General features: G+C 43.8%; 42 protein-coding genes (2 of these 42 cut by a window edge). 28 read left to right on the top strand and 14 right to left on the bottom strand.

Features of this window, described 5'->3' with window-relative positions; all coding sequences use genetic code 11:
• From LZG71_RS14815 to LZG71_RS14775, 9 genes are all read left to right on the top strand, one after another.
• Positions 1–175, top strand: the 3' portion of a protein-coding gene (locus LZG71_RS14815; protein WP_233821545.1) for a RagB/SusD family nutrient uptake outer membrane protein. 1,781 nt of this gene lie to the left of the window's left edge; only the last 175 of its 1,956 coding nucleotides appear in the window; its start codon lies off the left edge, out of view; it ends in the stop codon at positions 173–175.
• Between the two features lie 276 nt (positions 176–451).
• Positions 452–1,504: a glycoside hydrolase family 43 protein gene (locus tag LZG71_RS14810; protein WP_233821543.1), complete on the top strand. Its 1,053-nt coding sequence runs from the start codon at positions 452–454 to the stop codon at positions 1,502–1,504.
• Positions 1,505–1,551: 47 nt separating this feature from the next.
• Positions 1,552–2,640: a Gfo/Idh/MocA family protein gene (locus LZG71_RS14805; RefSeq protein WP_233821541.1), complete on the top strand. Its 1,089-nt coding sequence runs from the start codon at positions 1,552–1,554 to the stop codon at positions 2,638–2,640.
• Between the two features lie 341 nt (positions 2,641–2,981).
• Positions 2,982–5,441: a glycosyl hydrolase family 95 catalytic domain-containing protein gene (locus LZG71_RS14800; RefSeq protein ID WP_233821539.1), complete on the top strand. Its 2,460-nt coding sequence runs from the start codon at positions 2,982–2,984 to the stop codon at positions 5,439–5,441.
• A gap of 39 nt (positions 5,442–5,480) precedes the next feature.
• Positions 5,481–7,169, top strand: a complete 1,689-nt coding sequence (locus tag LZG71_RS14795) for a glycoside hydrolase family 43 protein (protein ID WP_233821537.1) — start codon at positions 5,481–5,483, stop codon at positions 7,167–7,169.
• 47 nt (positions 7,170–7,216) lie between these two features.
• Entirely contained in the window at positions 7,217–9,142 is a 1,926-nt protein-coding gene (locus tag LZG71_RS14790) for an alpha/beta hydrolase-fold protein (protein ID WP_233821536.1), read from the top strand.
• A gap of 172 nt (positions 9,143–9,314) precedes the next feature.
• Positions 9,315–10,361: an endo-1,4-beta-xylanase gene (locus LZG71_RS14785; protein ID WP_233821603.1), complete on the top strand. Its 1,047-nt coding sequence runs from the start codon at positions 9,315–9,317 to the stop codon at positions 10,359–10,361.
• Positions 10,362–10,536: 175 nt separating this feature from the next.
• Positions 10,537–13,212 carry a sialate O-acetylesterase gene (locus LZG71_RS14780; protein WP_233821533.1) on the top strand — a complete coding sequence of 892 codons (2,676 nt, stop codon included), beginning with the start codon at positions 10,537–10,539 and terminating at the stop codon, positions 13,210–13,212.
• A 62-nt stretch (positions 13,213–13,274) separates the two neighbouring features.
• A complete protein-coding gene (locus LZG71_RS14775) occupies positions 13,275–15,407 on the top strand; it encodes an alpha-glucuronidase family glycosyl hydrolase (protein ID WP_233821532.1) in 2,133 nt (710 codons plus the stop codon).
• A gap of 404 nt (positions 15,408–15,811) precedes the next feature.
• On the opposite strand, the gene LZG71_RS14770 is transcribed toward LZG71_RS14775, so the two are convergent.
• A complete protein-coding gene (locus tag LZG71_RS14770) occupies positions 15,812–16,369 on the bottom strand; it encodes a YfbU family protein (RefSeq protein ID WP_233821530.1) in 558 nt (185 codons plus the stop codon).
• A 274-nt stretch (positions 16,370–16,643) separates the two neighbouring features.
• On the opposite strand from LZG71_RS14770, the gene LZG71_RS14765 reads away from it, so the two are divergent.
• The gene (locus LZG71_RS14765) at positions 16,644–16,958 is read left to right on the top strand and encodes a hypothetical protein (RefSeq protein ID WP_233821528.1); all 315 of its coding nucleotides are present in this window, start codon (positions 16,644–16,646) and stop codon (positions 16,956–16,958) included.
• 7 nt (positions 16,959–16,965) lie between these two features.
• Here the strand turns inward: LZG71_RS14765 and LZG71_RS14760 are convergent, their stop codons facing one another.
• The 4 genes from LZG71_RS14760 to LZG71_RS14745 all read right to left on the bottom strand — a co-directional run bounded on the left by LZG71_RS14760 (position 16,966) and on the right by LZG71_RS14745 (position 21,837).
• On the bottom strand, positions 16,966–18,237 hold the full coding sequence (locus tag LZG71_RS14760; protein WP_233821526.1) for a replication-associated recombination protein A: 1,272 nt from the start codon (positions 18,235–18,237) through the stop codon (positions 16,966–16,968).
• A 101-nt stretch (positions 18,238–18,338) separates the two neighbouring features.
• Complete coding sequence (locus LZG71_RS14755) at positions 18,339–18,920, bottom strand: RNA polymerase sigma factor (protein WP_233821524.1); 582 nt, start codon at positions 18,918–18,920, stop codon at positions 18,339–18,341.
• Positions 18,921–19,082: 162 nt separating this feature from the next.
• A complete protein-coding gene (gene ade, locus LZG71_RS14750) occupies positions 19,083–20,711 on the bottom strand; it encodes an adenine deaminase (protein WP_233821522.1) in 1,629 nt (542 codons plus the stop codon).
• A gap of 259 nt (positions 20,712–20,970) precedes the next feature.
• Complete coding sequence (locus tag LZG71_RS14745) at positions 20,971–21,837, bottom strand: AraC family transcriptional regulator (RefSeq protein ID WP_233821520.1); 867 nt, start codon at positions 21,835–21,837, stop codon at positions 20,971–20,973.
• A 314-nt stretch (positions 21,838–22,151) separates the two neighbouring features.
• Here LZG71_RS14745 and LZG71_RS14740 point away from each other — a divergent pair, with 314 nt between their 5' ends.
• The 6 genes from LZG71_RS14740 to LZG71_RS14715 all read left to right on the top strand — a co-directional run bounded on the left by LZG71_RS14740 (position 22,152) and on the right by LZG71_RS14715 (position 28,348).
• Positions 22,152–23,807: a UxaA family hydrolase gene (locus LZG71_RS14740; protein ID WP_233821518.1), complete on the top strand. Its 1,656-nt coding sequence runs from the start codon at positions 22,152–22,154 to the stop codon at positions 23,805–23,807.
• A 120-nt stretch (positions 23,808–23,927) separates the two neighbouring features.
• A complete protein-coding gene (locus LZG71_RS14735; protein WP_233821516.1) occupies positions 23,928–24,701 on the top strand; it encodes an SDR family NAD(P)-dependent oxidoreductase in 774 nt (257 codons plus the stop codon).
• Positions 24,702–24,881: 180 nt separating this feature from the next.
• Positions 24,882–25,748, top strand: coding sequence for a fumarylacetoacetate hydrolase family protein (locus tag LZG71_RS14730; protein ID WP_233821514.1), 867 nt, complete (start codon positions 24,882–24,884; stop codon positions 25,746–25,748).
• Positions 25,749–25,774: 26 nt separating this feature from the next.
• Complete coding sequence (locus LZG71_RS14725; protein WP_233821512.1) at positions 25,775–26,602, top strand: amidohydrolase; 828 nt, start codon at positions 25,775–25,777, stop codon at positions 26,600–26,602.
• A gap of 287 nt (positions 26,603–26,889) precedes the next feature.
• A complete protein-coding gene (locus LZG71_RS14720) occupies positions 26,890–27,582 on the top strand; it encodes an endonuclease/exonuclease/phosphatase family protein (protein ID WP_233821510.1) in 693 nt (230 codons plus the stop codon).
• Position 27,583: 1 nt separating this feature from the next.
• Complete coding sequence (locus tag LZG71_RS14715; RefSeq protein WP_233821508.1) at positions 27,584–28,348, top strand: (Fe-S)-binding protein; 765 nt, start codon at positions 27,584–27,586, stop codon at positions 28,346–28,348.
• Positions 28,349–28,425: 77 nt separating this feature from the next.
• Here LZG71_RS14715 and LZG71_RS14710 read toward each other — a convergent pair whose 3' ends face one another.
• Positions 28,426–28,818, bottom strand: coding sequence for a hypothetical protein (locus tag LZG71_RS14710; RefSeq protein ID WP_233821506.1), 393 nt, complete (start codon positions 28,816–28,818; stop codon positions 28,426–28,428).
• 243 nt (positions 28,819–29,061) lie between these two features.
• On the opposite strand from LZG71_RS14710, the gene LZG71_RS14705 reads away from it, so the two are divergent.
• From LZG71_RS14705 to odhB, 8 genes are all read left to right on the top strand, one after another.
• Complete coding sequence (locus LZG71_RS14705; protein WP_233821504.1) at positions 29,062–30,435, top strand: lactate utilization protein B; 1,374 nt, start codon at positions 29,062–29,064, stop codon at positions 30,433–30,435.
• A 55-nt stretch (positions 30,436–30,490) separates the two neighbouring features.
• The gene (locus LZG71_RS14700; RefSeq protein WP_233821503.1) at positions 30,491–31,084 is read left to right on the top strand and encodes an LUD domain-containing protein; all 594 of its coding nucleotides are present in this window, start codon (positions 30,491–30,493) and stop codon (positions 31,082–31,084) included.
• Positions 31,085–31,354: 270 nt separating this feature from the next.
• Positions 31,355–32,068 carry a (d)CMP kinase gene (gene cmk / locus LZG71_RS14695; RefSeq protein WP_233821501.1) on the top strand — a complete coding sequence of 238 codons (714 nt, stop codon included), beginning with the start codon at positions 31,355–31,357 and terminating at the stop codon, positions 32,066–32,068.
• Positions 32,065–33,141, top strand: coding sequence for an FAD-binding oxidoreductase (locus tag LZG71_RS14690; protein WP_233821499.1), 1,077 nt, complete (start codon positions 32,065–32,067; stop codon positions 33,139–33,141). Before cmk ends, LZG71_RS14690 begins: the two co-directional genes overlap by 4 nt.
• A gap of 17 nt (positions 33,142–33,158) precedes the next feature.
• Positions 33,159–36,368 carry an outer membrane protein assembly factor gene (locus tag LZG71_RS14685; protein ID WP_233821498.1) on the top strand — a complete coding sequence of 1,070 codons (3,210 nt, stop codon included), beginning with the start codon at positions 33,159–33,161 and terminating at the stop codon, positions 36,366–36,368.
• A 106-nt stretch (positions 36,369–36,474) separates the two neighbouring features.
• Positions 36,475–37,395 (top strand): PorP/SprF family type IX secretion system membrane protein, encoded by a 921-nt coding sequence (locus tag LZG71_RS14680; protein ID WP_233821496.1) that lies wholly within the window; start codon positions 36,475–36,477, stop codon positions 37,393–37,395.
• Positions 37,396–37,505: 110 nt separating this feature from the next.
• Positions 37,506–40,268 (top strand): 2-oxoglutarate dehydrogenase E1 component, encoded by a 2,763-nt coding sequence (locus LZG71_RS14675; protein WP_233821494.1) that lies wholly within the window; start codon positions 37,506–37,508, stop codon positions 40,266–40,268.
• A 49-nt stretch (positions 40,269–40,317) separates the two neighbouring features.
• Positions 40,318–41,883 (top strand): 2-oxoglutarate dehydrogenase complex dihydrolipoyllysine-residue succinyltransferase, encoded by a 1,566-nt coding sequence (gene odhB, locus LZG71_RS14670; RefSeq protein ID WP_233821492.1) that lies wholly within the window; start codon positions 40,318–40,320, stop codon positions 41,881–41,883.
• Between the two features lie 59 nt (positions 41,884–41,942).
• Here odhB and LZG71_RS14665 read toward each other — a convergent pair whose 3' ends face one another.
• Complete coding sequence (locus LZG71_RS14665) at positions 41,943–42,269, bottom strand: nucleotide pyrophosphohydrolase (RefSeq protein WP_233821490.1); 327 nt, start codon at positions 42,267–42,269, stop codon at positions 41,943–41,945.
• A gap of 10 nt (positions 42,270–42,279) precedes the next feature.
• Complete coding sequence (gene dtd / locus LZG71_RS14660; RefSeq protein WP_233821488.1) at positions 42,280–42,732, bottom strand: D-aminoacyl-tRNA deacylase; 453 nt, start codon at positions 42,730–42,732, stop codon at positions 42,280–42,282.
• A 306-nt stretch (positions 42,733–43,038) separates the two neighbouring features.
• Here dtd and LZG71_RS14655 point away from each other — a divergent pair, with 306 nt between their 5' ends.
• From LZG71_RS14655 to LZG71_RS14645, 3 genes are all read left to right on the top strand, one after another.
• On the top strand, positions 43,039–45,570 hold the full coding sequence (locus LZG71_RS14655; protein WP_233821486.1) for a zinc-dependent metalloprotease: 2,532 nt from the start codon (positions 43,039–43,041) through the stop codon (positions 45,568–45,570).
• A 244-nt stretch (positions 45,571–45,814) separates the two neighbouring features.
• Positions 45,815–47,242 carry an L-serine ammonia-lyase gene (locus LZG71_RS14650; RefSeq protein WP_233821484.1) on the top strand — a complete coding sequence of 476 codons (1,428 nt, stop codon included), beginning with the start codon at positions 45,815–45,817 and terminating at the stop codon, positions 47,240–47,242.
• A gap of 73 nt (positions 47,243–47,315) precedes the next feature.
• Positions 47,316–47,822, top strand: coding sequence for a thioredoxin family protein (locus LZG71_RS14645; protein ID WP_233821482.1), 507 nt, complete (start codon positions 47,316–47,318; stop codon positions 47,820–47,822).
• A gap of 123 nt (positions 47,823–47,945) precedes the next feature.
• Here the strand turns inward: LZG71_RS14645 and LZG71_RS14640 are convergent, their stop codons facing one another.
• The 4 genes from LZG71_RS14640 to rsmA form a co-directional block, all read right to left on the bottom strand.
• Positions 47,946–48,995 carry a family 43 glycosylhydrolase gene (locus tag LZG71_RS14640; RefSeq protein ID WP_233821480.1) on the bottom strand — a complete coding sequence of 350 codons (1,050 nt, stop codon included), beginning with the start codon at positions 48,993–48,995 and terminating at the stop codon, positions 47,946–47,948.
• A 62-nt stretch (positions 48,996–49,057) separates the two neighbouring features.
• Positions 49,058–50,017 carry a glycoside hydrolase family 43 protein gene (locus LZG71_RS14635; RefSeq protein WP_233821478.1) on the bottom strand — a complete coding sequence of 320 codons (960 nt, stop codon included), beginning with the start codon at positions 50,015–50,017 and terminating at the stop codon, positions 49,058–49,060.
• Between the two features lie 77 nt (positions 50,018–50,094).
• Positions 50,095–51,447, bottom strand: coding sequence for a magnesium transporter (mgtE, locus tag LZG71_RS14630; RefSeq protein ID WP_233821476.1), 1,353 nt, complete (start codon positions 51,445–51,447; stop codon positions 50,095–50,097).
• A 56-nt stretch (positions 51,448–51,503) separates the two neighbouring features.
• Complete coding sequence (gene rsmA / locus LZG71_RS14625) at positions 51,504–52,337, bottom strand: 16S rRNA (adenine(1518)-N(6)/adenine(1519)-N(6))-dimethyltransferase RsmA (RefSeq protein WP_310587759.1); 834 nt, start codon at positions 52,335–52,337, stop codon at positions 51,504–51,506.
• Positions 52,338–52,418: 81 nt separating this feature from the next.
• Between rsmA and LZG71_RS14620 the strand changes: the two genes are divergently transcribed.
• On the top strand, positions 52,419–56,030 hold the full coding sequence (locus tag LZG71_RS14620) for a PAS domain S-box protein (RefSeq protein WP_233821474.1): 3,612 nt from the start codon (positions 52,419–52,421) through the stop codon (positions 56,028–56,030).
• Between the two features lie 202 nt (positions 56,031–56,232).
• Here the strand turns inward: LZG71_RS14620 and LZG71_RS14615 are convergent, their stop codons facing one another.
• Entirely contained in the window at positions 56,233–56,673 is a 441-nt protein-coding gene (locus LZG71_RS14615) for a hypothetical protein (protein WP_233821472.1), read from the bottom strand.
• Positions 56,670–57,671, bottom strand: the 3' portion of a protein-coding gene (locus LZG71_RS14610) for a hypothetical protein (protein ID WP_233821470.1). It continues 708 nt past the right edge of the window; the window shows 1,002 of its 1,710 coding nt (coding positions 709–1,710); the start codon falls outside the window, past its right edge — the gene reads right to left on this strand; its stop codon occupies positions 56,670–56,672. The genes LZG71_RS14615 and LZG71_RS14610 overlap by 4 nt, the downstream gene beginning before the upstream one ends.

Below are 57,671 nucleotides of genomic sequence, written 5' to 3'. Positions count from 1 at the left end.
AATTGCAGGTACTTATGAAATTGCCGGAGTGCAGATAGGAAATCACACTCCTTCAACATTCAAAAGAACGATCGAAGACTATCACCATTTGAGACCAATACCGCAGGGACAGTTGGATAACCTGGATATAACTGCCGCTGAAAAAGCTACATATCAAAACCCGGGCTACATGTAAGACGCCTGAAAGCTGACGATCGGGTTTCAGCAGAAGCCGGTTGTTTTGCTTAAAATTAGAGGCTGTATCACAATTGAGGAACCAGTGAAATTTGTCACATTGAGCGTACGGACCCCGTCCGCTCAATGTGACAACATGATTAATTTTTGATACAGCCTCTCACTTTAAATACATTTATAAATAATTCCTTTTAAAAGAGTGTTTTCGCCGGCCTGAAAAATGAAGTAGATTCAGGACTCTGTGGCTTACTCACTTATCAGTTTCAATAACCTATCAATGACCATAAAAATGATTTCTTTCAACAAACTTGTAGTTGCTTTTGTAGCTGGATTGGGAAGTTTGCATGCACAGGGTACGCCCGCGAAAATTAAACCTTTGGTAAACGATCTGTATACTGCCGATCCATCCGCTCATGTTTTTAACGGAAAAATCTACATCTATCCATCGCATGATATCGAAGCTGACGTTCCTCAGGATGACGAAGGCGGACACTTCCAGATGCGGGATTATCATGTGTATTCCATGGATAAAATCGGTGGGAAAGTAATTGACCACGGCGTAGCGCTGGATGTGAAAGATGTGCCTTGGGCTGACAAACAAATGTGGGCGCCTGATGCTGCCTATAAAAACGGAACTTACTTTTTTTACTTTCCTGCCAAAGATAAAGAAGGCGTGTTTCGCATAGGCGTGGCTACAAGTAAATCTCCAGCCGGTCCTTTTAAAGCTGAGGAAAAACCGATCCCCGGAAGTTACAGCATCGACCCGGCTGTATTCAAGGATACTGACGGAAAAAGTTATATGTATTTGGGAGGCATATGGGGCGGCCAGCTGCAACGGTGGCATACTGGTAATTACGATAAAACGCTGATGACCGATTTGGGAAAAGGACATGAGAATGAACCGGCACTAAGCGCTAAAGTGGCAGTGATGAGCAATGATATGTTGTCATTTGCAGAACCCTTGCGTGATGTCCAGATCCTTGACGAAAATGGGAAACCCCTTCTGGCAGGCGACAACAACCGCCGTTTTTTTGAGGGAGCATGGCTTCACAAATACAACGGGAAATATTACTTCTCCTACTCAACAGGTGACACGCATCTGCTTTGTTACGCAGAAGGGACTTCTCCTTATGGACCGTTTACGTACAAAGGTGTGATCATGAATCCCGTTGAAGGCTGGACAACACATCATTCGATCGTTGATGTGAAAGGCAAATGGTATTTGTTCTACCATGATTCGGAACTTTCAGGAAAAACCCACCTGCGCAACGTGAAAGTGAGAGAACTTGTAAGAGACAGCAATGGTAACATCAAAACCATCAATCCATAGGAAGCAAAACCAGCTTACGGCCTTCTAATACTTGAAAAATTACAGATATGCATATTGAGAGACGTGACTTTTTATCGACTTTAACGCTGGCTGGCGCCGCTACTTTATTTTCCGGAAATTCTTTGCTGGCGTCAACTGGTCCCACGAAAGACAAGCTTGGTATTGCCCTGGTTGGCCTCGGATATTACAGCACCGATCTGCTGGCACCTGCATTACAACTGACCGAAAAATGTTATCTGGCCGGGATTGTTACCGGCACGCCTGCAAAAGCGCAAACGTGGAAAGCGAAATTCAATATCCCGGACAAGAACATTTACAATTATCAGAATTTTGATCAAATCGCGAACAATCCTGATATCGATGTGGTGTACGTGGTATTGCCGCCTTCCATGCACAGGGAGTTTGTTGTGCGTGCTGCCAAAGCGGGTAAACATGTTTTTTGCGAAAAACCCATGGCGCCATCCGTCGCCGACTGCGAGGCGATGATTAAAGCTTGTAATAACAATAAGGTAAAACTGGCGATCGGATACCGTTGTCAGCATGATCCCAACATCCAGGCGGTTATGAAACTGGCGAAAGAACCCAAATTTGGCAAAGTGAAAATGGTCACCAGCGCGGCAGGTTACTTCGATGCAAGAACAGATCATTGGAAACAAAACAAAAAACTTGGTGGCGGAGTAATGGGTGATATGGGCGTTTACGCTTTGCAGGGTGCACGGCTTGCAACAGGTGAGGAGCCTGTCAGCGTTTTTGCTCAGGCGTCTACAACCCGTCCGGAAATTTATAAAGAAGTTGAAGAAACGATGATGTTCATGCTCGATTTCCCAAGCGGAGCCAGAGCGTCTTGTCAGACAAGCTTTGGTATCAATATGAACTACCTGCAGGTGAATTACGAAAAAGGCTGGGCGAAACTGGAACCGCAGTCGGGATATAGCGGTAACAAAGGAAGTATGTCTGATGGCACCGTCATCAATTTTCCTCTCAAAAGTCAGCAGGTAAAACAGCTGGATGAGGACTGTGCCGCACTGCTCGCAAACACGGCACTCATTGCTCCCGGAGAGGAAGGGCTTCGTGACATACGCGTTGTTGAAGCGATTTACAAGTCGGTAGCCAGTGGGAAGATCGTAAAAATCTGATAGCACATCAAGGCATTTTGCAGATGGATTTGGGGAAGCAAAGCGCCTTGTTTACTTCGCTTTCTCAATTATATCTAGGCATTGCACCAGCTTCCACACTCTGTTTGGGTTCTCTCGGTCGCTGTTGTATACCGATTAAATTGCAGTTTACTAATTATTAACAGGAAAATATTTTGTTTTTTCTCAAATACTCGATACTATTGTATTTTATAAAGTGTCATGATGACACAATAAATTTTTTAATACAAAGGCGGTATGTATCTGTAATCTCAGCCAAGCCACGCTGAAATGCTTAACCACCTATCGCCAACTAAATCCGTGTAACAAACGAGTTAAATTTTATGAGAAAAATTTTCTGCTTTTTCTTTATGGCAATGGCTGTGGCCGGCTATTCACAAAAATCTCCCGGACAAAAGCTCTGGTACGACAAGCCATCAGGCAAAACCTGGGAAAATGCTTTGCCGGTCGGGAATGGCAGGCTGGGGGGGATGGTTTATGGAAATGTTGCGAATGAAATTATCCAGCTTAACGAACACACTTTGTGGTCGGGTGGACCGAACCGCAACGACAATCCGGATGCCCTGGCCGCATTGCCACAGATCCGGCAGTTGATTTTCGAGGGAAAACAAAAGGAAGCGGAAAAACTTGCAAATAAGGCCATTATCAGTAAAAAGTCTCACGGGCAGATGTTCCAGCCTTTGGGTGAGTTGCATCTGGATTTTCCAGGTCATGAAAAATATGACAATTACTATCGTGAACTGGATATTGAACGCGCCGTAGCCAAAACAACATATCAGGTGGAAGGCGTGAATTTCACACGCGAGGTAATTGCATCATTCCCGGATCGCGTGATTGTGATCCGTTTGACAGCCGATAAGCCTGGAAAGCTCACTTTTAGTGCGTCATATACATCTCAGCATACCAATAAAGAGGTAAAAGCAACGGCTGCCAAAGATCTGACGATTGTAGGTTTTACTTCTGATCATGAAGGAATTAAAAGTGCGGTACGGTTCAAAGGAATTACACGGATCAAAACCGAAGGTGGTTCAATAATGGCTGGCGATACGGCATTGCAAGTAAAAGGAGCTAATAGTGCGACGATTTATGTTTCTATTGCTACCAATTTTAAAAATTATCAGGATGTGAGTGGAGATGAAAACGCGCTGGCCGCCTCATATCTCAACAAAGCATTTGCCAAATCTTACACTGCGATTCTTGCCCCTCACGTGGCAGCGTATCAGAAATATTTTAAAAGGGTAAAGTTCGATTTGGGTAAAACGGATCAGGGAAATCTGCCGACTGACGAACGGCTTAAAAACTTCCGGAATGTAAATGATCCTGAGCTGGTTACGCTGTATTATCAGTATGGTCGTTACCTGCTGATTTCAAGTTCACAACCCGGTGGGCAGCCCGCCAATTTGCAGGGGATCTGGAACAATAAAATGAGGCCGCCATGGGACAGTAAGTATACCATCAACATCAATGCGCAGATGAATTACTGGCCTGCGGAGCGTGCGAACCTGAGCGAATTGCACGAGCCATTCCTGAAAATGGTGGAGGAATTATCTCAAACAGGAAAGGAAACGGCGAAGTCGATGTACGGAGCCCGGGGTTGGATGGCGCATCACAATACGGATATCTGGCGGACAACAGGCGCAGTCGACGGTGCTTTCTGGGGAATGTGGATCGCAGGAGGTGGCTGGACCAGCCAGCACTTGTGGCACCGCTATCTTTACCAGGGCGACAAAACTTACCTCGAAAAAGTATATCCGATCCTGAAAGGGGCGGCAACTTTCTACGCCGATTTTCTGGTAGAACATCCCAAATACCACTGGTTGGTTGTGAACCCGGGAAGTTCTCCTGAAAATGCTCCGGCTGCACATGAAGGATCATCGCTGGACGCGGGAACTACCATGGACAATCAGATTGCTTTTGACGTGTTTACGAGCACAATAAGGGCTGCGGAGATATTGAAAAAAGATCCGGCATTTACAGATTCACTCAGACAAATGAGAAAGCGACTGCCTCCCATGCATGTAGGACAGCACGGGCAGTTGCAGGAGTGGCTCGACGATGTGGACGATCCGAATGACCGCCACCGCCATGTTTCACACTTGTATGGTCTGTTCCCTTCTGATCAGATATCGCCATACCGCACACCTGAACTTTTTTCCGCCGCCAGAACCACACTGACGCACCGCGGTGATGTATCGACCGGTTGGAGCATGGGCTGGAAGGTGAACTGGTGGGCCAGATTACAGGATGGGAATCATGCTTTTACACTGATCAAAAATCAGCTTTCACCTTTAGGCACGACCAAGGATGGAGGAGGCACGTACAACAACCTTTTCGACGCGCATCCTCCTTTTCAGATTGACGGCAATTTTGGCTGTACCTCTGGAATTAATGAAATGCTGATGCAAAGTGCCGATGGGGCGGTGCACCTGCTTCCGGCTCTTCCGGATGTGTGGCAGGCAGGAAATATCGGTGGAATACTCGCGCAGGGCGGGTTTGAAGTAGTGGATATGCAATGGAAAGAAGGAAAGCTGACAAAGGTTGAAGTGAAATCGAAGCTTGGTGGCAATCTTAGACTGCGCGTACCTAATCCGCTGAAAGCGGCAGACGGCAAGTCTGTAAAAAATGTTTCCGGATCCAATCCTAATCCATTCTATTATACGGAACAGGTAGCAGGAGCCGTGTTGTCTCCGAAAGCGGATCTATCTCCGGTCAATATCGCCCAAACTTTCCTTTACGACGTGCCCACACAGTCAGGAAAAGTATATGTGTTTGTTGCTCAGTAATTTATAGCGATTTGTGTTATTGATTAACGTTGATAAATAATGATAAAAAAAATTCTATCAGCCATGATTTTGGCGGTTTGCATGACTTTTGCCGACACAGCTTCGGCACAAACCACCACCATAGTCAACCCGATCCTGACTGGCTTTTATCCTGATCCAAGTGTGGTTCAGGTCGGTACGGACTATTACCTTGTAAATTCCACATTTTCCTATTTTCCGGGTATTCCGGTTTTTCATAGTAAAGACCTCAAAAACTGGAAGCAGATCGGTAATGTGATAGACCGCGCAACACAAATGGATTTCATGGGAGAGAAGCTGACCCGGGGACTTTTTGCACCGGCTATCAGCTATCACAACGGAACTTATTACGTGACCTGTACGGATATTGACCACGATGGGAATTTTGTAGTGACTGCTAAAAATCCGGCTGGTCCGTGGAACAATCCGGTTCGTGTGCCGCAGGTGCGCGGTATAGATCCGTCCATGTTTTTTGACGATGAGAACAAAGCTTATATCATTTACAACAGCGATGCGCCGGATCGCAAACCATTGTATTCCGGACACAGAACAATACGGATTTATGAGATTGATCCGGTGACACTGAAAGTGATCGGTGAAGAAAAACAATTGGTGAATGGTGGGGTGGATTTGAGCAAAAAGCCCGTCTGGATCGAAGCGCCGCACATCATGAAAAGAAATGGCTGGTACTACCTCTATGCAGCCGAGGGAGGAACTTCGGTCAATCACACAGAAGTTGTTTTTCGCAGCAAATCGGTTTGGGGGCCTTATGTTGCCTATGAAAATAACCCGATCCTGACACAGATGGGATTGCCCGAAGACCGCAAAGACCCGGTAACTTCTGCTGGACATGCGCAGTTTGTAGAAGGCCCGGATGGCAAAACTTATGCGATTTTTCTGGCAGTGAGACCTTATGAAGGTGATTATTACAATACAGGTCGGGAAACTTTCATCACTCCGGTGGAGTGGAAAAATGATTGGCCGATCATCAATCCGGCAAGCAAAGAAATCAAATACGAGTACACAGTCAACTACAAGGAAGTAAAGCAAAAAGATGCGTTGCCGCAGGCTGGCAATTTTGAATACACACTCACATTCGACAAAACGCTTGATCCCGCTTTGTTATTTATGAGAACCATTGACAGCAGCTCATTTTCACTTTCAAAAAAGAGCGGTCTGACAATGAAACTGAAACCTGAAACCGTGATGGAGCTTGGTAATCCGTCGTTCATTGGGAAACGCCAGCAGCATTTGTACAGCACAGCCGAGGTTGAACTTGACTTTTTACCCAAATCCGAAAACGAAAAGGCTGGGCTGACCATTTTGCAGGATGAAAGACATTTCTATTTCGTGAGCAAATCTCTTGATCAGGGAAAACCGGTGGTTCAGCTATACAAAGCGGCTTCCGACGGTAAAAAGATGGAACTGATCACGCAAAAGAATATTACTGATGTGAGCAAACCGGTCAAACTTCGAATTGTGGCTGAGGGCGGATCTTACAGTTTTTATTATGCCTCGGGAGCATCCTGGCAGTCGCTTGCGGACAAAATGGATGCAAAATATTTGAGTACAAAAACGGCGGGTGGTTTCATCGGATGTCTGTTCGGTATGTATGCAACCTCATCAGGAGACCAGACTACCAATTCGGCCTCATTTAAATATTTGAAATACAGCGGTAATGATCCGATGTTTCAAAAGTCCGCAAAATAGAAATTCAACCATTCTCAGGGTTATTCAATAGCAATAAATTCTCAATCATGAAACGACGTATATCAATTGTAATGAGCCTGATGTTGCTTGCCACGCTTGGCATGGCGCAGGATATTCAAAAGGAAATGCCAAAAGGATATGATACCGTACAACCCGGTGCCGCGGCTGGCAAAATTGATACGATTCAATACGAGTCCAAAACCGTGGGCAGCAAGCGGAAGGCGTTGATATACACCCCGCCAGGTTACAGCAAGAAGAAAAAATATCCCGTTTTATATCTTTTGCATGGCATAGGCGGAGATGAAAAGGAGTGGCTCAACGGTGGCAATCCACAGCTGATACTGGATCATCTTTATGCAGAAAAGAAGATTGAACCCATGATTGTGGTCATGCCAAATGGCCGTGCGATGAAAGATGACCGGGCTACCGGAAACATCATGGCGCAGGATAAGGTAGCTGCATTTGCAACTTTTGAAAAAGACTTGCTCAATGATTTGATTCCTTTTGTCGAAAGCAAATATCCTGCGCTCAAAGATCGTGAAAGTCGGGCGATTGCCGGCTTGTCCATGGGAGGCGGACAGTCGCTTAACTTCGGGTTAGGCAATCTGGATAAATTCGCCTGGGTTGGCGGGTTTTCTTCCGCTCCGAATACTAAAATTCCAACAGAACTCATGCCGAATCCAGAGGAGGCAAAAAAGAAGTTGAAATTACTTTTCATTTCCTGCGGAGATAATGACCGGCTGATCACGTTCAGCAAACGTACGCACGACTATATGTTTGAACATGAGGTGCCGCACGTGTATTACGTCGAACCCGGCGTGCATGACTTTAAGGTTTGGAAAAATGGCTTGTATATGTTCTCGCAGTTTCTGTTCAAACCGGTTGACAACGCTTCTTTATCGAAATACACCATACTTGGGACGAGGGCGGCAACGAACATTCGCACAGCACAGTACCCGCAGATCCTGCCAGATAACCGTGTAGTTTTCAGAGTGAAAGCACCGGAAGCGCAAAAAGTACAAATTGATCTTGGCAAAAAATACGAAATGAAGAAAGATACCGGAGGATACTGGATGGTAACGACGGATTCAATTGGCAAAGGATTTCACTATTATTCATTGCTGATCGACGGTGTGGCGCTTGCTGATCCTGCGAGTGAAACCTTTTATGGCATGGGCAGAATGGCCAGCGGTATTGAAATTCCATATCGGAATGGTGCATATTATTCACAAAAGGATGTTCCTCATGGGGACATCCGTATCAAAAAGTATTTGTCAAAAGCTTCGGGAAGCTGGCGGGAAATGTATGTGTACACGCCGCCGGGCTATGACCAGTCCACTGAAAAGTATCCTGTATTGTACCTTCTTCATGGAGGAGGTGAGGACCATAGGGGTTGGGCGACGCAGGGGAAAACGGACGCGATTCTGGATAATTTGATTTCCGAAGGAAAAGCCAAACCGATGGTAATTGTAATGCTGGATGGAAACATGGGCGGTACTGGCGGCATTGCCGGTTTTAATGAAAACGTTTTGAAACAATTTGAAAATGAGTTGAAAAATGCTGCTATTCCATTTGTGGAGAGTAATTTTCGTGTGAACACGGATGCAAAAAGCAGGGCGCTGGCAGGACTGTCCATGGGCGGATTACAGACACTTTATGCAGGTGTTAAAAATACAGAAATGTTCTCTTCACTGGGCGTTTTCAGTTCCGGCTGGTTTGCCAATAATACTGCGCTCACCGACCCGCAATATGAGTTCATGAAAAACAACGCAGGCAAGATTAATGGCAACCTCAAAAACTTCTGGATTTCAATGGGTGGACAGGAAGATATCGCCTTTAACAATTGCAAAATTATGCGGGCGAAATTCGATGAATTAGGTGTCAAACACACGTATAGCGAATATCCGGGCGGACATACCTGGCCTGTTTGGAGGCACGACCTGTTCCAGTTTTCGCAGTTGTTGTTTAAGTAAGGCTATCAGCCGTCGGCAATCGGCTGTGGTCGCTTAGGCGTACGACAGGTTAAGCCAATCAATTAAAGTTTGACCGCCGAGGCCAGAAAGCCAAACAGCCCAATATTACCTCATTTTTCAATCAATATAAATCATGCTAAAATCGTCAGGATTAAAATATTTGGTTCAATGTATGGCAGCCTCGGCAACCCTGTTTGCATCAAACGATCTGTTGGCACAGAAAACACTGAGGGAAGCATACAAGGATTATTTTCCGGTAGGCGTGGCCGTCGCACCCAGAAACTTGTCGGGGCCGGAAGCAGAACTTATCAAACAGCAGTTTAATAGTATTACGCCCGAAAATGCGATGAAAATGGGGCCGATACATCCCGAGGAAAATCGCTACAACTGGCAGGACGCGGATGCGATCGTGGATTTTGGAGTAACTAATGGGATCAAGGTAAGAGGTCATACGCTTTGTTGGCATAGCCAGGCGCCAAGGTGGTTTTTCACGGATTCGGAAGGAAAAGATGTTAACCGGGAAGTATTGCTTGCCAGGCTCAAACAGCACATAACGGATGTGATGACCCGCTATAAAGGAAAAATATATGCCTGGGACGTGGTGAATGAGGCCGTTCCGGATACTGGAAAAGGTATTTATCGTGAATCCAAATTTTACAAGATCATAGGAGAAGATTATATTCAAAAGGCATTTGAATATGCACACGCAATTGATCCCGAAGCAAAACTTTTTTACAACGATTACAATACCGAAAGCACAGCAAAACGGGCGAAAATTTATCAGCTGGTAAAAAAGCTGAAAGATAAGAACGTCCCGATTCACGGCGTGGGATTACAGGGGCACTGGTCTATTTACGAGCCATCACAGGCAGAACTTGAAAAGTCGATCAAAACATTTGCGGATATGGGGCTTGCAGTACAGGTCACCGAACTAGACGTTTCAGTTTATGCCAAAGAGCACGAACGCCGGGCAAAAAAAGAAACGGATAAAAGCGTTTACACCGATGAAATGATGGAAAAACAGTCGGCTCATTATAAAATGCTGTTCGATACTTTTAGAAAATACAAAGGCACTGTAACAGGTGTCACCTTCTGGAATGTGTCAGACAGGTCGAGCTGGCTGGATAATTTCCCGGTTCCGGGCCGCAAGGATTATCCGCTGCTATTTGATGAGAGTTACAAACCTAAAAGGGCATTTGAAGGAGTGGTTAATTTTTAGAAATATTAGGTTTAGTCAGGTATTGTCAGGCTGAGCTTGTCGAAGCCCGATCAGTTAGGTCTTAGTTGTTTACAATCAACCAATTTTCAGGTGAATTGTTGGCAATGGAGCGTCGGTGGCTACGGTCGAAGTGAAGACGGCCAGGATTAACTTATTGCAGTCAACCATTCAATTCATGAGAATTTTAAAATTTGCATTTATACTATTTTTCCTGTCTCACGATCTTTCTGCTGATATCCGCTTGCCCCAGCTGATCGGAGATAATATGGTATTGCAACGCGATCAGCCGATCACAATATGGGGCTGGGCGAACCCCAGGGAGCAGGTCAATGTGACACTGAAAAACAAGAAGTATAGCGCAGTGACTACATCCGAGGGGAAATGGAAAATTCAGCTGCCTGCGCAACCGGCTGGTACAGGTTATGAGCTGGTTTTGAAAGGCAAAAATCAGATCAGGATTAAAAACATAGCTTTTGGAGACGTATGGCTGTGCAGCGGTCAAAGCAATATGGTCATCAATATGGAGCGGGTGAAAGAGCGTTTTACTGCGGATATCGCAGCAGCCAATTACCCGGACATCCGAAACTTTTTCATCCCGACCATTACAAACCTTAACGGGCCAAAGGAGGATTTGCCAGAATCAAAATGGAAAATTGCAAGTCCGAAGGATGTGCTTACCATGGGAGCAGTAACTTACTTTTTCGCAAAAGATCTTTATGATCAGTATAAAGTTCCCATTGGCATCATCAACAGCTCGGTGGGAGGGACACCCATAGAGGCCTGGATCAGTGAAGATGGATACATCGATTTTGCTGATATAAAAAAGGTTATTTCTCAAAACAAAGACACAACCTATATCAATTCATTCAAGCGTGTTCTTCCGGTCAATGTTTCAAAACAGACGCAGATAACGGATTTGGGGCAGAAGGAACATTGGGAAAGTGAAACGTATCAGCCAAAAGGATGGCGGAATTTTAACATTCCGGGTTACTGGGAAGATCAGGGCCTGAAAGACCTTGACGGTGTGGTATGGTTTCGAAGGGAATTTGAAGTTCCTGCAAACTGGGTGGGCAAGCCCGTTAAGCTTTTTGTCGGGCGAATTGTTGATGCAGATGAGGTGTTTGTCAATGGAAAAAAGATCGGCGGCACCAGTTATCAATATCCGCCTCGTCGCTACGAAATTCCGGAGGGTTTTTTAAAAGCTGGCAAGAATGTATTCGTAATAAGGGTTACCAATCAGACAGGTAAAGGTGGTTTTGTGCCGGATAAACCTTATTTCATGTCATATGATGAGCAGCAGATCGATTTAAAAGGAACCTGGCAATACAAAGTGGGGCAGGTATATCAACCTACAAATGCACCTAAGAGGCCGAACACGACTATGGTTGCACAAAACCAACCAACCGCACTGTACAACGCAATGGTGGCACCGGTACTTCCAATGAAGCTGAAAGGTTTTATTTGGTATCAGGGGGAATCAAATGTCGCAAATCCGGAGGCATATTATTCCTTAATGCCAGCATTAATTAACGATTGGCGCCGACTTTGGGCCGACGAGAATTTGCCATTTATGGTGGTGCAATTACCCAACTTTCAGGATGTAGATATGAAGCCGTCCGAGAGCAATATGGCTTTGATCCGGGAAGCACAAAACAAAGCGCTGACCCTGAAAAATACTTCGGTAACTGTGACACTGGATTTGGGAGAATGGAATGATATTCATCCTTTAAACAAAAAGGATATTGGGAAAAGGCTTGCTCTGGCAGCCAGGAATCTTGCTTACAAAGACAGAAATGTGGTTTATAGCGGTCCGCGATTAATATCACAAGATATTTCCGGCGATAAGATCATGCTCAAATTTGACGATGTGGCTGGCGGAATACGATCCAAAGATGGTGAAGATTTACGCTGGTTTGCCATTGCAGATTATGACAAAAAATTTGTCTGGGCCAAAACAAAAATTGTTGGTAAAGACCAGATCGAATTGTCCAGTGAAACAATAAAAACACCAAAATATGTTCGCTACGGCTGGCAGGACAATCCCGAAGGAATCAATTTCTATAACTCAGAAGGTTTGCCGGCTTCACCATTCCGAACTGATGGGGAAGTTTTGGACGAGTCAAAACCCTGGAAAGGGAAAAAAGCAGCTGTTGTGCTTACTTACGACGATGCCCTGAATGTACATCTGGATAACGTAGTTCCGGCTCTGGACTCTCTGGGTTTGAAAGGGACTTTTTACCTGACGGCTTCATCCGATGCGGCCCGTAACAGGATTAAAGACTGGCGCTCAGCAGCGGCCAGCGGTCATGAATTAGGCAATCACACACTTTATCATCCATGCGATGCAAGCGGCCCGGGAATGAGCTGGGTGAAACCTGAATACGATCTGAGCAAATACAGCATGAGCAGAATTCAGGATGAGATCAAAATGTGCAACGCTTTTTTGAAATCAATTGACGGACACGACGGAAAGCGCACTTTTGCTTTCAACTGCGGGCATAAAAAAGTGGCGGAGGGTGAATTCATCCAGTCGCTCACGGACGAGTTTCTGGCCGCCCGTGCCGTGAGACATGAAATGCACTCGTTTGATGAACAGAAACTACTTGACATTGACTGTTACTCTATGGTTGAGCAAACCGGACAACAAATGATTGAGCTCGTAAAGCAAGCCCGACAAAGTGGAAAATTGCTCGTTTTTCTCTTTCATGGAGTGGGAGGTGAACACGCACTGAACGTTTCAAACCAGGCGCACAGCGAATTGCTGCACTATTTGAAAGAACAACAAAATGACTTGTATATTGATACAATGCTGAATGTTGCGGAGCATATCAACAAGTTGAAAAGTAAATAAATTTTGGCTTAAAGAGTTGATTTTCATTCTAACAGCCTGCACAAACTAGTCCAATCCAGAACATGACAAATAAATATTTTCTGCTTTTTTTGAGTTTTATTCTGATCGTCCCTGCATCCTTTGCAAGTGATCCATTATCGTCTGATGGTGATGATGGGTACAAACTTTGGCTTAAATATGAGGCAGTGGCAAACGCAGCAGTGAAAGCGGAGTACCTTCGATATACATCTTTCATCGGAGAATCTTCCAAAGGTGAGGTAGCTCAGAGCGCGAGCCGTGAATTACATACAGGCTTAAAAAGTCTTTTGGGTAAAAATGTTCCTGTTCTGAATTCATTTGGAGGCAAATCGGGCGGTATCATTCTCAAATTAGAATCTGGCACGGCAAGTAGTCAGCAGGAGGAAGGTTACCAGATTAAATTGTCTGGAACCAATGTTGTTGTCAGCTCAAATTCGGAGCGAGGCATTTTGTACGGAACTTTTGCATTGTTGCGACACATGCAAATGCAGCTTCCGGTGAAAGGTCTGAATCTGACAAGCAATCCGAGAGTCCGGTACCGGATGTTGAACCACTGGGATAATCCCGATGGAACAATCGAACGTGGCTATGCAGGTGCTTCGCTTTGGAAATGGTACGAACTACCTGAGCGTGTGGATCCCCGTTATCAGGATTACGCCCGCGCAAACGCCTCCCTGGGAATTAACGGGACCGTGCTCAACAACGTCAATGCCAGCGCACGTTTTATGTCGCAGGAGTATATTGTGAAAGTTGCCGCAATTGCGAATGTGATGCGGAAGTACGGGATCAAAACGTATCTGTCTGTCTATTTCGCCGCACCGAAAACATTAGGCGGACTGCCCACATCTGATCCACTTGATCCAAAGGTTCGTGCCTGGTGGGCCGAAAAGGTGGCTCAGATATATAAAGAAATTCCTGATTTCGGTGGCTTTTTGGTAAAGGCGAATTCGGAAGGTGAGCCGGGACCGCAAGACTATGGACGCTCGCATGCCGATGGTGCCAACATGCTTGCAGAAGCCTTCAAACCATATGATGGGATTGTAGTCTGGCGGGCATTTGTGTACAAAGCTGACCCGAATGCAGATCGTTTTAAGGCGGCTTATGAAGAGTTTGTGCCATTGGACGGTAAGTTCGATCCCAAAGTGATTGTTCAGGTAAAAAACGGACCCATTGATTTTCAGCCGCGTGAGCCATTTTCGCCGTTGTTTGGTAACATGCCGAAAACACCATTGGGAATGGAATTTCAGATTACGCAGGAATACCTCGGCTTTGCCACACACGCGGTGTATGAGGCCCCCATATTTAAGGAATGCCTGGATTCGGATACCTATGTTAACGGGGCAGGATCTACCGTTGCGAAGGTTGTCGACGGAAGTTTGCACGGATACACACGCACGCTCATGGCAGGCGTCGCCAACACAGGGAACGCCAGAAACTGGACGGGGCATCCGCTTGCACAGGCCAACTGGTACGCTTTCGGAAGACTAAGCTGGGATCATCAGCTCAGTTCTGAACAGATCGCGCGGGAATGGACAGCGCTCACTTTAACACGCAATCAGAAAGCGGGTGAAAGCATTGTGAGATTGATGTCAAGATCGCGGGAAATTTATGTCGATTACAACACACCGCTTGGACTTTCGCGCCCGTGGATGGGTGTTCACTTCGCGCCTGAGCCCTGGCAAAACAAAGGCTCCCGCCCCGACTGGACAGCCGTATATTACCACCGCGCAGATTCTGTGGGGCTCGGATTCGACAGGACCGAATCTGGCAGCAATGCACTGACTCAGTACCGTCCGCAGGTTCAGCAGCAATGGAACAATCCGGATAAAACAGCGCTGCCGTATTTGTTATGGTTTCATCACATCCGATGGGACAAAAAGCTCAGTACCGGACGAACGCTTTGGGATGAACTTTGTACCCGTCTCTACACGGGTGCCGATTCGGTAACGTGGATGCAGCAGCAGTGGGACCTTGCAAAAACGCACCTGGATCCGCAGGTCTATACCGATGTGGCCCAGCGATTACAAGTCCAGCACAGGGAAGCGATCTGGTGGAGAGATTCCTGGGTATTGTATCTCCAGACTTTTGCCAAACAGCCAATCACCGCAGGATTTGAACCTCCGAAACAGACTTTAGATGAAGTGAAAAAGTCGGTGAATGTGTATCTGATCCGGTAAGAATTAATATGCTTTACTAATGCCAAAGAAGCTACGAAGCATTGGCGTAGCTTCTACTACAATTTCGACGTAGTCTTTATAGGAATAACTTACTCCTTCAATGTTTAACTTTAATGTGCTTTGCTATATTCTGCTACCTGCCAAAGCGGGAGTCATCGAAGGTGAATCTTTTACCTAGGTAACGTTTATCGCTTCCCGGGAGTTAAAAAAGGGCATAAAAAAACACCCAGGGGCAAAAAAGCCCCGGGATGTCCGATTTTACTCAACGTTATGAGTACTGTTTTACCAGTTCTCAATGACAAATTTAATTATTTCTTGGAATAAACATCTAATGTTTTAATAATTTAAATTTAACCTTATAATAACAAAACTTGATGTTTTGGTCGGATTATAAAGCAGGGGTTTTAAAGTACTACCTCATCACCTGGTTCCTGCCTCATATTAGCAACTGAATCAATAAATTCCTGTAAATGAGTGGCAGTATAAAAGCTCCCCTTCGCAACCTTAATTTTGTTGAAAATCGCCAGCATTTTATTGTACTTTATCATGCATGAAGGATTGTGTGATTTAAGTTCTCTCCCTCTGTAATCACTGTGCTCACCCATTTTGTCGACGAGGTACGACATCATGTGATAGTACATTCCGTTGTTGTGGTCGAATCCTTCAAATTCAAGCAAGTCCAGTTGCAACAATTCTCTTTCCTCCACGGTAAGCGATCTCACGGATTCATTTATCAGCTTGTACATAGCTAGTACAGATTCTATTTCATCATATACGCTGATAGGAACTTCTTCGTAAAGGGCGTTGAAAACCTTCGGGTATAGTCCGGTATATCCTTTTTCCAGTATCTCAATTCGGCGCTGATACATCTCTCTTTCGTTGTAATCAGCCTCTTTGCTAAGAATTTGATATTGATTGATGAGAAGCTGCCTTTCTACAAGCGTTAAGCTTTCTGGTATCATGATTTCAGTAAATGGTAAAATGAATCGGGTTTTTGCTACAAAATTTTCACTTTGTTGGAGGCACCTAGCCGGCAAATAAAATTATACTATAAATTTCAATTTTTTAAAATTGATACATTTGTGGTTCAGTATTGGTAATTTAAATCGAAGTTGTTCTATATTTGTATAATAATTATTTATCTTTCGATTCCAGTACCTGTGAGGAACGTAAAGATTGTTTTTAAAAAGTTTTTTTACTGTGCAATAGTAATTTTCAACAGCTAAGTTATTTTCAATGAAAGGTAAAGTGTCACATGGTTACAATATATTCGGCTCCGCTGCAAGGGGGATTTCCGAGGTAGAAGATCGTGCCAAATCGATACTTGTTGAAAAAGAAACCGCTGAGAATCTGGATGTTTTTGCCAGGGCGATCGGTGCAGAATGGAAACAAACGGATAAAAATGTTTCATCTCTCCGGTTGGCATTTTCTGATTTTGAAAAAATACTCGAAAAACAAAAACCTGAAATCAGCAAGTTCCTGACGCTGGAACGAGAAAAAAGAATGGCTGCAAAACGCAGCTCTCTTCTCCACGGTTCCAGCTCATTCTGATTTTCGGTCAGTACCCATACCAGTCTCCCCACCATTGCTGTAATTTCTTACGAAGCTCTTCCTCCCGGGCATTGTGCCCCGGTTCAAAGAATTTTGTACCTCTCAGCTCTTCCGGTAAAAAATCCTGTCTTGCAAAGTTGCCTTCATAAGAATGGGCATATTTGTAGTCCTTCCCGTAGCCAATCTGTTTCATTAGTTTTGTAGGAGCATTCCGGAGATGCAACGGTACGGGTAAATGCGCTGTGTTTTTAGCTGCCTCGATGGCATCCCCGATAGCCATGTAACTCGCATTACTTTTAGGTGATGTAGCCAGGTAAACTGCAACCTGGGACAGGATAATACGACATTCCGGGTAACCGATCACATTCACAGCCTGCATGCATGCATTGGCCATAATCATCGCAGTCGGGTTGGCGTTACCAATGTCTTCGGAAGCCATAATAAGCATGCGGCGTGCGATAAATGAAGGATCTTCGCCCGCAACGATCATCCGTGCCATCCAGTAAACAGCTCCGTTTGGGTCACTGCCACGCAACGACTTTATAAAAGCTGAAATGATATCATAATGTTGTTCCCCGGATTTATCGTAACGGGCAATATTCTGTTGAGCAACCTCCGTCACCCATTCATCCGTGATTTCAATTTCAGAAACGTCTCCTTTTCCCAATACAACCAGTTCCAGCAGATTCAGCAGCTTTCGTCCGTCTCCGCCTGACAGCCTTAAAAGCGCGTCATAGGATGTAAATGTTATGATTTTTTCTTTAAGCCAATTATCCTTTTGAAGTGCTCTGTGAATAATTTCTTTTAATTCATTTTCTCCGAAAGCTTCCAGAATATAAACCTGACACCGGGAGAGTAATGCAGAATTAATTTCGAAAGAAGGGTTTTCAGTTGTGGCACCAATGAGCGTGACCTGTCCTTTTTCAACAGCACCCAGCAGAGCGTCCTGCTGACTTTTATTGTACCGATGAATTTCATCGATAAACAGGATAGGAGGGAACAATCCCGAAGGCCGTGACAGAATTTCCCGCAGATCTTTTACACCTGAGCTGATCGCGCTGAGGTTGTGAAACTGCCTTTTGGTTGCGTCTGCCATCAAAAGTGCAAGGGTAGTTTTGCCCACACCGGGAGGTCCCCACAAAATCATGGAAGGAATGGTATTCTGGAGTATCGCTCGTCGTAACGGTCCGTTGGGGCCAAGCAATTTTTCCTGCCCAACATAGTCGTCCAGGTTTCTCGGGCGAAGGCGTTCGGCAAGTGGTGTGGTCACCATATTCATATGACGGTAATGCGGATTTAGTTTTACTGGCTTGTCAGTATTTAACAAAAAAAGCGTGGCATAGTTCGCCACGCTTTGGTATGTCAGGGAAAGAGATCGTTTTAAAAAGTAAGTCTCTCCAGTGTCATTTGCTTTTTAAGGTTGCCTAGCGCTCCGAAAACAAGGTTGTAAACCGACTGGATGTTGATCTTCATCAGATCGGCAATTTCATGATTATTCAGATTCATGTAAAATTTCAGGAAAATAGCTTCACGCTGGCGACGTGGCAAACCATTGATCGCGACATTCAGATGCTGATTTGTGGATTCGAATTCCTCCTCGGATATAAGGTGGTTCTCGTGCGATGGCGTGTTGATGTGCCAGTACTCCACAGGAATGTCCTCATTGCTTGTGTGTTTTTGCTGTGCATTCAGGTGGCGAACCAGTTTCCTTTTGATAGATGCCATCAGATAAAATCGCACCGATGTGGTATCACCCAGTGTAGCCCTGTTTTTCCATAGTTCAACGAATAAATCGTGAATACAGTCCTTAATTAGGGGTTTGTCAATGGTGAACTGAGAGCAATACTGATAAAGAATGTGAACGTACGACCGGTAGAGACAAGCATAAGCATTTTCGTCGCCTTTTCTGAACTGATCCCAGAAGCAGAGTTCTTCTTCTTGTTTGTAGCGTAGGTGAGCCATTTTGTTAAGGTTAGGAATTAACTGAGGTTAGGAATATATAAAAATAAGGGTCATTTATACACTTGTAAATATATTTATAAAAAAACACATTATAAAAATATTTACAGATAAAATTACATCTGATAAATTAATGTTACAATTTTTCGCATTTAAGTAACTCAATTAAATTAATACAGGTACAAACTCGAATTTTTCACCGTCGAAAAGACCCTTATCGCTTAATTTAAGAGAAGGGATGACGAGCAGTGCCATAAATGACAAAGTCATGTAAGGCGACTGTAATGTGGATTTTAGCGTTTCTTTAACAAATGAATCCATTTTGGTATAGGCATTGGCAACATCGTAACCATCCCGGTCGGTCATCAGTCCGGCAATAGGAAGCTCCAAAACCAGCCTGGTGTTCCGGTCAACTGCCGAAATACCGCCTTTTGCGTCGATCAGCAAATTGACAGCTTCACATATACTTTCATCATCACAGCCAACCACCACAATATTGTGGGAGTCATGAGCGACCGTTGATGCAATGGCTCCGGTTTTAAGTCCAAAGTTTTTGATAAAGCCAATAGCAGGTTCACTGTCATTGTAACGGTTTACCACAGCTATCTTCAAAATATCCCGATCCGGATCAGAAACAACAAAACCGTTGTTCAGCGGAATTTCTTCCGTGAGTGCATTGGTGATCAGCTGTCCTTCCAGTGCTTCTATGACCTTTAACTGTGACGCACTTTTGTTTTCCTTACACTGAAAGTCAGTGCTATTTTTTCTTGAACAATTGAAAAAATTAATGTGAGTACTTCTCAGATCAGGCAAAAGTGAAGTTCCTTTTTCAGCCACCAGTGTGCCGTTCAGCCAGGTTTGAATAATGTTGAAGTCTGTCAGATTGTCCACCAGGATAAAGTCAGCAGGATCATTTTCTCTTAGCAAACCCACCGGCAAACTGTAATGCGCAACCGGATTGAGGCAGGCTGCATGGAGTACGTCCCATAAATTATGCCCATGACCTAGTGCGCGTTTTACCAGTAAATTGATATGCCCCTCGACTAAAAAATCAGGATGCTTGTCGTCCGAACAAAACATGATCTTCTCCGGAAACTCTGCCAGAAGAGGAATGAGTGCTTCGAAATTCCTGGCGGCACTTCCTTCCCGAATCAGGATTTTCATTCCATAATGGAGCTTTTCCTTCGCTTCTTCGTAGGTAAAACATTCATGATCCGTAGATAGGCCGGAGTCGATGTATTTTTTTGCAGCCTCTCCACGTAGTCCGGGTGCATGGCCATCGGCAGGTTTATTGAAATGTTTAGCCCAATTGATCTTGTCGATCATATCCGGATCTTCATTCAGCACACCAGGGAAATTCATCACTTCTGCAAGGTATCCTATTTCGTCTTTTGCCAAAAGGTCACGTACATCATCCGGTGTGATTACTGCGCCGGCAGTCTCAAAAACGGTGGCAGGAACGCAGGAAGGCGCTCCGAAGCAAAATTTGAATGGCGTACGTTTTCCATCTTCGATCATATACTCCACACCTGGAACGCCCAGTACGTTGGCAATTTCATGCGGGTCGGATATAGTGGCTACAGTACCATGCACCACGGCAAGACGGGCGAATTGGGAAGGCGTGAGCATCGAACTTTCAATGTGGACGTGAGCATCCACAAAGCCGGGCAACGCATACGGCAATGCCGGATTCTCGCTGCCAATTATTTGAATTTTACTGATGTACTGATCAATAATGATGAGCTCAGCTTCCTTAATAGTTTTATCAAAAAGATTTACAAGATTGACACGCATCGTTTTTTAATTGAATAGTTTGATGATTAAACAATCTTTTAAAACTATGAACTTTTGATGCAAGTCCGCCAGGCGGGTTGACTTTTTGATGACTAAAGAATGCATCCCTGACAGGAGATCAGTTAAACATTCCTTAAAGGATAAATATTACTTGTAAAGTACCATTATTGCTACCCGGGAAACTTTGTAAATCCGAGCATTTTTTACAACTATTTTGGCGTTTTTTTCGGATGGTTGATCTGTTCACAAATGTTATGGATCAGGATCGGTATTCCTTCTGGTATTTCAGCGGACTTTCACCGGTGAGGCTTTTGAAATACTTATTGAAATTGGCAAAGTTGTTAAAGCCACTGTCAAAACAAATCTGGGCGACACTCAATTTGCCCTCCCGCAGCAATTTACACGCATGTCCTATGCGCAGTTCAAGCAGGAACTGAGAATAGGTTTTGCGGCTTCGGCTTTTGAAATACCTGCAAAAAGAATGGGGGCTTATGTTGGCTACCTCCGCAATTTCTTCAATACTGATCTTTTGCTGAAAATTGGTAAGAGAATATTGGTATATCTGATTAATCCGGTCCGTATCGTGCGAGTCGAACGCCTGGGGGAAATCAGTGCTGGATAGCAGATTCACATCTTTACTTTGAGATAGTGCCTGCAATATTCGTAGAAGCGCAATAAGCGGATTACTTTCCTTTTCGTCCAGCAAATCCTGTAAAATATCCTTAACCAACTGATTTTCGGATCCATTCAGCTTCATGCCTTTTCGTGCCAGGTCGAGCAATTCCCTTATTGATTTGTTTTCTGGAAGGGTTAGAAATGAATCGCCAAAAATACTTTCTGAAAAGTGAAGAACTGTTGCCTGGGCATACAGGTTGGTATCTCCCTGGAAATACTTTTCGTCGCAACGCCAGTAGTGCGGCAGGTTAGGACCCAGCAGAATGAGATCGCCGCTTTGGAAATTTTGAATATTGTCCCCAACAAACTGCGTTCCGGATCCTTGTTCTATATGTATGAGTTCGAGTTCGGGATGATAATGCCAGCGATTGTAAAAGTAAAGCACCACATCACGGCGGATACTAAACGACTGTTGCAGCCCTTTTGGAACCTTTAAAAGTTGTGGTTTCACTGTTAAAAAAGCAGGTTGTGTTCGTTAAGTGTGATAAAGATGCCAATATAGTTTAAAAAATTGCTAGTATTGTAAAATAAAGGGGTTTATTAAAGTCATTCATTTGTATAAAAATTCTTGATCAGAAAGTTGGGTTGTCTTTATCGGGAATGTCAGGCTCAGGATTGAAGTTGTTCAGCACTAATCGGCTGCGATCTTGACATTGAAGAAAATTTCAATCTTATTTCTGTTTCGGAAAGTAATTTTATACTGTGTGGTGTTTTATATGCTCAATCCGGATTTAAACAGGAATTTTTTTATTTTTTAATATCACTATGGCGTCGAATCTCTTAAAAATCCATCCATCTGATAATGTTATTGTAGCACTGCGCGATCTACCCACAGGCTACGATGCAGAGTGGAGTGGTGAACATTACAATCTTGCTTATGGCGTATCGGCCAAGCATAAGTTCGTTACTGAAGACATTGAAACAGGTGGTGCAGTTATCATGTACGGAGTGTTGGTGGGGCGAGCTACTCAGCCTATCAAGAAAGGAGAGCCTATTACGACGTTTAATCTGAAACATGATGCGCATGATTACAGCACTGCTAAAAGACAACCGTATAGTTATGTGCAGCCGGATGTGAGCAAATGGACCAACCGTACATTTAAGGGTTACCACCGTGCCGATGGTCGCGTAGGTACATATAATTACTGGCTTGTTGTTCCGCTTGTTTTTTGTGAGAATAGGAACGTGCTTATTATGAAAGACGCGTTCGAAAGGGAACTTGGTTACGCGCAAACTGACATATACCGGGATCACGTACGTGAGTTTTTACATCTGTATCAGGCCGGCGACATGCGTACAATACATAAGATGGAAACATTTACTGAACCGCAGGTTGCTATTAAGAAAAAGAACGATCGTCCTTTTCAAAATGTGGATGGTGTCAAATTCTTAACCCATGAAGGTGGTTGCGGCGGTACCCGTTTCGATGCCAACACGCTTTGCTCGTTGTTTGCTTCATATGCGGTTCATCCCAATGTTGCTGGTATTACGGTGCTTAGTTTGGGATGTCAAAATTCTGAACTAAAGACCCTTGAAGATGAAATACGTAAAAGAGACCCACATTTTAACAAACCGTTTTTTGCTTTTGAGCACCAGAAGGGTACCGAATATTCGCTGATGTCGGGAGCCATAAAGGAAACTTTTGTCGGGCTTACTAAAATAAATCAGTTTGAACGTGAGGATGCACCTCTTTCCAAACTTTCGGTTGGTCTGAAATGCGGTGGTTCTGATGGTTTCTCTGGAATATCAGCCAATCCGGTTTTAGGTCATTTATCTGATATAGTCGTTGGGCTTGGTGGACAAACACTTCTTGCTGAATTTCCGGAATTAAACGGTGTGGAGCAGGAGTTGATCAACCGTTGTGTGACAGAAGAAAAAGCTGCAAAATTTGAAAAACTGATGCGTGATTATGCTGGCAAAGCCGAAGCTGTTGGTTCTGCATTTGCGTTTAATCCGTCACCGGGGAATATAAAGGATGGTCTGATCACAGACGCGATCAAGTCGGCAGGTGCTGCTAAAAAAGGTGGGAATGCCTACATTGCTGACGTTTTGAATTATACAGAACGCGCTACGGAGCCAGGTCTTCAGTTGGTATGTACTCCCGGAAATGACGTGGAAGCAACAACGGGACAAAGTGCAGCTGGTGCAAACGTAATATTGTTTACAACAGGATTGGGAACACCCACGGGAAATCCGATTTGTCCGGTTGCCAAAGTTGCAACCAACTCCATCCTGGCAAACAGAATGCCTGATGTAATCGATTTTGACTGCGGACCCGTTGTGGACGGAACTCAGTCGATTGAACAAAATGCTGAAAATCTTTTGGAATACGTCATTAAAGTAGCCAGTGGTGAATTGACAAAAGCGCAGCAACTTGGTCAGGATGATTTTATTCCATGGAAACGAGGCGTGTCACTTTAAGACATGGGGCGAAGGGCGGAGGTTGTTGTATTTTGAGTAAAGATTAAATTTAAAAACCTTTTCTGTTCTTAACCCGGCATTATGTTGAAGTCGGGAGAGCATTTAAAACGATACAAATTCATGTTTGATTTAACTGGCAAAGTTGCCCTGGTTACCGGTGGAGCGAGTGGAATCGGTTTGGCAATCACCAAAACATTTGCGAAGCAGGGAGCCAATGTACAAATATTGGAATTGAATTACGATCTGGCAAAACAGGTTGCTGATGAGATCGTTGCAGAGGGTGGTCTCGCTGAGGCATACGCAATTGATATCTCACAACAAGCAGAAGTGGTTGGCCTGATCGACTCCATTGGAGCGAAATATCAGATCGATATTCTGGTCAATAATGCAGGAATTGCGCACATTGGTAAGGCCGATACTACTCAAGAAGCTGATTTTGACAGACTTTTGAATGTGAATGTAAAGGGTGTTTATAATTGCTTGTTTGCTACAATTCCACATTTGAAAAAAGCAGGAGGTGGCGTGATCCTCAATATGGTATCCATCGCAGCCACTGTTGGGATACCCGACCGATTTGCTTATTCGACAACCAAAGGTGCTGTTTATTCTATGACTTTGTCGGTGGCAAAAGATTACCTGGTAGATAATATCAGATGTAACAGCATTTCTCCGGCCCGTGTTCATACACCGTTTGTGGATGGATTTATATCCAAAAACTATCCGGGAAAAGAAGCTGAAATGTTTGAAAAACTAAGCAAAACGCAGCCAATAGGTCGTATGGCAAAACCGGAGGAAATCGGCGCACTGGCACTGTATCTATGCTCAGATGAAGCCGGTTTCGTAACAGGAGCCGATTACCTGATTGATGGTGGATTTGAGAAGTTGAATAACTGATAGCTTTTAGCGCTAAGCTGTTGGCTATTAGCTTAACGTTTCTTGTCAGGAGCATTTGCTTCATAAACATTTGTAGTCCCAGGCTATTTGCAAATAGCAATTAGCTCGAAAAATTGAAAACTTAAACCAATGTTATTGGCCAATAGCTCACAGCTGAAAGCCAATAGCTAAATATAAATCATGAAACTATTCCGATTTGGTGCTTTTGAGCAAGAAAAACCAGGTGTTGAACTTTCTGACGGAACGCAGATTGACGTCTCAGCTTTTGGAGAAGATTATAATGAAAAATTCTTTGCCACAGATGGTGTCAATCGTTTGGCTGATTGGCTGAAAATCAATGTTGAGCTGGCTCCGAAAGTGGAAAAAGGATTCCGCTTTGGATCTTGCATTGCACGCCCCTCTAAAATTGTTTGTATAGGAATGAACTATGCAAAACATGCTTATGAGTCGGGTGCAACAGAATTGCCTAAAGAGCCGATCATTTTCTTTAAAGCTACGTCTGCATTGTGCGGACCTTATGATAACGTAGTTATTCCAAGAAATTCTGAAAAAACCGACTGGGAAGTGGAACTGGCGGTAATTATTGGTAAAAAGGCAAGTTATGTTGAAGAAAGTGATGCGCTGAATTATGTTGCAGGATATGCGGTTCACAACGACTATTCCGAACGTGCGTACCAATTGGAACGTGGTGGGCAATGGGTGAAAGGAAAGAGTAACGACACTTTCGCTCCGCTTGGACCGTACTTTGTTCCTTCGTCCGAAGTTGCCAATGCAAACGATCTGGATCTTTGGCTTAGCCTGAACGGAAAGAAAATTCAGGACAGCAATACATCTGATATGATTTTCCATATCCCATTTTTAGTGAGTTACCTGAGCCAGTTTATGACTTTGCTTCCGGGTGATATGATCACAACGGGGACGCCGGCAGGTGTAGGGTTGGGAATGAAACCACAGCTTTATCTGAAACCTGGTGACGTTGTTGAATTAGGAATTCAGGGACTTGGGCAGCAAAAACAAGAAGCAGTTGCCTGGAAGGCGGTTGTATAGATCGTACCGCATTTAGCTTTTATATTATGACCATTGATTCACATCAGCATTTTTGGATTTTTGACCCGGTTCGTGATTCCTGGATCACCCCTGAAATGGAAGCAATACGTCAGGATTTTTTGCCTGGGGATTTGATTCCGGTACTGGAAACCAATGGTATTGATGGCTGTGTGGCTGTTCAGGCGGATCAATCGGATTTGGAGACTGAATTTCTGCTACAACTTGCCGAAGCCAACGATGAGATTAAAGGCGTGGTCGGTTGGGTTGATCTGCGGTCTCCGGAATTGTATGATAAACTTGAGGTTTACTCACAGTTTGAGCTTCTTAAAGGTTTCAGGCACGTTGTACAGGGAGAACCAGACGGCTTTCTTAGTCAGCCGGAGTTTTTGAGGGGTGTTGGACAGCTTGCTGCTTTTGATTTTACATACGACATCCTGGTCTATCCACATCAGCTCAAAGAGGCTTACGATTTTGCTAAAAAATTGCCGGGAGTTCGTTTTGTTTTAGATCATCTTGCAAAACCATACATCAAAAGGGGAGAACTTGAACCCTGGAAAAACGATTTAAAATTGCTCGCTCAGTTGCCCAATGTGAGCTGCAAAGTTTCGGGAATGGTTACCGAAGCAGATTGGGTAAAATGGAATAAAAGTGATTTCGTGCCCTATCTGGATGTAGCTTTCGAGGCTTTTGGTGCAAAAAGGCTGCTTTTTGGTTCAGATTGGCCAGTATGTTTGGTTGCGGCTGAATACGCATCTATGAAAGAAATTGTTACGGATTATCTTAACTCATTTTCAGTAACCGAACGCAAAGATGTGATGGGAGAGAATGCGATTAAATTCTATAATCTGGATTGACGGTTGCGATTGAGTTATCAATTAAACCTGATCATAGAAGAACGAAGACGGCACTTAGAAGTGACAGGAGTAGCAGAACTCTGGCCGGGAAATGGAATTACACAATGATGAAAGCTTCTCTGCAATTGGAAAACACACATATTCGTGGTAAAATGCACGAAGAAAAATATTGTTGTAACCATAGCTGACTAGTCGGATTGAAGAAATTAGTATTATTCATTACCCTTTTTTGCAGTGCTTTTGTTTTGCTTGCCTCTCAGCCGCGTCGATCAGTTGAGATGAAAATTATGAGTTTCAACATCCGCCACGGAGTGAACATGAATGAGGAGTCGAACCTGATGGATATTCTAAAAATCATTAAAGAAAACAAACCCGATCTGGTGGCTTTGCAGGCTGTTGACAGTTTGATCACGAACGGTAAAACGCAGTTTCAACTACGACAGCTGGCCATTCAAACAGGCATGCATTATACCTATGGTGTAGCTGAAACGTCTGAAAGTGGTAGTCAGGGTGTAGGAATATTATCGGCATGGCCGGTAGAAAAGTCGCAGACAATTACCTTACCCTCCACGCCCGGTGCTGATCCCAAGATTTTGTTGTGTGGCCTCATTCGCCATTCCAGAAACTTAACATTTCGATTCTGCAATTCGCGACTCGAATATGCGTCGGTGATGGACAGAGCTTTGCAGTCGGCATATATCAACCAGATGTTGCAGGGCAGTGTCCAGCCTGTGGTTTTGGGTATGGATATGGGAGCGAGGCCAAACGAGCAACCGTATTTTTCATTCAGGAAAAAATGGCAGGATGCTGCACAAGGTTCTCAATTGGAAACCTGGAACGAGGGCTTACCGGGCGACAGGCTCGATTATATTTTTGTATTGCTCAATAACAAGGTGCGTGTGAAGAACTATAAGGTTATAAAAAAATATCCGATGGCTTCTGATCATTATCCGATTCTTGCCACAGTTGAATTTTGGTAAAATGAACTACTCACATTTGAAAATCGGCTTATTTATCCCTTGTTATGTCGATCAGTTTTATCCTCAGGTTGGGATTGCCACTTTGGAATTGCTCGAAAAGCTAGGGTGCACTGTTGGTTTTCCGCTTAATCAGACCTGTTGCGGTCAGCCGATGGCGAATTCCGGTTTTGAGCATCTTACTAATGATTGTAACACGTTGTTTCTGAATTCTTTCTCGGAATTCGATTACATCGTTTCTCCTTCTGGCAGCTGCGTGCTGCACATTAAAGATCACCTGAAAGTAGAAGGAAAGCCAGGTGAATCCAAAGCTGTGAGAAAGAAAGTATATGAACTTGTTGAGTTTATCACCGACATTTTAAAAATAGACAACATTGCTGCTGACTTCCCGCACCGTGTAGGTTTACACCAGGGTTGTCATGGTCAGCGTGGATTACACTTGGCCCAAATGTCGGAATTGAATGCGGACCCATTCTCGAAACCAGAAACGCTACTTAGAAAAGTACATGGACTGGAACTTGTCGAGCTTGATCGTAAAGACGAATGCTGTGGTTTTGGAGGAACGTTTTGTGTGAGTGAAGAAGCAGTGTCTGTTAAAATGGGCAAAGACCGCGTCGCCGATCACCTCCGGCACAATGCTGAATACATTACAGGATCAGACATGAGTTGCCTGATGCATTTGGAAGGTATTTTGAAACGAAGAAATTCAGAAGTTCAGGTAAAACACATTGCAGAGATCCTGAATAGTGCGGTTTTAGCGACTGTATAAAACAAATACCGGCACTCTTGTGAAGCACCGGCATTTTACAAAGTTTCGGAATTTCAGAATCTGAGAAGAACGAGTCGTTAGTTAATTGAAGAAACGACGCGGCTCGTTTTAGTCAAGATGTCAAACGATTGTGTATACTTCTCTTTTCCGTCCGTGATTTCGAAGGTATAAGTACCGTCAAGTAGGGTAGAAAGATCGAAATATTTCAAATAGTTTGAATCAGTACGTTTGCTTTCAGAAAACAGAACATTTTTGTCTGTATCCAAAATACGAACTGAAACTGCATTTGACTGGGATTTATTATATGAAACTCTGAATTGCATAGGTTTAACTTCCAATACGCTCAGCTTGTTGTCAGCGGAAACGGTTTTATCAGAAGTAGCGGTGGCCTGCGCATTCGTTCTGAATGTTGAGCCTGAAAAAAGCAAGCCTGTCAAAGCTGCTGCGAGGATGATGTTTTTTGTTTTCATAGGAGCTAAAATTTTTATTGTGTCTAAGAAAAGTTTAATTAAACTTTTTTCAGACTCCGATCTTCCGATCGAAAAACTTTGTATGTCAAATTTATAACATATTGCATTACAATAAAATAGCTTTTTAGTTGATTTTAAAAAGTTGTTTATTAAACAAATTCAAAACTTCGAATTGTGCAATGAATGTGAATAGTTCAATTCAAGTTCTTTAAATAATACTATTATCTAATTGTTAAGAGAGGTATGTCAAAGTTAACAATGGACCATGCAAGTGCTTCGGAAGTGTTCAATGCGGATGAGCCATATGTAAATTGGCACGATGAAACTTTGTGGTTTGTGCGCCATAAAAGAGATAAATCTTCCAAACAATTGCCTGAATGGGAAGAATTGAGGGAGACTGCATCCAGTATTAAACATTATGTGTTATCGCACATGGATGGCCTTCTTGAAAATTTTGAAAGAAAGGCAAAAGAGAACGGTGTACATGTTCACTGGGCATCAGACGCTGCCGAACATAATGAGATTGTACTCGGCTTGCTCAAACAGCACAAAATCGACCGGATGGTGAAAAGCAAATCGATGCTTACCGAAGAATGTCACATGAATGATTTTCTGATTAAAAACGGAATTGAAGTCATTGATACAGATCTGGGCGAACGAATTGTTCAACTTCGCAACGAGCCTCCCAGCCATATTGTTCTTCCTGCCATCCATTTAAAAAAGAAGGATATAGGCGATCTTTTTCACGAACATCTGGGAACGGAAGCCGGGGCAACGGATCCGCAATATCTCACAGAAGCAGCAAGGCAGCATTTGCGCGACAAATTTCTTACGCGCCGTGCGGCTTTAACAGGCGTCAATTTCGCGGTAGCCGAAACAGGCGGCTTTGTAGTGAGTACCAACGAAGGAAATGCCGACATGGGTGCGCATCTTGCCGACATACATATTGCATGTATGGGTTTTGAAAAGATTATTCCCAAACAGGAGCACTTGGGCGTATTTCTCCGTTTGCTTGCCAGAAGTGCAACCGGTCAGCCTATTACCACATACAGCAGCCACTTTAAGAAACCCAGGGAAGGGCAGGAGATGCATATTATCATTGTAGATAATGGCAGAAGCACCCAACTCGGTCGTGAGGATTTTCGTAATTCATTAAAATGTATCCGCTGCGGTGCATGTATGAACACCTGTCCGGTTTACAGACGCAGCGGTGGACACAGTTATCACAATGCGGTAGCAGGTCCCATCGGTTCTATTCTTGCGCCAAATCTGGACATGACCAAAAATGCGGATCTGCCTTTTGCGAGTACTTTGTGCGGAAGCTGTTCTAATGTTTGTCCGGTTAAAATAGACATTCATGACCAGCTATATAAATGGAGGCAGGTTCTTGTAAAGCAGGGGCATGTTCCAAAAGGTAAGGAAATGGGTATTAAGGCGATGTCGATGGTGTTGTCGCAGCCAAGGTTCTATCAATGGTCGGGGAAACTGGGGAGGGCTGTTATGCGTGCTGTTCCGTTTGTTGTCAACAACGATCTGAATCCCTGGTTTAAGCAGCGTGATATGCCTGAACCACCCAAGGAGAGTTTCCGTGACTGGTATGTTCGCAACCGAAAATAGGTTGATATTAAATTTTAATTTGCATCACGTTATGCGTGAATTATCTGATATATAAATGAGTGCAAGGGAGAAAATACTTAAGCAGATCAGGCTGAACAAACCGGCAGAAACATTGTTGCCTGAGAAGATCGATTTCGACAGTAACTTTATTGATACCGAGACGAAGTTTACAGAATCGCTGGCAGCGGTATATACAGAAGTAATTGTTGTCTCGAATCCCGATGATTTAAGACAAAAGGTAAAGGAAATGTATGCCGGCGTGGTAAATCGCGCTACCACCATTCCTGAACTTTCGGATTGGGCAGATTTTAGTCTGAATATATCAGATCCGCATGACCTGGAAACAATCGAATTGGCGATACTAAGGGCAGAATTTGGTGTGGCAGAAAATGGGGCGATCTGGATTTCGGATAACCATTTGCCACATCGCGCATTACCATTTATTACTCAAAATCTTGCGTTTGTAATTCCACGCAAAAGCATCGTAGGTAATATGCATGATGCTTACAAGATATTAGCAGATACCACTGGTTGGGGATGTTTTATTTCGGGTCCCTCGAAAACGGCGGATATTGAGCAATCACTCGTGATAGGTGCGCATGGAGCCAGGAGCCTTGTAGTATTTCTGCTTGAAGAAAGTGAAAAGTAAAATAGGTAACTTTAGTAATTGTGCCTGGTAACCCGACTGGCAGTATTGAGGCAATTTTTCATTAATTAAAAAAAAGTCTTCGGTAGATTGGACTTTCCTCTATTTTTGCAACATGCGTATGAGCGTGTTGAATTCTGTGTTTTATAGATCAAAAGCCGAACTGTCTGTGATGCAGACAAATACTTGTTTGGTAATATAATTTAGCATCCGTTCTGCACATTTAATTTTATATGAGGCCTCATGATGGCCCGGTTAAATTGCCAGACTTTTATGCCAAAAATAATTGTTGCTATCGATGGTTACTCCAGCTGTGGTAAAAGCACAACTGCCAAACTGGTTGCCAAGCAACTTAATTACCCCTATATAGACACCGGTGCAATGTATAGGGCAGTTACATTATATTTTATCCAGAATCACATCAGTGGTACCAATCCCAAAGAGGTTGAAAATGCGCTTGCTCAAATCCAGATTTCATTTAGAAGACATCCGGAACTTGGAAGAAACGATACGTACCTGAATGGTCTCAATGTAGAGGATGAGATCAGAAAGATGTACGTATCTGAAAAAGTAAGTGATGTAAGTGCTATTGCGGAAGTAAGGCATGCACTGGTTGCGCAGCAGCAGCGAATGGGAAGGGCACGTGGCATTGTAATGGATGGCCGTGATATTGGAACAGTCGTTTTTCCACAGGCAGAACTCAAAATTTTCATGACTGCCGATCCTTTGATACGCGCGCAGCGCAGGCAACAGGAACTCATGGAAAAGGGAGAGCTGATTGGTCTGGCAGAGATCGCTGAAAATCTTAAGATGCGTGATCATATAGACACCCACCGTGCTGAAAGTCCGTTGAGGCAAGCAGCAGATGCCGTTTACATCGATAACTCATTAATGACACTCGACGAACAGGTTGAGCTTGTCGTAAGATTGGCAGATGCCCGCATTACATCTTCACTTCGTAGTCGGGAAATAAACAGAACTAAATGAGTGAAATAGCTCCTGATTTTGATTACCTGGTCATTGGCCATGGCATAGGTGGATTGTCTGTTGCCTGGCATCTGGAAAAAGCCGGCAAAACATTTCACATCGTTGGTAGTTCATCGGCACCGAGCTCTTCAAGGGTTGCTGCCGGAATTTTAAATCCGCTTACCGGAAGAAAACTGGTTAAAACCTGGCTTGCCGACGACCTTTTTCCATATGCGAAGAAATTCTATACTGAATTGGAAGACCGGCTGGATGCGCATTTTTTTTATCCATTATCTGTGTACAGACCCTATAGGTCGGTAGAAGAGCAAAACAATTACATTGCTCAATCCGCGGATGAAGCAATTGCAGGTTATATAGGTGGAGGTGAGAAGCAGGATCGTATTGCTTCGTATATCAATATGGAGTTTGGTGGTTTGGAAGTAATTGGAGCAGGCTGGGTGGATCTGCCATTGTTACTTGATAAAAGTAAGGCCCATTTTACCCAAACCAATCGTTACATTGAAGCCACTTTTGATTTTCATCATCTGAATCTTTCCGGTTCTGTTGTAGAATGGAATGGCAACAGGTATGGAAGAATCATTTTATGTCAGGGTTTTGCGGCTGTGAGTGACCCGGTTTTCGACTGGCTTCCGTTTGCGCCTGTTAAAGGTCAGTTGCTCGAAATAGAAACGGAACAGGAAATGGAGCCCTGTGTTGTGAACCAGGGCATATTTATTCTGCCCGTTGTTAAAAACAAAGCGAAGGTTGGTGCAACGTATTCCTGGGATAAATTGGACTGGGCTGTGACGCACGAGGCAACGGCGGAGCTTGAAGAAAAATTGAAAATGCTTTTAAAAATTCCATATAAAATTACCGCAGAAACCGCAGGAATAAGACCCTCTGTCAAGGACCGCAGACCGCTTATCGGTACGCATCCGGTTCGTCAGAATGTGTGTATTTTTAATGGTTTAGGAACAAAAGGAGTCACTCTGGCGCCCTTTTTTGCAAACCAGTTTATCGAACATTTGGAAAACAATAAAGAATTGAATCCGTTAGTGAATATTCAGCGGTATTTTTCGTTATATTTCCATTGAAGTAAGCCTAAGTATTTATGAAGATAAAATTTCTATTTTTATTAGCCGTACCAGTAAATCTTATAGCGATTTTGGGGTTGAATACGGACGCATCGGCTCAGAGATATCCATCTCAGGAAACCTTTGGCAAAAACCGTGTCCAATATAAAACCTTCAACTGGAAAATCTTCAAGACCACCAATTTCGAGATTTATCATTACCAGGGTGGGGCTGATCTAGCGAAACTTACCGCCCAGTATGCTGAAAGTGAGTTCGATAAAATAACTGACGTACTAGGCTGGACTCCCTATAACCGCGTTAAAATATTTCTATACAATTCTCCCGCAGAGCTCGAACAGAGTAACATGGGTTTGTCTACGATGGATAATCGTGATGACGAGAAGCTCGATCTTGCTCAATCCAGAGTAGAGATTGCCTACACAGGTGATCAGATTGGTTTCCGCAAAAAGCTGGTGAACGATGTGAGTTTACTTTTTGTATACGACATGCTGTACGGCGGAAACATGAAAGAGGCCCTTCAAAGCTCGTTGCTTTTGACTTTGCCGGAATGGTTTATGTCAGGAACTGCTGCCTATATTTCGGAAGGCTGGTCGCCGGAGTTGAACGATTACATGCGTGATTTTTTCAAAAACCGCAATGTCAGAAAACCCACCTTGCTTTCAGGAAATGATGCTAAACTGATAGGTCATTCAATTTGGAATTACATTGCAGAGCGCTACGGTAAAGACAAAATATCGGACATATTAAACCTGACCCGAATCATACGTACGGAGCAGACAAGTATTACGAGTACACTTGGAGTTCCCTCTTACAATCGTTTTCTACGTGATTGGAGAGCCTATTATCTTGATCAGAATAAAAATGCAGAACAGCATTATACCGAGGCGCAGCCCAGCTGGAAAATCAAATTGAATGAATACAACGGTGCGGAAGCGGGAGCTGTTGTCAAGATTTCTCAGGACAAAAAGTTTACTGCTGTTAGTGAAATCAAAAACAGCCGTTACCGGGTATACGTTGTTGACAGTGAGACGGGTTCCAAAAAAGTTATACGTCAGGGTAAATCAGACCAGATCGGTTCCAAGATGAGCAGCCAGCCTCCACTTTTGGGTTGGGCAAAGAATAATACACTTTTTATCATGGCTTCGGAAAGCGGACGTAAGAATTTGTACGTTTACGAGAACATTGGTACCAAAAAAGTGAAGGTGAAATTGAGGAAGAACATCAGAGGGTTGGACCAGATCGTGGATATGGACGTATCTCATGATGGTACCATGCTGGCTGTGAGTGGGGATAGGGCCGGAAGAAACGATATTTATCTGATTAGTGTGGCAAGGGCGTCAGCTTTGCCGCTCACAAGTGATCTTTTCGACGATTTTTCTCCGCGTTTTATTCAGGGCTCTTCAAGAAAGCTGGTATTTGCCTCTAACAGACCAGTGGATTCTTTGGGAACCACAAAAGGAGACTACAAAACGATCAATAGCCCCATATCCCTCTTTGAACACGACGGTACACCGAAAACCGGTGAGGTGAAGTTGCTGCTTAAAGGAGATGGTAAGACAAAAGTTGCTCCAATTTATGCGGACGCAAATGAAGTATTTTATCTTTCAGATGGTAAGGGAGTATCCAATGTGTTCAAACTGACCAGGGCCTCGGAAGGTAGCACGCAGCTAACTAATTACATACATAGTATAAAAAGTGCTGATGTTCATGTTAAGTCGGGCGGAGCTTTGGCATATACTTATTTATATGATGGGCACAATACTGTGGCATTGAAAAACGGATTTGACACAAATGCCGCATTAAATACTCCGGCGCTCGGTTCCATTGATGCACCCGCAGCCGGTACTCCTGATGCGACGGCCGCAATTCCCGATACCAATGCCGCAAAACAAACAGTTGCTCCTGCGTTGGTGTTGAAGGAAGGTGAGGTGGATACGGACAATTATCAGTTTGACGAAGATGTCTTGAAAGGATTCGAGTCGAGGCAGCGTCGTGGCGCACTTTCCGGAACAGCGGGAGTTTTGTCCAGAACGAAACCTACCAGAGAAAATATCAGTATCAAAGGGCCATATCCTTACAAAGGGCTGTTCATTACAAATGACGCAACCTCCGATTGGAGAGTTGATCCGATCAGAGGTTTTGGGTACGCTCAGTCGCTATCTATGAATGACCTTCTCGAAAACCACGTTATCAAAGCAGGATTCTTTATCTCCTCCAATTTTAGAAATAGTGATCTGTTTGCTGAGTACAACAACAACACTTATCGGATAGATTTTGGTCTTCGGATAGACAGAAGAGCGCTCTATGCGAATGTGGAGAACTACCCGCAGAAATACCGTTACAATCAGGTGACTTTTTCTGCTTCCTATCCATTCTCAAATACAAGCCGTATTACTTTGTCCCCGATGTTTAGTTCAACGAGGCTGATTGATATGGTAATTCTTCAAAACCCTGACCTGACGTCTAATTATGGAGGACTTCGAAGCGAATATGTATTCGATAATACGAAGGTGAATGGGATGAATATGATGGAAGGAACGCGTTTCAAGATACGTTTTGATATGCAGGCCGGGTTAACATCTTCCAATGAGAGTTTCAATCGCCTGAGTCTTGATTTTCGTCATTACCAAAAAATTCACAGAGACCTGATTCTCGCCATACGTGCTTCCGGAAGTCACTCTGCCGGAAAAGCGCCGAAGCAAAACATCATGGGTGGAATGGAGAATTGGATCGGTAATAAAAAAGACGGCCGTGCTCAGAATGATGCGCTTGCTTTTGGTCCTGGTGTTGACAACCGTGATATCTTCTTTGCCGATTTTGCGACCAATCTGAGAGGCTTTAATCTGAACAGATTGTCGGGTACAAGTTATATGTTACTGAATGCCGAACTCAGAATTCCGCTGATTAAATACCTTTACCGGGGTTCAATTACGTCCAGTTTCCTTAGAAATTTCCAGGTGGTTGGCTTTGGGGACATCGGTACTGCATGGACTGGTAAAGGTCCGTTCAGCGAGAACAGTAGTTTAAACACCACCATTATCGGTGCTGATGGAGACACCTACCGCGCAACTGTAACTACGTATAAAAATCCTTACCTGTCAGGATACGGAGTAGGAGCAAGAACGACATTATTTGGCTTCTATGTGAAGTTTGACTATGCCTGGGGAGTTGATAACGGATCAACAAACAAAGCGATTCCGTACTTTACACTGGGATATGATTTTTAATGATTTTAGCCAAAAGATGTAAACTCGCAATGGCTTGAAATGGCAGGGGATTAGTCCCGTGCCATTTTTAATGATGATTACTTTGAATTACGAACAATATTAAGAAATGATAAAGCACTGCCACCTGAAGAAGTTACTTTTTGTATCCCTGTTTTTCCTGACTTACGATTACAGCTTTGGACAGAGAGAAGTGCTATTTGAACAGTATGTGCAAAATCCGATGGCGATTAATCCAGCTTTTACAGGTGCCAGGGAGACTTTCAACATGACTGCAATGTTCCGCCGGAAGTGGTTCAATATTCAAAATTCTCCGTCAAGCCAGACCTTTGCTGCGGACGGTTCGTTTGGGAATGGGAAATTTGGTGCAGGTTTTCAGGCGCTAAATGACCAGACCAGTTACTTCACTACCACAGCTCTTTCCGCAAGTTTCGCGTATCACCTGGGAATCTCGGATGTATGGAAATTGTCTTTCGGAGGGCAAGGCGGGATCAATGTTCTTCCGGTTTCTGACTTTTCTTCGAGGAGCTACAACCGCGCTTTGGGTAGTTTTGGTGTAGGTGCATGGCTTCGTTCTGAACAATTTTATTTCGGAGTTTCAAAACCTGAGGTTTTATCCCACAGTTTTGGTGATCAGGTAATTGGTGCATTTTACCGCCGACCATTATATATTATGACGGGTGGAAGTTATGATTTGGCAGAGGATATTATGCTGTTGCCTCATGCGCTGGTTGTACAGGAAAAGGACCATAAACTTCGTCTTGATTTAGGTGCCCGGGTCTGGTTTAGTGAAAAGGTAGGCATAGGCGCTTCATATCGTATGGGTGGAGGGGCCAACGCATTTTCAAATTCTGGCATCAATTTTCTACAAATTTCAGGAGAAGTTCAGGTCGGAAAAAATGTGAGGCTCGGTTATTTTTATAATTCCAAGCAGGTGGAGCAAATCTTTACCACTTACACAGGACCGCAGGGAGTACACGAGCTGATGTTGAAATTTGTTCCGAATCCCAACGGTTTTCAGAAGTATTAAGTATATGTTAAAATGAGTATAGTTTTGGGTAAAGTTAATAGGCAGTTTTATGTGTTTTGTTTACATAAGTCTCTTAACTTTGTCCGGTAAATGAAATAATCACATTTGTGATGGATAAATACACGTATATAGCAAATTCCGACGGCGCTTATATTGAGGATTTATATAATTCCTATAAGCAAGATTCAGCTTCGGTAGACGAAGGCTGGCAAAAGTTTTTTGAGGGATATGATTTCTCTCAAAAGTACCCAGAAACGGGTAATGGACACACAAATGGTGCGGTCAATGGTAAGGAATCTGCTACTGCAGGGAAGGTTGATCCAGCTCGTATCCGGAAGGAAATGGAAGTGGTTCATCTTATTCGTGGTTATAGGTCAAGAGGGCACCTTTTGGCCACTACGAACCCAATTAAAAAGAGAAAAGATCGTCAGCCGCAACTTGAAATTACGGATTTCAATTTGGGTATAGAAGATCTTGATTCTGTTTTTGAGGCAGGTGTGGAAGTTTTTGGCCGTCCGGCGTCTCTTCGGGAGATTGTGGATTCGCTGAAAACTATATATACAAAAAATATCGGTTTTGAATACCTGTATATACGCGACAGAGAGCAAAAAAGCTGGCTTCGTAAAAAGATAGAAAAGGAAGCATTGGATATGAAATTCTCTATCGAAGAGAAAAAGCATATTCTTTCCAAATTGAATGAAGCTGTCGTTTTCGAAAACTTCCTGCACACCAAATATCTGGGGCAGAAAAGATTCTCGCTGGAAGGTGGAGAGACCACAATACCTGCATTGGACGCGCTGATTAACAAGGCTGCGGAAATGGGCGTTGCGGAGGTTATGATCGGGATGGCACACAGAGGACGTCTGAATGTACTTGCCAATGTGATGCAGAAAACCTACGGACAAATTTTCAATGAGTTTGAAGGAAATTTGCCGGATCAGGTTTGGGGAGATGGTGACGTGAAATACCATATGGGATTTGCGAGCCAGATTACTGCCGAAAACGGACAAAAGGTGCATTTGAAATTGGCGCCGAACCCGTCTCACCTGGAAGCTGTAAATCCGGTTGTTGAAGGTTACATACGGGCTCGTGCCGATGCAATGTATGAAAGCGATTACGACCGTGTACTTCCTATCCTTATTCATGGTGATGCCGCGGTTGCAGGCCAGGGAATTGTGTATGAGGTTACTCAGATGTCTGGTTTGAACGGATACTACACTGGCGGAACAATTCATTTTGTAATAAACAACCAGGTTGGTTTTACTACGGACTTTGAAGACGCAAGATCTAGTATTTACTGTACGGATATTGCTAAGATCGTAGATGCGCCTGTACTTCACGTAAATGGAGATGATCCGGAATCGGTGGTGTTCTGTATGCGCCTGGCGGTTGAGTATCGTCAGAAGTTTAATAAGGACATATTTATTGATATGGTCTGCTACCGTCGTCACGGACACAACGAAGCAGACGAACCGAAATTTACGCAGCCTGTATTATACAAGGCTATTGAAAACCATTTGAACCCTCGTGAGATTTACCAGAAAGTGCTGGTAGAACGTGGTGATGTGGATGCACAGCTTGCTGTAAATATGGATAAGGAGTTCAAGCAGCTACTGCAGGAACGCCTTGACATGGTGAAGCAGAAAGCGCTTCCTTACATCATGCCTAAGCTTGAACAGGATTGGCATACGCTTCGCAAGGCTGTTGCCGCAGATTTTGAAAAATCTGTGGAGACAGGTGTTCCTTTGGAAATTCTCGAAAAAGTAGGGAAGGCGCTAATTAAAACACCTGAGGGTTTCACAAGGCTTAAGCAGATTGATAAATTGCTCAAGGATCGTGAGCAAATGATCTTTGATAAAAAGGAGGTAAACTGGGCAACAGCTGAATTGCTTGCTTATGGTTCTCTTTTAGCCGAAGGTAATATTGTACGTTTAAGCGGCCAGGATGTACAGCGTGGTACGTTCTCTCACCGTCATGCTGTTTTGCACGATGTGGAAACGAATTATTCTTACAATAGTCTTGCACATATTGAAGAAGGCCAGGGACCATTTATGATCTATAACTCGCTTTTGTCTGAGTACGCGGTACTAGGCTTTGAGTTTGGATACTCCATGGCTAATCCAAAAGCTTTGGTAATCTGGGAAGCACAATTTGGTGATTTTGCCAATGGTGCTCAGGTTGTGATTGATCAGTTCATTTCTTCAAGCGAAACAAAATGGGATCGTTGGAATGGATTGGTAATGCTGTTACCACACGGTTATGAGGGCCAAGGACCAGAACACTCGAATGCACGTCCTGAAAGATATCTGCAACTTTCGGCAAATTATAATATGATCGTTGCCAACGTTACTACGCCGGCTAACTTTTTCCATATTATGCGCCGTCAGCTGAAATCTCAGTTCAGAAAGCCATTGATCATCATGTCGCCTAAGTCGATGTTGCGCCATCCACTTTGTGTTTCTCCTATCGACAGCCTTGTTAACGGTAGTTTCCAGGAGACAATAGGTGATAGCTATGCTGATCCGAAAAAAGTTAAAAAGGTTCTTCTGTGTACCGGAAAGCTGTACTATGAGCTATATGAAAAGCAGCAGGCGGAGAAACGTGATGACGTTGCCATCATTCGTTTGGAACAAATGCATCCTTTCCCACAGAGCCAGATTGATGCGCATTTGAGTAAATACAAAAACGCAAAGGTTTATTGGGTACAGGAAGAGCCGTTTAATATGGGAGGCTGGACTTTCATGCTGAGAATGTACAAAGGTGCTAATCCATTGCAAGTGATTGCTCGTGAGTCGAGTGCTTCACCTTCGACCGGATTCTCCAAAATCCATTCAAAAGAGCAGGCAGAAATTCTTACAAGAGCTTTTGAATAACTATCAAGAAAAATAAGACACTTAATCCGATAACAAGATTGCAGATAAAATGGCTGAAATTGAAATAAAAGTACCGCCCGTTGGCGAGTCTATTACCGAAGTGACTATAGGAAACTGGTTCAAAAATGATGGGGATTTTGTGAAGATGGATGAGGTCATTTGCGGACTTGATTCGGATAAAGCAACTTTTGAATTAACTGCGGAAGCAGAAGGTGTTTTACATATTAAGGCGCAGGAAGGCGATACGCTGAGTATCGGTGATCTGATTGCCACCATTGATTCTTCTGCAAGTGCAGCTGCTCCGGCAGATGCAGCACCTAAGGAGGAAGCTCCCGCACCAGTTGCGGAGGAGCCTGCAAAGGCTGAGGAAAAAGCTGAGACTCCTGCACCGGCAGCTGCCTCGGGTAAATCCTACGAGATGAAGGTTCCTGCTGTTGGAGAGTCGATAACGGAAGTTACGATTGCTTCATGGAGCAAAAAAGACGGAGATTACGTAGAATTGGACGAGATTCTTTGCGAGTTGGAATCAGATAAGGCAACTTTCGAATTGCCTTCGGAAGCAAGCGGTACCCTGCGGATCGTTGGAAAAGAAGGAGATACGCTGGCTATCGGTGCACTGATTTGTACAATAGAACAAGGTGTTTCATCAGGCAGTGCTGCTTCAACTCCTGCTCCGGCACCCGCAGTTTCTTCGGGGTCTGCTGATAAAGGTAGTGTAGAAAAACATGCTTCTCCGGTAGCGGCAAAAATACTTGCTGAAAAAGGAATAGATGTAAAAGATGTGAATGGCTCAGGAGCAGGCGGTCGCGTAATGAAAGATGACGCGCTTAAAGCGGGAAGCAAGCCTGCTGAGGCTGCGAAACCTGCACCTGCGAAACCAGCTGCTGCACCCGCAGCACCAGTTGCACCGGGTTCACGCAATCAGCGTCGTGAAAAAATGTCTTCACTTCGTAAGACAATCGCACGTCGTTTGGTAGCAGTTAAAAATGAAACCGCCATGTTGACCACATTCAATGAGGTTGATATGAAGCCCGTTATGGACTTGCGCGGTAAGTTTAAAGATAAATTCAAAGAGAAACATGAAGTGGGTTTAGGCTTTATGTCTTTCTTCGTGAAAGCCGTAACAGTTGCCTTGAAAGATTTCCCTGGCGTTAATGCATCTATTGACGGAGAAGAAATTGTATTCAACGACTTCGCTGATGTTTCCGTGGCGGTATCTACTCCGAGAGGATTGGTGGTTCCTGTTATCAGAAATGCAGAGGGACTTTCTTTCGCTGCTATTGAGAAGGAAATCGTTCGTTTGGCAGTACGTGCCCGTGATGGTAAACTTGGCTTGGACGAAATGTCTGGCGGAACATTCACGATCACAAATGGTGGTACATTCGGCTCTATGTTGTCGACTCCGATCATCAACGCGCCGCAGTCTGCTATTTTAGGAATGCATAACATTGTTGAGAGAGCAGTCGTAGTTGACGGACAAATCGTAATTCGTCCAATCATGTATCTTGCGCTTTCATACGATCACCGTATCATTGATGGTAAGGATTCTGTAAGTTTCCTTGTTAGGGTGAAACAATTGTTGGAAGATCCTATGCGTCTGCTTTTGGATATGTAGTCAAATATTTGATAAATTTAAGCCCGTCTCATCAACGGGCTTTTTTTGTTTTAGATCATCTATTTCAACTTCTCATTCTCTTTATGCCGGTCCTTATCACGTCCGGTTTTTTTAGCCATATTTTTTTCAAAAGCTTCTGTCAGATTAATACCAGTCTGATTAGCCAGACAGATTAGTACCCAAAGAACATCAGCCATTTCATCTCCCAGATCTTTTCCCAAATCTGATTTTTTAAACGACTGATCTCCATAAGTGCGGGCCATAATTCTGGCCAGTTCTCCCACTTCTTCTGTAAGGATGGTCATGTTTGTCAATTCTGAAAAATAACGTACACCGTAAGTTTTGATCCAGTTGTCTACTTCGCTCTGTGCTTCTTCAATAGTCATGAGATGTGATTTATATTCTGTTTTTTGAATCGATGATGATGGTGACAGGGCCGTCGTTGAGTAATGATACTTTCATATCCGCCCCAAATTTCCCGCATGCGATTGTTTTTCCCAATTCTTTTTCAAGAAATCCAATCATTTGTTCATACAACGGAACGGCAACTTCTGGTCTTGCCGCTTCAATGAAAGATGGTCGGTTACCCTTCTTTGTACTTGCATGTAGTGTAAACTGACTGATCAATAGAATATCTCCCTTTACTGCTGTCAGGTCCAGATTCATCTTTCCTTCCTCGTCGCCAAAAACGCGGAGTCCGATAATTTTTTTTCCAAGCCATTCCACATCTTCCGTAGAGTCGGTATGTGTTACCCCGAGCAAAACCAGGAACCCATTTCCAATGGAACCATGTATCGTTCCATCTATGGTTACCGATGCTTCACTCACCCTCTGTATTATTGCTATCATTTTCTCAAAATCGTATGGTTAGTAATCGTGCTCCGGCAAATATTATTTCACTATATATAGATTAATCATTAAAAAACGGATCAATGTGAGCTAATGTGCCAAATAAATGACAGGGAATGGTTTCAACGTTGAAATATTGGTAAATATGTCTTTAAATTGAGAAACCGTATCATCCCTTCGGAGTGTAAAAGTAATAGCAATGAACAACAATGTCAGAAGCAGGTCATCTATTTTGCACTTCTGATTTAAACAGTTTCAGTGCTATTTTTAGAAGTATGCTGTCGTAAATAACATCTCGTTCTGATAATGAATATAAACTACAAATTCTTAGCTGTATTAATTGCTGCCGGAAATATTGGCTACGCACAAAGTCAGAGTGGCTCGACCGGTAATGTGAAGTCCCAAAGTACTTCTGTCGCCAGTATAGCCTCTGTGACTGAAAATCTGAAAAAGCACGAAGGTTTTTTTAATTTTTATTATGATGAGAAAACCGGAAAGGTATTGCTGGAAATAGATAAAATGGATCAGGAGTTCCTTTATTTTTCTTCTCTTTCCAATGGAGTGGGAAACGGCGGACCTGAGCGTGGCCAGGCTTCTTCCGCTATTGCAAAGTTTGTGAAAGTCGGAGCGAAAGTACTTTTGATAGAACCTGTTTACAATTACAGGGCCATCACAGAAAACAGGGATGAAATCAAGTCTGTGGAGAGTTCCTTTGCCAAGTCTGTGATCTGGGGCTTTACGCCGGTAGCGACGGATGGAAATAAAACACTCATAGATCTTACTCCTTTCATAGTCCGCGACAGTCAGAATATGGCAGCTCGTTTAGGTGTACGCGGATCGCTTGGACCGGTCAGCGTGCAGCCCGTTAGCAACGGCGGGACTTACAGAATGGACGATTCGCGTTCTGTGGTGTACATTGAGAATACTAAGAATTTTCCTAAAAATACTGAATTTGAAGCGCTGATTACTTTTACGGGCGGAGCACCTGGTGGTGGGAGAGGTCCTGGTCTGGCTCCTGATCCCGGAGCGGTTAGTGTTAACATGCACCAGTCTTTTGTGGAGTTACCCGACGCAAATTACAAATCAAGACGATTTGATGCCCGTTCCGGATTTGGAATGTTTAGCTATATGGATTTTTCGGCACCTATGACAGAACCCATTGTGAAGCGCTTTATTCGACGACACCGTCTTGAAAAGAAGAACCCCGGAGCGGCAGTGAGCGAAGCGGTGAAGCCAATCGTCTATTACATTGACCGTGGTGCACCAGGTCCGGTAAAGAAGGCTTTGATAGACGGGGGAGCTTATTGGAATGAATCATTTGAAGCAGCAGGCTTTAAGAATGCCTTTATCGTGAAGGAATTGCCAGAGGGCGTGGACCCGATGGATATTCGTTATAATGTTGTGAACTGGATCAATCGCTCAGGCAGTCCAAGGGGATTTTCTTTCGGTTCTTCTTTTATTGATCCAAGAACTGGAGAGATCATGAAGGGAGTGGTTACGTTAGGCTCCGACCGGCACCGCCAGGATTATCTGATCGCAGAAGGATTGTTACAACCTTATGAGGAGGGAAAGCCAGTTCCCAAGGAAATGGAGGAATTGGCGCTTGCCCGTATTCGCCAGCTATCAGCACATGAAATAGGCCACACACTGGGCTTCAACCACAACTTTGCTGCGAGCCCAAAAGACAGAGGTTCTGTGATGGATTATCCATTCCCACGTTTTTCGTTGAAACCAGATGGAAAAATAGAAATTTCGGATTCGTACGGTAAGGGAATTGGTAGCTGGGATACCAGGGCGGTGATGTGGGGATATACTGAGTTCCCAAAAGGTGCGGATGAGGAAGCAGGTCTTGAAAAGATTATGCAGGAAACTTTAAAGCAGGGACATATTTATATTCCGGATATTGGAGGAAATGCGCATCCTACTTCGCATCAATGGGATGACGGTTCCAATCCAATTGACCAGATGACGAATATCATGGCTGTCAGAAAGAAGATACTGGATAATTTTTCAGAAAAAGCAATTCGTGATGGTGAACCTATGGCGACACTGGAAGAGGTGCTTGTACCGATGTACCTGCTTCATCGATATCAGATTGAAGCGGTTGCCAAATCCGTTGGTGGCCTGTATTTCACACATGCGGTAAAGAATGATGGACAGGTTGTGACACGCATGGTTGAGCCCAAGGAACAATGGAGAGCTTTGGAATCATTGTTAGGGACCATCACACCGGAAGCACTGGCATTACCGCAAGGTTTGATCCAAAAAATTCCTCCGCGCCCATCAGGATACCCTGCTGGCTTGGAAACCTTTACAAGCCGTACCGGACCAACATTTGACCCGGTTGCGGCCGCTGAGACTGCGGCAGGTACTACACTGTCGTATTTGCTTGATTCACAAAGGGCAGCGCGACTGATAGAATATAATGCAAGAGACAGCAAGCAGCCGGGTTTTATGCCAGTGGTGGACAGAATCCTGGAGAAAACCTGGAAGGCACCTTTGCAGACCGGTTACAAAGGCGAGCTTCACACCTTGGTTAATAACCTTTCCTTAAAGTATCTTCTTCGACTTGCGGCGGATACCAAGGCTCCTGAGAGCGTCAGGGGAGAGGCATTACTTAAAGTGGATGAGTTGGAAAAATGGATGAAGGGAAAGGTGGCTAATGCAGGTGCAAAGCAGAAAGCAAATATTCTTTTCGGGTTGTCTCAGATCGAAGAATTTAGTAAAAATCCAGAGAAATTCCAGCCAGCATCGCCACTAGACATGCCTCCGGGAGCACCGATTATGGGAAATATGGATTTTCTGAATTGTTCCGGCGGTTTATCGGAATGGAAATGAGTTAAATTAAAACAAGGTATAATTTTGGTCGGTCTGTTCAGTTTAAGTTTTACTGAACAGACTGATTTTATTTTTAAGATAAGGACAGAGCTTATCATAGTAAAAACAGAATTGAAAAGATGTCCGGATTAAGATATATTTGATACCGGCTTCCCAAAACAGACGGTGATGCAAAGGTACTTTGGATTAGCAAAAGTAGTGCATAGCCGATGGGAGGGCCGAACAGACTAAACACCTTTAACCTGTGAAAGAAGAACGCATTTCCGTTTTCGACATTTTTAAAATAGGCGTTGGACCGTCGAGCTCGCACACCCTAGGTCCATGGAGAGCAGCTCAGCAGTTTTTAAATAAGTTTGGAGACACAGTGGGTCTTCAAAATGTAGAGTCAGTCAAAGTGTTTTTATATGGTTCGTTGGCCAAAACGGGAAAGGGGCATGGTACAGACATAGCAGTAATCTTAGGTCTAAGCGGTCATGATCCGGTAACGATTGATACAACACTTATTGACTCCATTTTAGCAGAAATTGCCTCTAAGGAAACGATTCTCTTACAAGGAGATATGAAGATCAGTTTCACACCCAAATCGGACGTGGTTTTCCAAATGAAGGAATCGCTACCTTTTCACCCGAACGGTTTGACTTTTACAGCACAATGTGGTAGCTATGGTGAACGCTCTGAAACTTATTTTTCAATAGGTGGCGGCTTTGTAATACAGGAAAATCACACGGACGAGGAAGTTACACAAGTTGTGAAATTACCCTACCCAGTCGATACAGCCGGCGATTTGCTGAAATGGCATAAGCTTACGGGAAAACCAATCTGGCAAATCGTGTTGGACAACGAGTGTGCATGGAGAGAAGAATCGGTGATCCGGAAAGAGCTTTTGAACATATGGTATATCATGAGAGAAAGTATATTTCATGGTACGCAAACTGACGGAATCCTTCCCGGCGGACTTTATGTGCAGCGCCGTGCCGCAGCGTTGAACAAGAAATTACTTCATGATAAAATCTGCCTGGACTATAACCGGTGGCTGGAACTGGTGAAGTTGTCCGGAAGCGGGTTCAAGTACACTTTGGATTGGGTCAGCTGCTTTGCGTTAGCAGTTAATGAAGAAAATGCCTCATACAGCCGCGTTGTTACTGCACCCACCAATGGCGCTGCGGGTGTGATTCCGGCAGTTATCCAATATCATATTGCTTTTTGTGATGGTACTGAGGAAGATGTATTTCGCTTCTTGCTTACTGCTGGTGAAATCGGTAGTATTTTTAAGAAAGGAGCTACAATTTCGGCTGCCATGGGTGGTTGTCAGGCGGAAATAGGCGTTTCGTCAGCAATGGCGGCGGCCGGGCTCACAGAGGTACTCGGAGGAAGTGTCGAACAGTGCCTGATGGCTGCTGAAATCGCTATGGAACATCACCTGGGAATGACCTGCGATCCTGTGGGTGGGTTGGTTCAAATCCCTTGCATTGAGCGAAATACGATGGGAGCCATTAAGGCAATCACCGCTTGCCAGTTGGCCTTGCAGAGCAATCCTGGGAACGCAAAAGTTTCGTTGGATAATGTGGTAAACACGATGTGGCAAACAGCTCTGGATATGAATCACAGGTATAAAGAAACATCGGAAGGCGGGTTGGCAATCAATATTCCGATTAGTCTGAGTGAATGCTGATCAGTAGCTATTGGCTCTGAGCTTTTAGCAACATACTTAGCCTAAAATAAACTGTCAAAAACTTATTAACTACATGAAAAACTTTATTGCGAGGAAGAATATTCTGATGCTTTTTGTACTTCTGACTTTGTCCATTTTGAATGCTCAGGCTCAGAAAGTAAATATTTACAATCCTGAGGCTGATGCAAAAGCGGAAATTGCCGAAGCAGTTGCAAAAGCAAACAAGAGCGGAAAACATGTATTGTTGCAGCTAGGAGGGAATTGGTGCAGCTGGTGCATTCTTTTTGATAAACTCGTGAATAGCAATGATACGCTGAAAACTTTCAGGGATCAGAACTACGAAATGCTGCATGTCAATTATAGTCCGGAAAATAAAAATGAGGCTGTTTTGGCTTCACTGGATTATCCGCAAAGATTCGGATTTCCTGTTTTCGTCATTCTGGATGGTAAAGGGAAGCGTTTACATACTCAGAACTCCGCTTACCTGGAAAAAGGCAAAGGTCACGATCCTGCGAAGGTGTTGGAGTTTTTTCAGAGCTGGGCACCCGAGGCTCTGAACCCTGACAATTATAAGAAATAGAAAGTGAGCTAATGGCTATTAGCCATTAGCTCATCCATCATTGGCTATGATGAGGCAGTAAATTGACATTCGAATGCAAATGCCTGTTCACTCTAAACTGTCAACTCAGACACTCCCTTGCACTCACTCCGCCGGTACAGCAAGTTTTTCACCTGCTTTCACCGGAATGCCAAAATTGGGCGTTCCATCTGCATTCCATGTGAATTTCTGAGCCCTTGGTGACCGAAATCTGCCACAACCCTGTCCGGGTTCCGAATTGGCATGGTACAAAATCCAGTCTTCTTTGCCATCCGGTGATTTAAAAAACGAATTGTGCCCCGGTGCATAAACCTTATTCTCTGGCGATTGTTTGAAAATGGGTTCAGGAGATTTTTTCCATGAATTGGCATCCATCAAATCGGCCGTGGCGGAAGTTTGAAGCATTCCCAATGCGTAATAATCTGTCCAGCAGCCGCTGGCAGAGTAAATGATAAAGATTTTATCTTTATGTTTCAGAAACTGAGGACCTTCATTTACATTCACATGCGGAGGATTATTCGGGTCGTTCAGGTCTCCATGTTTTTCCCACTCAAAATCGCTTCCTGAGATTTTGGTACGTTTTCCGGACATGGTCCAGGGGTTGTCCATCTTGGCAATGTATATATTCTGCTGGCCGTTTTTGTCTCCTTCCCATCCCGACCATATCATATAGTACTGGCCTTTGTTTTCAAAAATATCTCCGTCAATAGCCCATTTGTCGTCCGGGGTGGCAACTTTTCCCTTAAAAGTCCATTCACCCTGCATAGGATCTGCGGATGCATTTTCGATCACATACATGCGGTGATTATCGTTTTTGCCATCATCTGCTGCAAAGTACATGTACCATTTCTTATTGATGTAGTGCAGTTCCGGAGCCCAAAGTTCTTTGCTATACATCGTTCCTTGCGGCGGTGTCCAGATTGTCTTGCTTTCTGCGGTAGCCAGGTCTGCCAGGTTCTTGGTCTTCCAAAGCACGAGCTTGTTTTGCACCGTATGTGTGTAATAGTAGTATCCATTTTTATGGATGCTGTATGGATCGGCGCCGGAAGGCAAAAGTGGATTAGTGAAAGTTTTGGTACCGCTTTGAGAATAGGTGAAGGAATATGCTAAAAGCAGAATCAGGGATAAAACTAGTTTTCTGTAGTTCGTTTTCATTGTTTTAAGAAACGATGTTAAGGTGTTTGGTTTAAGGAAAAAGTAATAAGTGCTAAGTTTTACTATTGTTGTTTTTTCGTTGTTAAAAACTGGAAACTTTTGAAGTCTATAACCGGCTTTTCGTGGGATCCGTTGTCTTTTGCAAACTTCGCTTTGACGATGGCTGTTTTTCTCTTGCCAACAGCTGTGGGTGAGTTGTGCGTATGAAAAACGTAGTTGAGCCCCCCTTTTTCATCCTTATAAAAATCTCCGTGCCCGGTACCGTTTTGTCCTACATCTTCTTTATCCAGGATGGGGTTGCTGGCATATTTTTTCCAAGGACCGAGAGGGCTGTCACTTGTGGCAAAACCCACAGCGTAATCCGGATTTCTAAAATCATTGGCGGTGTAAAATAAATAATAAACACCGTTTCGCTTTATCACAGTCGGACCTTCTGCAACCGGCCAATCCGATTTTGCAGTATTCTCCCATCCGTTTTCTGCATGAAGGCATTCTTTTAAGGTTTCCGGAATAGTTTCAGAAAGATCACTTTTCATTTGTGCCACGAATAACCTGTTGCCTTTTTGCAAGCGCACATGATACAAATAGATTTTCCCGTCGTCATCGAAGAAGATGTAGGGATCAATTTGTTTTACGGAAGCTTTGAGCTCTGTTTTATTTTCCTGAATAAATGGACCAATGGGTGAATCTGCCTTTGCAATGGCGATGTTTTCGTTGGCTACATAGGCCATGTAGAACTTGTTGAGGTGGGAGAAAACCTGAGGTGCCCAAAATCCTTTATCGCCATATACATCTCCTTTTTTTAAGGCATACCCTTTGTCAAGCCAGTCTTTCTGATTGGTGGAGCTGTATACTTTGAATCCGTTGCCGGCGCTTCCTTCCACAGTGCCGTAGAGATAATAAGTACCTTTGGAATACAAAATCGCAGGATCGGCCAGGTATATCTGTGAATCTGACGTGGTTTGTCCCTGAGAAACCAGGGTAATGAGCAATGAGAATAGAGATAAAAAAAATGCTTTCATACCAATGATGTTTGATATCGAAAGCATTTGTATGCGTTTGTTTACTTAAATGGTTATCAAGAAACGTGATCTGAGGTTTAAAGATCGAGCAATACATGTGCAAGCCCGAAGTACACCGCGTACCCGATTAAGTCGTTGGCGGTAGTGATGAACGGGCCAGACGCAACAGCGGGATTTATGCCAACTTTTTCCAGTGCGATTGGCGTGACTGTCCCCATAAAGGATGCAAGAAAAACCACAGACATTAAGGCTGCTGACACGACCAAAGCGAGTTGCATTTCATTTCCGATCAGGAGATTGAATCCGAAGACAATACCGCTGATGATAAACCCATTAATTAGTGCCACGGCGAGCATTCGAATGAGTCGCTCACCCAGTCCTACATCAAGCCCGCTTTTATCGGCAAGGCTTTGCAGTATAAGGGAAGAGGTTTGAATACCTACGTTTCCGCCTGTGGATCCTATAATCGGGATGAATGCGGCCATTGCAGGAATTACTTTGAGATCCCCTTCAAAATAACCAATGAATTTGGCAGCAACCATTCCGCCCATCATGCCCACAAGTAGCCAGGGTAAACGCGCTTTGGTTTGTTGGAAAATGGTATCGTCTTCTTCCACATCCCCCGTAATACCGGCCATTGCCATGGTATCCGAACTGGCCTGTTCGGTAATAAAGTCGATCACGTCATCAATCGTGATCCTTCCCAGCAGTTTGCCCTGAACATTCACTACGGGCAGCGTGTCAAGGTCATACTTCTGCATCAGCTCTGCCACCTCTTCCGCAGGACGGTAAGTCTCCACAAAGATTACATCCTTGTCGTACAGGCTTTCAATTTTGGTGTTTTTGTGCGCAAGAACGATTTTCTTAAGAGAAAGCAAACCAAGTAATTTGCCGCTTTCGTCCGTAACATAAACCGCATATACACGCCCCACATCTTCGGCCTGCTTGCGAAGTTCTTCAATACACTCGTTTACCGTCCAGTTTACATTCGCTTTCACAAGCTCTTTCTGCATCAAACCACCGGCAACGTCTTCGTCGTAATGAAGCAGGTCAAGAATGAAACGAGCCTGTTCACGGTCTTCAAGCAAAGCAATTACTTCTTCTCTAACCTGAATCGGCTGCTCATTGAGCAAATCCACGGCATCATCCGAATCGAAAAGATTAACGTAACGGGAAATTTCTTCCGAAGTGAATGCTTTAAGGAAATCACGACGGTCGTTCTCATCCAGGTCTGCAATAATTTCAGCGCCCGTTTCAGTTTCAAGCTGTGTTACCAGAAATTTGGCATGATCCGTATCCAATTCAGAAAGCAAACTGGTAATGTCGGCCGGGAAAAGCCCCTCCATGCTTTCTCTTATACCTTCGGAATCGCGGTTATCTATTAATTCCTGTATCTGATCTACGTACTCTTTCGTTAATTCAAACGTCATTTTTTTCGGCTTTAAGCTGTTTCTTACTAGCGACTAGCCTCTCAATTCGCTTTTGTCTATTCTTCTTCGTCGGCAATGATATCCCCGACAGGCTGTCCCAGCTCCTGTGCCAGTTGTGTAAGTGTCACAAATTCTGCCACGCTGAGTTGTTCGGCACGTTTGGTGAGCAACGGGTGGTCGGGCATTTCGCCAATCGGTTTCAGTGCATTTCTCAACGTTTTCCTGCGTTGATTGAATGCGGTTTTAACCACCCTGAAAAACATTTTTTCGTCGCACTCCAGTCTTTCCGTCGTATTTCGCCTGAGCCTAATTACCCCCGACTGCACTTTGGGAGGTGGGTCGAATGCTCCCGGAGGAACCGAAACAAGGTAATCAATATTGTAAAATGCCTGCAATAGAACGCTTAGAATACCGTAATCCTTATTTCCCGGAGGAGATGCAATTCTCATAGCAACTTCCTTTTGCAGCATACAAACAATTTCAGGAATCTGATCCCTTATCTGAAGCGCTCTGAAAAATATCTGCGAAGAGATGTTGTATGGAAAGTTTCCGATGATCGCAAATGGATCGGGGAATGCTAATGAGGTATCATATTTCAGAAAGTCACCCTCAATAATGCGTGGTGTCAAGGCTTCATAATGCTTTTTTAAATAGGCTACCGATTCCGTATCGATTTCGATCACATGCGTTTCGTAGGCCTCGTTTGTTAGCAAAAATTGGGTCAAAACACCCATGCCTGGTCCAATTTCGAGGACTTTGGTGTAACCTGAATGCCCGGTGAGACCATCTACGATCTGCCTTGCAATGTTCATATCTTTCAGAAAGTGCTGCCCCAAATGTTTTTTGGCACGGACTTTCGAGTCGCTCCGATTTTTATAATTACTTTTCACATGCCAAAATTACGTCTTAATTCGTAGATTTAACGAATAAAGAATAGGAACGAACCTTAAAAAATACGAGCAAAGGGAACTATGGAAATGATATCGTCCCAGACGGACTGGCATACCATACATGCTACACTTCATCATCTGAATCTAATCGGCGTAACCTTTTCACCGGACTTCATCATACAAAATATTAGTGCCCATGCCCTTATGAAAACCGGCTGGACAGAACAGGAACTGATTGGTCATAGTCTTTTCGATAAACTAATTCCGCAGGATGAAGCTGATGAAATAAAGCAAATGCTGGAAGAGGGCATTCAGGGAAAAAGGAAACTGGAACAGCGTGAGGTGCCATTTCTTGCCAGCAAAGGAACATTGCGTACTTTTTCCATTAATTCTGTTCTGGTTCAGACGGAGGAGGAAAGTGTTAAATGCGTAACGCTTGTGGGTGATGACATTACCCGCAGAAGACGAATGGAGTCGTCGATAGCCAAGTCAAATTCGCAATTGCAGGATTTGGTGGATAACACCAGCGACCTTATTCAACTGGTGGCTATGGACGGGAAGTTCATCTTTGTAAACAAAGCCTGGCGCGAGGTACTCGGCTACGGCCTGGATGAAATTGCTTCTATGCGGATGCAGGACATTATTCATCCACAGCATAAAGAGGAAGCAGAAGCACAGCTGAAACTTATTGAGCAGGGAATATCAAATCCCAATTTTGAGGCAGTTTTCATAAACAGAGACGGTAAAAAAGTGTTTGTTACCGGTAGTGTTAATTGCCGTTTCGACAACGGGAAACCGACCGCGTTCCGCTGCATATTAAATGATTTTACTGAAAAGATCAGAGCAGAAAAGGCGCAGAATCTGTATTACAGTATTGCAAACTGGACTCTGAATGCGCAAAATCTGGACGATTTTTACCATACGATTCATGATGAGCTCGGCAAAATCATCGATGTAAAAAACTTCTTTATAGCCCTTTACGACCCAAGCAAAAGTTACCTCTATTTTCCATACTACGTAGATCAGTATTTCAAAGGCAACGTACGATTTACACGCCGGAGACTTGGTAATGGTGTTACAGAATATGCTATTGCGTCCAATAAACCACTGTTTTTATCAGGGCAGGATATTGAAGAGCTAGCTAAAACAAACAGCCTTCACCTGTATGGCGTCACACCACAACAGTTACTTTGTGTGCCGTTGCGTATTGGCGACAGGGTTACTGGTATCATAGGCGTGAAGTCATACGACGATGCTAAAATGTTTGATGCGCGGGATCTTGAACTTTTGGAATTTATATCTGGTCAGGTTGCACTGGCCATTGCGAGGAAGCAAAGCGAGGAGGAGCTAAGCAAATACGTGGCCCGCCTGAATGCCATTTTTGACAGTAGCTCCCATCTGATCTGGTCTGTGAACAAGACTTTGCAGTTGACTTCTTTCAATAAAAATTATGCCGATCTTATTCATTCTGAGGTAGGTGTAAGACCGACGTTACAAGTGAGTGCCGAAAAATTTGGATGGAGAATGGTTGGCGTGAACAACCGCCGTACGCTCGATGCCAAGTACAGACAGGCATTGCGTGGCGAACCGCAGTATTTTGAATTTAAGATAGATAAAAAGGATGGTGGGGAAATGTGGCTGGAATTTTACCTGAATCCGATCCGCTACGCCCAGGGTGTAATTGAGGAAGTTTCGGGTATTGCACGCGACATCACCAGACGTAAAGAAGCGGAATTGTCGCTGCGGCACAGCGAAGAGCTTTTCCGTGGTATTTTCGAAAACTTGCAGGATATCTATTGCCGTATCAACCGTCATGGTATAATCAGCATGATAAGCCAGTCGGTGCTGAAACGGCTTGGCTACCTGCCCGACGAAGTAATCGGGCATCCGGTGTCAGAGTTTTTCATGGACCGGAAAAAGATTCATTCAGCTCTTATAAGACTTAGGAAAAGTCGAAGTCTGCGAAACTTCGAAATAACACTCAACAGGAAAGATGGAACAGAGCGCCAGTTCATGGTGAACATGCTTCTTTTTGTAGACGACAAAGGAAAACCTGCGGAAGTGGCAGTACTGGCGAGAGATATTACCGAATTGAAACGCAACGAGCTTGAATTGCTGAAAGCCAAGGAACATGCGGAGCGCTCACTGAAAGTAAAAGAAGGGTTTCTTGCCAACATGAGTCATGAGATTCGCACGCCAATGAATGGAGTGATTGGTATGATAGACTTGCTGGGAGAAACGCCGTTAAACGTTGAACAAAAAGATTATGTGCTGACAATCAAACGCTCGTCGGAAACCCTGCTTCACATTTTGAATGATATTCTGGATCTTTCAAAAATTGAAGCTGGTAAAATGGAGCTGCACGAAGCACCAATAGCCGTAGAAGAGCTATTGCTGAAACTTGTATCCCTGTTCGGACAAACCGCGAAAAGCAAAGGCAACACGTTATCCTATTACATTGCGTCTGATCTGCCGAAATACATCATCGCGGACCAGACCAGGTTATTACAAATCCTATCCAACCTCACCTCCAACGCGTTGAAATTTACTGAAAACGGTGCGGTGAAAGTTTTCCTGACGTCTGTTAAAAGAGATGGTCTTTTCAATAAGATCAAAGTGGAAGTCCAGGATTCAGGGATAGGAATCAGCGCGATGGACAAGCAGATATTGTTTACGTCGTTCACTCAGCTCGACAATTCTTCTCGTAAATCGTTTGGGGGCACGGGCCTTGGTCTTGCTATTTCCAAGCAGCTTTGCGAGCTCATGAACGGAAGCATCGGCGTGGAATCGACCCCAGGGGAGGGGAGTACATTCTGGTTTACCTTCGAAACCACCGAAACTTCCATGGCTCAGGTGAGTACAACCAAAGAACTCGAAGAAGTGCCGATCCAGGATGTGTTTGCCAAAAATCATCCCACGATTCTATTGGTTGACGATAACGCAGTGAACAGAAAAGTCGCGAATGAAATACTTAAAAAAGCAGGTTGTGTGGTGGATTTGGCCGAAAGTGGTTATCAGGCCATTGACAAGGTTGAAGAAAAGGCGAACTCCGGAAACAGAATGTATGACATCATTTTTATGGACATACAAATGCCGGATATGGATGGCGTAGAAACCACTTCCGAACTCAAAAGGCGCTTCACAGATTTACCTCCGATTGTAGCAATGACTGCCTACTCCATGAAAGAAGACCGCGATCGGTTTATAAGCCAGGGGATGGACGATTACATTGCCAAGCCTATCCGTGCGCAAACACTTATTCATAAGGTCAGAGAGCTTTTCTCAGATTCAGTAGAACACAAGGTTGAGTCAAAGCAGGCCGAAGAAGCCAAGGAAATGACATTGCCGGTTCTGGATCGGGAGATTATTGATCAGCTTAACGGTATCGGCGGGGCTGACCTGGTTCTGTCGGTTTTTGAAGATTTCGTAACAGAATCGGATGAGCTGGTTGCAGGAGCCATCGAAGCATACGCGACAGGCGACATTGCTACCGTGAAAAGTAATTTGCATACACTCAAAGGTAGTGCCGGAACGGTAGGTGTTTCACAAGTTGCAGAAATTGCCAGGGATGCAGAATGGCGATTAAAATCAGATGATACCAGCACCTTAGCCGCGGCCTTGCCCGAATTGCAGAAGGCTTACACCAGGTTTTTGGAAAGCTATGAAGGGATGTTGGGGGAATGGTTGAAGTAGGAGGGGAGATAGATAGAATAATATATCTTTAAAAAGAATGATATATTATTCTATCAAAACAGCCTACCACAAACGAATACCAACTTTCGCGCCGAATTTGATAAGGTAGGCATCGGCTTTTTCGTTCATAGAGATCCAGCCGTGAATCACCTTTTCCAATCGATGATGCTTTTACAAAAAGTTCTTCTGCGCTTTCGTATCTCTAATTTTCCGCCGCCTGAATGGCTTTATTTAATATTTCATTCAATTTCGTACGGTTTGTCGAAGACAAATCTTTTTGATTCCTACCGTCTGGTACAACCTCTCCAGTAACCTTACCATCAGATTTTTTCTTAGATTTCTCTACAACAAATGAGGCTAGTATTATTAAACCTACACCTAAGAGCAAAGTCAATATCGGGTATATAAGTAACTTGTAGTCAAGTTTATATTTTTTTATTGAAACAAATGAACCAAATACAAGCCCGATCAATAATCCAAAAACCATCCACATTAAAACTGGTGGAATGCTACCTGAAATGAATAAAAGATTGTCTATTGGGACAAAGAAAAAGGAACTTACTTTTCCAAGAAAACCACGCAATAAGTAGGCAAACAAGGCAGCTATTGCCAGAGACAAAATTATGGATCTTCCATCTTTCATATCTTCTCATATTTTTTAACCAAACTGAAGGAAAATATCCCGCCTAAAATAAACAGAGCAAATAGGAAAAATGCCAGTAAAGGTGAATTATTAATAATGTTATCAGGATTTCCCACTTCTACATTGTGAACTAACCAACCCTTGTAACCAGTGAAAACGCCCAATAGAAATCTGAAGGCACCAAAGTAACAAGCCGTCAGGAAGCCGTAGAGTACAAGTTTTGTAATGTAGGCTTTTTTAGGAAAAACAACTTTTATATCGACAGGTATAACAATATCCTCGTAAACAGAAGATATTACGAGTTCCAGATGATAAAGCTCCTCTTTTTGCAGTAAAAAGGTATCAATGATGATATCGAAATTTTCACTTAGCTTGCCTTCCAGATTGTTAAATTCTAAAATATCCTTATTCAGTGAAATACCCTCCTTCGTAAATTTAAAATAAACCTTTGCTTTGGTATACCCGTCATCCTTCAAAGAGATATTGATGGTATGGTTTACGGTAAGACCACCATCAATAGCCAACAGTTGTATCTTTTCCTGGTCAGCTACAAGCTTGGGTTTGTTAGAAAAAATATTGATTATATGAAACAGTGCCTGAACCATACCAAGCCTGATTTCTCCCTCTGAATAATACGTAGCATTGGAGATAAACTCATAACTCGCGGCAATTTGATCGTTCCAAGTCTCTTTGCCAATGCCGGAAAACCATTCATGAATATTCCGGGCTGCCATGGATTCTGCAACGTCAGGCCAGATAGAAAAATCTGTCTTGGCGTAATTTGAAAGAGCTTCAGGTGTCAGGAATCTTAGATTCTTGATAAAAAAAGGTAGGCTAGCGTCAGTTTTATACAGGAATCTTAGAAAACTATTGAGATCGTACTGATTAGAAAGATTTAGGGCTATCCCCGGATCCGACTCCCGAATCCAGATATGCAGGATTCCTTTGCTGTATATTTCCTTTAAAGCTTCATACCCTTTTGGAGTTTCACATGCTTT

Origin of the sequence: Dyadobacter sp. CY312, from assembly GCF_021390535.1 — a bacterium.
Taxonomy (GTDB): domain Bacteria; phylum Bacteroidota; class Bacteroidia; order Cytophagales; family Spirosomataceae; genus Dyadobacter.
Note: the sequence above shows the minus strand (reverse complement) of the source record. Positions and strands in the feature narration are given on the sequence as shown.

Bases quoted from the DNA above. Each gene is read 5' to 3' on its own strand.
- LZG71_RS14810 (WP_233821543.1), top strand. From the start codon at position 452: ATGACCATAAAAATGATTTCTTTCAACAAACTTGTAGTTGCTTTTGTA.
- LZG71_RS14805 (WP_233821541.1), top strand. From the start codon at position 1,552: ATGCATATTGAGAGACGTGACTTTTTATCGACTTTAACGCTGGCTGGC.
- LZG71_RS14800 (WP_233821539.1), top strand. From the start codon at position 2,982: ATGAGAAAAATTTTCTGCTTTTTCTTTATGGCAATGGCTGTGGCCGGC.
- LZG71_RS14795 (WP_233821537.1), top strand. From the start codon at position 5,481: ATGATAAAAAAAATTCTATCAGCCATGATTTTGGCGGTTTGCATGACT.
- LZG71_RS14790 (WP_233821536.1), top strand. From the start codon at position 7,217: ATGAAACGACGTATATCAATTGTAATGAGCCTGATGTTGCTTGCCACG.
- LZG71_RS14785 (WP_233821603.1), top strand. From the start codon at position 9,315: ATGGCAGCCTCGGCAACCCTGTTTGCATCAAACGATCTGTTGGCACAG.
- LZG71_RS14780 (WP_233821533.1), top strand. From the start codon at position 10,537: ATGAGAATTTTAAAATTTGCATTTATACTATTTTTCCTGTCTCACGAT.
- LZG71_RS14775 (WP_233821532.1), top strand. From the start codon at position 13,275: ATGACAAATAAATATTTTCTGCTTTTTTTGAGTTTTATTCTGATCGTC.
- LZG71_RS14770 (WP_233821530.1), bottom strand. From the start codon at position 16,369: ATGATACCAGAAAGCTTAACGCTTGTAGAAAGGCAGCTTCTCATCAAT.
- LZG71_RS14765 (WP_233821528.1), top strand. From the start codon at position 16,644: ATGAAAGGTAAAGTGTCACATGGTTACAATATATTCGGCTCCGCTGCA.
- LZG71_RS14760 (WP_233821526.1), bottom strand. From the start codon at position 18,237: ATGAATATGGTGACCACACCACTTGCCGAACGCCTTCGCCCGAGAAAC.
- LZG71_RS14755 (WP_233821524.1), bottom strand. From the start codon at position 18,920: ATGGCTCACCTACGCTACAAACAAGAAGAAGAACTCTGCTTCTGGGAT.
- ade (WP_233821522.1), bottom strand. From the start codon at position 20,711: ATGCGTGTCAATCTTGTAAATCTTTTTGATAAAACTATTAAGGAAGCT.
- LZG71_RS14740 (WP_233821518.1), top strand. From the start codon at position 22,152: ATGGCGTCGAATCTCTTAAAAATCCATCCATCTGATAATGTTATTGTA.
- LZG71_RS14735 (WP_233821516.1), top strand. From the start codon at position 23,928: ATGTTTGATTTAACTGGCAAAGTTGCCCTGGTTACCGGTGGAGCGAGT.
- LZG71_RS14730 (WP_233821514.1), top strand. From the start codon at position 24,882: ATGAAACTATTCCGATTTGGTGCTTTTGAGCAAGAAAAACCAGGTGTT.
- LZG71_RS14725 (WP_233821512.1), top strand. From the start codon at position 25,775: ATGACCATTGATTCACATCAGCATTTTTGGATTTTTGACCCGGTTCGT.
- LZG71_RS14720 (WP_233821510.1), top strand. From the start codon at position 26,890: ATGAGTTTCAACATCCGCCACGGAGTGAACATGAATGAGGAGTCGAAC.
- LZG71_RS14715 (WP_233821508.1), top strand. From the start codon at position 27,584: ATGAACTACTCACATTTGAAAATCGGCTTATTTATCCCTTGTTATGTC.
- LZG71_RS14710 (WP_233821506.1), bottom strand. From the start codon at position 28,818: ATGAAAACAAAAAACATCATCCTCGCAGCAGCTTTGACAGGCTTGCTT.
- LZG71_RS14705 (WP_233821504.1), top strand. From the start codon at position 29,062: ATGTCAAAGTTAACAATGGACCATGCAAGTGCTTCGGAAGTGTTCAAT.
- LZG71_RS14700 (WP_233821503.1), top strand. From the start codon at position 30,491: ATGAGTGCAAGGGAGAAAATACTTAAGCAGATCAGGCTGAACAAACCG.
- cmk (WP_233821501.1), top strand. From the start codon at position 31,355: ATGCCAAAAATAATTGTTGCTATCGATGGTTACTCCAGCTGTGGTAAA.
- LZG71_RS14690 (WP_233821499.1), top strand. From the start codon at position 32,065: ATGAGTGAAATAGCTCCTGATTTTGATTACCTGGTCATTGGCCATGGC.
- LZG71_RS14685 (WP_233821498.1), top strand. From the start codon at position 33,159: ATGAAGATAAAATTTCTATTTTTATTAGCCGTACCAGTAAATCTTATA.
- LZG71_RS14680 (WP_233821496.1), top strand. From the start codon at position 36,475: ATGATAAAGCACTGCCACCTGAAGAAGTTACTTTTTGTATCCCTGTTT.
- LZG71_RS14675 (WP_233821494.1), top strand. From the start codon at position 37,506: ATGGATAAATACACGTATATAGCAAATTCCGACGGCGCTTATATTGAG.
- odhB (WP_233821492.1), top strand. From the start codon at position 40,318: ATGGCTGAAATTGAAATAAAAGTACCGCCCGTTGGCGAGTCTATTACC.
- LZG71_RS14665 (WP_233821490.1), bottom strand. From the start codon at position 42,269: ATGACTATTGAAGAAGCACAGAGCGAAGTAGACAACTGGATCAAAACT.
- dtd (WP_233821488.1), bottom strand. From the start codon at position 42,732: ATGATAGCAATAATACAGAGGGTGAGTGAAGCATCGGTAACCATAGAT.
- LZG71_RS14655 (WP_233821486.1), top strand. From the start codon at position 43,039: ATGAATATAAACTACAAATTCTTAGCTGTATTAATTGCTGCCGGAAAT.
- LZG71_RS14645 (WP_233821482.1), top strand. From the start codon at position 47,316: ATGAAAAACTTTATTGCGAGGAAGAATATTCTGATGCTTTTTGTACTT.
- LZG71_RS14640 (WP_233821480.1), bottom strand. From the start codon at position 48,995: ATGAAAACGAACTACAGAAAACTAGTTTTATCCCTGATTCTGCTTTTA.
- LZG71_RS14635 (WP_233821478.1), bottom strand. From the start codon at position 50,017: ATGAAAGCATTTTTTTTATCTCTATTCTCATTGCTCATTACCCTGGTT.
- mgtE (WP_233821476.1), bottom strand. From the start codon at position 51,447: ATGACGTTTGAATTAACGAAAGAGTACGTAGATCAGATACAGGAATTA.
- LZG71_RS14620 (WP_233821474.1), top strand. From the start codon at position 52,419: ATGGAAATGATATCGTCCCAGACGGACTGGCATACCATACATGCTACA.
- LZG71_RS14615 (WP_233821472.1), bottom strand. From the start codon at position 56,673: ATGAAAGATGGAAGATCCATAATTTTGTCTCTGGCAATAGCTGCCTTG.